Here is a 56,133-nt window from a genome sequence, read left to right on the forward strand (position 1 = left end):
CACGCCCACGAGCCGGGGCCGGGCGACACGCTCTATCCGGGCTACAAGGAAGAGGTCGTCGGGCGCCGCCCGCACGAGGCGGAGGTGGAGCGCCGGCCGGGATCGCTGCCGGTCCTCACCGAGCAGGAGCCCGGCCACGCCTGGGCGATGGTGATCAACCTGAACACCTGCATCGGCTGCAACGCTTGCATGTCGGCCTGCCAAGCGGAGAACAACATCCCGGTCGTCGGCAAGGACCAGGTGATGCGGGGCAGGGAGATGCATTGGATCCGCGTCGACCGCTATCTCCCGGATCCCGGCGAGACGGCACCGATCCTGTTTCAGCCGGTGCCCTGCATGCACTGCGAGAACGCGCCCTGCGAGGCGGTGTGCCCGGTCGGGGCCACTGTGCACGACAGCGAAGGGATCAACGTCCAGGTCTACAACCGCTGCATCGGCACGCGCTACTGCTCCAACAATTGCCCGTACAAGGTACGGCGCTTTAATTTCCTGCAGTACTCCGATACGCGGACCGAGTCGCTGAAGGCCGGACGCAATCCCGAAGTCACGGTGCGCCAGCGCGGCGTGATGGAGAAGTGCAACTACTGCCTGCAGCGCATCACGCGCGCGAGGGTGGCGGCGGAAGAGGCGGGCCGGCGGATTGCGGACGGCGAGGTCGTGACGGCCTGCGAGGCGGTGTGCCCGACGCGCGCGATCGTATTCGGCGATCTCAACGATCCCGCGAGCCGGGTGAGGCGCGCGAAGGCGTCGTCGCTCGACTACGCGATGCTCGATGAGCTCAACACGCGACCGCGCACGAGCTATCGCGTCCGAGTCGTCAATCCCGACCCCGGCTTGCACGAGGAAGGGGCGTAGCGATGCCTGCCGTCGACCGATCCGGGACGGGCGACGTCGCCGTTTCGCGCGACATCGGGGTGCTGAAGGCGGGCTGGCAGTATGGCAGCATCACCGACAAGATCGCCGACATCGTCCTGACGCGCCCTCACCGCTGGCCGTGGCGGCTGCTTTTCGTGACGACGCTCGCGGGGACCCTCGTCTTCTTCGGTGCGACGGCCTGGCTCTTCGCCGTCGGCGTGGGCCTCTGGGGCGTGAATATCCCCGTCGCGTGGGGCTACGCGATCGGCAACTTCGTCTGGTGGATCGGCATCGGCCATGCCGGCACCTTCATCTCGGCCGTGCTCTTCCTGCTGCGGCAGCGCTGGCGGACCTCGATCAACCGCTTTGCCGAGAGCATGACGCTTTTCGCCGCCTCGATCGCGGGGATCTTCCCGATCCTGCATCTGGGGCGGCCGTGGTTCTTCTACTGGCTGATTCCGTACCCGGACGTGATGAACGTCTGGCCGCAATGGCGCAGTCCGCTGGTGTGGGACTTCTTCGCGATCGGCACTTACCTCACGGTGTCGCTGCTCTTCTGGTACGTCGGGCTGATCCCGGATCTCGCCACGCTGCGCGACCGCGCGGCCACGCCCTTCAAGCGCTTCGCCTACGGCATCGCAGCACTCGGCTGGCGCGGCGAGGCGCGGCACTGGGCGCGCTACGAGCACGCCTACCTGCTGCTGGCGGGACTGGCGACGCCGCTCGTCGTGCTGGTGCATTCGGTCGTGTCGCTCGACTTCGCGGTGGGCAACACGCCCGGCTACCATTCGACGATTTTCCCGCCGTATTTCGTCGCGGGGGCGTTGTTCTCGGGGTTCGCGATGGTGCTGAGCCTCGCGATTCCGTTGCGTCGGGCGTTCGGGCTGGAGGACTTCATCACCGGGCGTCATCTCGATTACGCCGCGAAAGTCCTGCTCGCGACGAGCTGGATCGTGATCTACAGCTACGTTGCCGAGATCTTCACGGCCTTCTACAGCGGCGACCGCTACGAGATCGCGATCGTCCTGGATCGATGGCAGGGCGCCTATGCGCCCGTGTACTGGTCCATGTTCGCCTGCAACGTCCTCGTGCCGCAGCTCCTGTGGTGGCGTGCGGTACGGCGGCACGTGGCGGCGCTCTTCGCGATCAGCATCCTCGTGAACCTCGGCATGTGGATGGAGCGCTTCCTGATCGTCGTGTCGAGCCTGCATCACGACTTCATGCCCTCGGCCTGGGGGATGTTCTATCCGACCTTCTGGGACTGGACCTTCCTCTTCGGGTCGCTCGCCTTCTTCGTCTGGCTCTTCCTGATGTTCTTGCGCCTGCTCCCGGCGATTTCGATTGCCGAGATGCGCCAGCTCGTGCGCGAGAGCGTGGAGGAGGCGCGATGAAGCCGGCAGGTCTCTATGGCGTCCTCGCCGAATTCGCGACTGCCGACGGCCTGCTCGCGGCCGCCCGCGAAGCGCATCGCGAAGGCCATTTCGTCGAGGCCTACAGCCCCTTTGCCATCGAAGGCCTGAGCGACGCCATCGGCTTCACGCGCAACCGCATGCCGTTCGTCACCTTCGTCGGCGGGCTGCTGGGCGGCGTCGGGGCGTATGCGCTCCAGTGGTACTCCGCCGTCGTGGACTATCCGATCAATGCGGGCGGCAGGCCGCTCGACAGTTGGCCGGCCTTCGTCCCGGCAGTCTTCGCGGTCACCCTCCTCGGGGCTGCCCTGGCCGCCGTCGTCGGCATGCTCGCGGCGAACGGCCTGCCCTGCCTGCGCCACCCCTTGTTCGAAATCCGCGAATTCGACCTCGCGACGCGCAATCGATTCTTCCTGTGCCTGCGTCCGGGGCCGGTCGGATTCGACGTCGGTGACGCGCGCGCCTTCCTCGAGGCCCAGCAGGCGATGAAAGTGTGGGAGGTGCCGCAATGAGGTCCCTTCCTGCGCTGCTGGCGGGCGCGTGCCTCACCGTCGTCGGCTGCGAAAAGTCCATGCAGGACATGTACGACCAGCCGCGCCACAAGCCCTTTGCGGAAAGCAGCCTGTTCGCCGACGGGAGTTCGGCGCGCACGACGCCGGAGGGAACGGCGCCGCATGCCGACGGACCCTTCGCCGGCACGAGCAGCGGTCGTCTGGGGACCGAGGACGTGGAGCGGGACCGGGCTGCGACGGCGGCGGCCGGCATTCCGTACGCAGTGACGCGCGCCGTCCTGGAACGGGGGCGGGAGCGCTTCACGATCTATTGCCAGCCTTGCCACAGTCCAGTCGGCGACGGCGACGGGCTGATCGTGCGCCGCGGCTTCCCCGCGCCGCCGTCCTTCCACATCGAGCGACTGCGCAGCGCGCCGGACCGCCATTTCTTCGAGGTCATCACGCGCGGCTATGGGGTCATGTATCCCTACGCGGATCGCGTGAGGCCGGAGGATCGTTGGGCGATCGTCGCCTACATTCGTGCGCTGCAGCTGAGCCAGGGGGCGAAGGCCGCGGAGCTGCCGGACGAGGTTCGGCGGGAACTCGCACAGGCGGCGGGAGAGGGGCGATGAGAGGGCCCGCGTCTTCCTCGGCCTGTGCCTTGGGCGCCCTGCTGCTGGCGGGCTGCCTGCCGGCATGGTGGATTGCCCGAAGCGCCTTTCTCGCTGTATGGCTCGCGACGTGGTTCTACTGCCTGGGCATCGTCCTCGGCGGGCTCGCCAATGTCTGGATTCACACCCTCACGGGCGGTGCGTGGGGAGAGGCGATTCGGGCTCCGCTGTTGCAACTCGGGCGGATGCTGCCCTGGCTGAGCGTGCTGTTCCTGCCCGTGCTCGTGGGCGTGTCCGACCTGTATCCATGGGCCGTCGACCCGATCGCCCTCGCAGGCGAGGTCGAGGCGCCGGGATTCAAGAGCGTGTGGCTGCAGCCGGAATACTTTGCGTTGCGCGCCATGGCCTTGCTCGTGCTATGGAACCTCCTGGCGTGGGCGAGTCGTCAGCCGGGGTTGGAACGTTCGCGCGGGTTCGCGGCTGCAGCGCTTGTGCTCTACGGCTTCTCGATCAGCGTGGCGGCGGTCGACTGGATCATGTCGCTGATGCCGCTCTGGTATTCGAGCAGTTTCGGGCTGCTGGTCGCGATGGGCCAGATCCTCGCCGGGATGGCCTTCGCGGCGATCTTCGCGGCGACGGCCGCGCTCGAGGCCCAAGTGAGGCGCGACATCGGCAATTTCCTGCTCGCCTACGTGATGACCTGGGCTTACCTCGCCTTCACCCAGTTCCTGGTCATCTGGTCGGAGAACCTGCCGCACGAGATCGCGTGGTACGTCGTGCGACGCGATGGCGGCTGGCTCGTGCTCGGGGTGATCCTCGCGATGGTCCAGTTCGCGGCGCCCCTGCTGCTGCTTCTTTTCCGGGCCGTGAAGGATTCGCCGCGCCGTCTCGCGTGGACTGCATCCGGCCTCCTCGCGGCGCATCTGCTCGACGTGTGGTGGCTGGTGCTGCCGTCGGTCCCGCAGATGGAAGGGTGGCAGCTGACGTGGCTGCTTCCCTTGTCGGCCGCCGGGCTCCTGGCCCTGGGCTACGGGTTGTTTCCGCTGACAGGAGGCCACCGCGAAATGCGGAGCGCACATCATGGATGATCCGAAACTCCGTCTCACCGAGCATCGGCCCGAGCCCCGCGACGTCCATCCGGGCCGGATTCTCGCCGTCGCCGCCATCCTCGCCGCGATCCTCATTCTGGTCGTCGCGCTGGTCGCAGGACTCGTCCGCCTGTGGCAGGTGCGTGAGCTCGCCGATGCAGGCCCGATCGTCGAATCCGCATCGCCGCGTCAGCGCCCGGCTCCGCAGGATGACCGGGCGGCGTATGTGGCCGAGAAGGAGCAGCTGCTCGAAAGCTACGGCTGGATCGACCCGCGGGCGGAAATCGCGAGGATTCCCGTCTCGGTCGCGATGGACATCGCCGCCGCGCGCGCGCATGACAGGTCAGCGCCGGACGAGCGGGGAGGGCGGCCGTGAGGCGCGTCTGCCTGCTCCTTTGCCTGATGTTGACCGGACTGTCCGCGGCGGCGGGAGAGATGCCGCCCGGGCTTGAATTCGCGCAGCAGCCGGGCGCGGTCCTGCCGCTGCAACAGAGCTTGATGGACGAAACGGGCCGGGCGGTGCGCCTCGGCGAGTATTTCGGGCGCGTGCCGGTCGTGCTCGTGCTCGGCTACTTCGAGTGCCGAAACCTCTGCAGCACGCTGCTCGATGGCGTCGTCGAGAGCCTCGCCCGCAGCGATCTTCCCGCTGCCGCCTACCGGTTCGTCGCCGTGAGCATCGATCCACGGGAGACGGCCGCTGCGGCGCGACGCAGGACGGAGGCCTTCCGACCTCTCGTCGCGGATGCGCACTTCCTGACCGGAGACGCCGAGGCCACGAAGCGCATCGCCGCCAGCGCCGGATTCCGCTACGCATGGGACGAGGCGCGAGGCGAGTACATGCATCCGGCCGGATTCATCGTGGTGGCGCCGGACGGCCGAGTCTCCCGCTATTTCTCTGGGGTCCGCTTCGACCCGCGGGACGTCCGGCTCGCGCTGACGGAGGCCTCCGCCGGTCGTGTCGGCGCCGTCAGCGACCGCCTGCTGCTCCTGTGCTCGCATTACGACCCGGCCACCGGTCGCTATACCTTGGCGGCGATGGCCGCGGTCAGGGCGGCCTGCCTGCTCTGCGCCCTCGGCTTGGCCGGGTGGGTGTGGCGAAGGGGGAGACCGCGGGGGAGGAGGGCATGAGCGCTTTCGAGCTTCTGCCCCCGGCTGCGTCGACGATGGCAGGCCGCGTCGACACAATTTTCCTCACCTTGTCCGCCTTGTGCGGATTCGTCGCGCTCGCGATCGCCGTCCTGATCGTCGTTTTCGCGATTCGGTACCGCGAGGGCGCCTCCGTCGACCGCAGCAATCCGCCGACACGCAATCGTGCGTTGGAGATCGGCTGGATCGTCGTACCGCTCGTGATCTTCGCCGGCATCTTTCTGTGGGCAGGGGCGGATTACGCGGAACTGCGGCGCCAGCCGGCCGATGCGATGCCGATCTTCGTCGTCGCGAAGCAGTGGATGTGGAAGCTGGAACACGAAGGCGGCCGGCGCGAAATCAACGAGCTGCACGTGCCGGTCGGACGCCCGGTGCGGCTCGTGATGACTTCCGAGGACGTCATTCACAGCTTCTTCGTGCCCGCCTTCCGCATCAAGCAGGACGTCGTTCCCGGGCGCTACAGCAGCCTGTGGTTCACGGCCACGGGCCCCGGCAACTACCACCTCTTCTGCGCCGAATACTGCGGCTCCCAGCACGCGGCGATGGGCGGGCGGATCGTCGCGATGGCGCCGGCGGATTTCGCCCGCTGGCTCGAGTCCGGCGGCCCCACCTCCGGCATTGCCGCCCGCGGCTTCGCGCTCTTCCGACGCTACGGCTGCAGCGGCTGCCACGATCCGCGCTCGACCGTTCATGCGCCGGATCTCGCGGGATTGCTCGGCCGCAGCGTCCATCTCGCCGACGGGCGCAGCCTCGTCGCGGACGAAGCCTACATCCGCGATTCCGTGCTGCTGCCGAACCGCGATGTCGTCGCGGGTTTCGAGCCGATCATGCCGTCCTTCGTCGGGCAGATCGCGGAGGACGAGCTGATGGCGATCATCGAGTACATCCGCTCGATGCCCGGAGCGTGAGCAAAATGGCCGACAACTACCTCACGGACGGCTATACCCTCGCATCGTGGCTCACGACGCGCGACCACAAGCGCATCGCGCTCTTGTACTTCGCCGCGATCACGACCTTCTTCTTCGTCGGCGGTGCGGCGGCGACGCTGATCCGATTGGAGCTCGCGACGGCGCAAGGCGACCTCGTCAGCGACGACACCTACAACCGCCTCTTCACCGCCCACGGCGTGATCATGGTGTGGCTCTTCCTGATCCCGTCGATCCCGTCGGCGCTGGGCAACTTCCTGATGCCGATGATGATCGGCGCGCGCGACCTCGCCTTTCCTCGCCTGAATCTCGCGAGCTGGTACATCTACGTCGCGGGCGGCGTGATGATCATCACGGCGCTCTTCCTCGGCGGCGTCGACACCGGCTGGACCTTCTACACGCCGTTCTCGACGCTGTTCTCGAACTCCCACGTGGTGCTGACGCTGCTCGGCGTCTTCGTCGTCGGCTTCTCGTCGATCCTCACGGGACTCAACTTCATTGTCACCGTGCACACGATGCGCGCGCCGGGTCTCACGTGGTTCCGGCTGCCGCTCTTCGTCTGGGCCAACTATGCGACGAGCCTGATTCTGGTGCTCGCGACGCCGGTGCTCGCGATGACGCTGGTGCTGCTCGCGATCGAGCGCATCTTCCAGGTCGGTATCTTCAACCCCGCGCTCGGCGGCGATCCGCTGCTCTTCCAGCATCTCTTCTGGTTCTATTCGCACCCCGCGGTCTACATCATGATCCTGCCGGCGATGGGGGTCGCGAGCGAGATCATCCCGTGCTTCGCGAGAAGGCCGGTCTTCGGCTACCGCTTCATGGCCTATGCGATCCTCGGCATCGCGATCATCGGCTTCCTGGTGTGGGGCCACCACATGTTCGTCAGCGGCCAGTCGGTGTATGCCAGCCTCGTGTTCTCGCTATTGAGCTTCCTGGTCGCGATTCCCTCCGCGATCAAGGTGTTCAACTGGACGGCGACGCTCTACAAGGGCTCGATCCGCTTCTCCGCGCCGATGCTCTACGCGCTGGGCTTCGTGGGCCTCTTCACGATCGGCGGCCTGACCGGGCTCTACCTCGCGTCGCTCGCGCTGGACGTGCATCTCACCGACACCTACTTCGTCGTCGCCCACTTCCACTACATCATGGTCGGCGGCTCGGTGATGGCCTACTTCGGCGGCGTGCATTTCTGGTGGCCGAAGATCAGCGGGCGCATGTACCCGGAGATCTGGGGCAAGGTCGCGGCCGTCATCGTCTTTGTCGGCTTCAACCTCACCTTCTTTCCACAATACCTGCTGGGCGTGCAGGGCATGCCGCGGCGCTACCACGCCTACCCGGACGAATTCACGGTGCTGAACGTGCTGTCCTCGGCAGGCGCATCCATCCTCGCCGTCGGCTATTTGCTGCCGCTCGCCTATCTCGCATGGTCGATCTTCCGTGGCGAGCGTGCGACCTCCAATCCGTGGCGCGCGACCGGTCTCGAATGGCAGACGGCATCTCCGCCGCCCACCGAAAACTTCGAGCACCCGCCGGAAGTGACTCGCGAGCCTTACGACTATCGTCCTGAAGGGGAGATTGCGCCGCCATGATCACATTACCCGTCGCCCCCCAGTTCAGCACCGAAATCCAGCAGCACCGCGCCGCGACCCTGGGCATGTGGGTGTTCCTCGCGACGGAGCTGATGTTCTTCGGCCCGCTTTTCCTCGGCTACGGGTACGGGCGACTGCATCTTTCCGATGCCTTCGCCGCGGGCAGCCGCGAGACCGACGTCGTGCTGGGAACGGTCAACACCGGAATTCTTCTCACCAGCAGTTTCTTCGTCGCCAACGCCGTCGACGCGCTCGAACGCGGCGCGCACCGGTTTGCGGCCATCATGCTCCATGCCGCGATTGCGCTCGGGATCGCCTTCCTCGCGATCAAGGGGATCGAATACTCGAACGACTGGCAGGAGGGCCTGTTCCCCGGTGCCGGCTCCGCATTGCCGAAGGGCGAGCAATACTTCTTCCTGCTCTATTTTGCGATGACCGGCTTGCACGCGGCGCACCTCATCATCGGTATTGCCATCCTTCTCGCCTTCGCAGTCGCCCTCGGTCGCGTCGCCGATCCGGTCTCGCTCTCCGCCCGGCTGAGGGTGGCGGGTCTGTACTGGCACTTCGTCGATGCGGTGTGGATCTTCCTTTACCCCATCCTCTACCTCGTGGAGCGCAGCGGCTGATGAAGCACAGGAAGCCGCCTGTCCGGCGCAATGCCGTGATCCTCGCGGTACTGCTCCTTCTGCTGGCCGCTTCGGTGGGCAGCGCCTATCTGCGGCTGGGCGTGTGGAACAGTGCGGCGAACCTGACGATCGCCGCCGTCAAGGCGCTGCTGGTCGCGGTCTTCTTCATGCATCTGCGCGACGCCAGTGCCCTGGTGCGCATGACTGCCGCCGTCGCGCTGTTCATGCTGGCGGTCCTCTTCGGACTGTCGGCGACCGACTATCGGAACCGGGCGGACGACCCCGCGCCATGGCAGATGCCGCGGCAACTGTCCGGCGCGCAGTGGGGGCAGAGTTCATGGTGAGGAAAATTGTGGTGATTGCGGGTGCGTCCGCCGGAATCGGGCGCGCGACGGCGATCGAATTTGGCCGCCAGGGCTGGCGGGTGGCGCTCCTCGCGCGCAGTCCGGAAGGGCTGGAGGGGGCACGTCGAGACGTCGAGGCGGCGGGCGGCGAGGCGCTGGTGATTCCCACCGACGTCGCCGAGCAGGCCCAGGTGGAAGCGGCCGCCGAGCGCGTGGAGCGGGAATGGGGGCCGATCGACGTCTGGGTCAACAACGCGATGGCGACCGTGTTCTGCGATGCGCTTCGCGTCAGCTCCGAGGACTTCGTGCGTGCGACCTCCGTCACCTATTTCGGCTCGGTGTGGGGCATCCTCGCGGCGCTGAGGCGCATGAAACCCCGCAACGCCGGCACCATCGTCCAGGTCGGGTCGGCGCTCGCCTACCGCTCGATTCCGCTCCAGTCCGTGTACTGCGGCGCGAAGAGCGCGATCCGGGGCTATATCGACTCGCTGCGCTCCGAGCTCATTCACGACAAAAGCCGTGTGCATCTGACGATGGTCCAGCTCTCGGCCTTCAACACCCCGCAATTCGACTGGGCGCGCAACTGCATGGGCAAGCGGCCTCAGCCGCTGGGGAAGATCTTCCAGCCGGAGATCGCCGCGCGCGGCATCTACTGGGCGGCCACGCATCGCCGGCGCGAACTGTGGGTCGGCCTCCCCGCGGTCGAAGCGATCCTCGGCACGCGCATCCTGCCCGGCTTCCTGGATCGCCGCCTAGCGCTCAAAGCCTACGATGGTCAGCTCACCGACGAGCGCGACGGGCCGCGCGCCGACAATCTCTACGCGCCCATGCCAGGCGACCGGGGCGCCCACGGCCGTTTCGACGACCGGGCGTCCTCATCCAGCCGGGAGCTGTGGTGGAGCACGCATCGCTGGAATGCGCTCGCGGTGACGCTCGGGCTCCTCGTGCTGCTCGCGGTGTCAGCCGCGACGGCGTGGTGAATCAGTCGTCGCCGTAGGCAATCGTCGTCAGCAGCGCCAGCGCCGCCTGCCGCGAGTCGAGCCGAGTATGCTGCACGACGACGGGCTCGTCGGATTCGAACACGCTGGAGTAGGGCGTATTCACCGGCACCGGCTCCGGCTCGCGCAGTTCGTTGAAGCGCAGGTGCAGCGTGCGCCGCGCCGGCACCACGACGACATAGGGGCCGACGGGCTCCCGGTCGGTGAAGAACAAGGTGATCTCCACCCGCGCGTCGACGTCGCCCGCGTTGAGGATGCAGGCGGCTTCGTGGCTCCTGAGCTCGTAGCTGTCATCCTCCCCGCCCGGCGGGAGGTAGCCCTCGGCGATCGCCCAACGGCGCCGGCCTATCGTTACCATGTGCGCGCCCTCATGTTTCGTGCTCGTCGACACGCCGGTCCAGGACCTGAAGAATCAGGGGCACGGTGGTGAGCGCACCGACGGCAAGCAGCGTCCAGCCGGCAGTCCGGCGTTGTTCTGCGCTGAGACGATCAGCGAGCAAGAGCCCGATTCCGGCGCCCAGCATGCCGCGTGTACCGGCGATCAAACCGACGGTCGGCAGGTCCAGTTCTGTTTTCATGGGGACCTCCTTCAGCTCGTTTGCTCCGGGCCCTGCATCGCCAGCTGCAGCAACTGGGCAAGATGCAGGGGACGGCGTCCGGTAGTCTGCAAAATTTGTTCCCGGCAGCTGTAGCCGTCCGCGACGATCAGCGTGTCGGCCGCAGCCGCGCGGACCGCGGGTAGCAGCACGCGCTCCCCGCATCGCATCGAGACGTCGTACTTCTGCTTTTCGAAGCCGAAGGAACCCGCCATCCCGCAGCACCCGGAGTCGAGGACCTCGAAGTCCAGACCGAGCTTCTTCAGCATCGCTTCCTCGGCGTCGAACTTGATGACCGCCTTATGGTGGCAATGCGCGTGGACGACCGCCTTGCGCCTGAGCTCTCCGAAGGCGTGGTCCAGCGCCTCCTGCGCGAGGAATTCGCTGAGGAGAAAGGACTGCTGGGCGAGGCGCTTCGCCTGCTCGTTGCCGGGAAGAATCTCGGGCAGCTCTTCGCGGAAGACGGTCAGGCAGGCCGGTTCGAGCATGACGATCGGCGTGCCCGCGCGGATGTCGCCATCCAGTCGTTCCAGGATATCCAGCAGGTAGCTGCGCGCGCGGTCCAGCATGCCGAACTCGTACAGCGGGCGCCCGCAGCATACGTGCCCCGGCGGCACCTGGACGTCGAAGCCGGCGCCCAGCAGCGCTGCGGCCGCAGCCTGGGCGACGTCGGGCTGGAAGTAGTTGTTGAAAGTGTCCGGCCACAGCAGGATGCGCTTGCCGGATGCGCGCTGCGAACGGATGCGGAAGCGGCTCGCGAAACTCTGCTCGGCGAAGAGGGGAATCCGCCGTTCGGACGCGATGCCGACCACGCGCTTGGCGAGGCCGGCAAACGGCTGGTGCTGCGACAGGAAATTGACGAAGCCGGGCGCGTGCGACGCGAGGCGCGCCCAGCGATCGATCAGGCCGAAAGCGTAGGCAGCGGGCGGACGCAGCCGGCCTTCGTAGTAGTGGAAGAGGAACTCGGCCTTGTAGGCGGCCATGTCGACGTGCACCGGGCACTCGCCCTTGCAGCCCTTGCACGAGAGGCACAGATCCAGCGCTTCCTTGACCGCCGGTTCGCGCCAGCCCTCGCGGACCGTCTCCCCACGCAGCATCTCGAAGAGGAGCCGCGCGCGCCCGCGCGTGGAGTGCATCTCCTCGCCCGTCGCCATGTAGCTCGGACACATCACGCCCTTCTTCTTGCGGCATTCCCCGACGCCGACGCAGCGCAGGACGGTCCGCGCAAAGTCGTGCTGGTCCGCGATGTAGGCGAAGGCGGTTTCGACCTGGGGCGGATCGTAGGACGTCCCCAGGCGCAGGTGCTGGTCGGCGCGCGGCGCGTCGATGATCTTGCCCGGATTCATGCAGTTCTCCGGGTCCCAGATGGCCTTGAAATCGCGGAAGGCCTGCATGATTTCCTGGCCGAACATGATCGGCAGCAGCTCGGCCTTCGATTGGCCGTCGCCATGCTCGCCCGACACCGAGCCCCCCAGGCCAGTGACGAGGCGCGCCGCCGCGTGGATGAACTCGCGGTACTTGGCGATGCCCGCGGCGGTCTCGAGGTCGAAATCGATGCGGGTGTGGACGCAGCCCTGGCCGAAATGGCCGTAGAGATCGCACTCGTAGCCGTACTGTTCGAAGAGGCTGCGCAGTTGGCGCAGATACTTGCCGAGGTTCTCGGGTGGCACCGAGGAGTCTTCCCAGCCCTCCCAGGTGATGGTCTTGTCCGGCACGTGGGCGGTCGCGCCCAGACCCGACTCGCGGATCTTCCAGACCTGCTCCTCCTCGCGGGCGTCGTCGTAGAGCTTCATCGTCGGCGGCGCTTCTGCCTGGCGGAGATGCTCCATCAGCTGTTTCGCCTGCGCGTGGGATTCCGTCTTGTCCTTGCCGCCGAACTCCACCAGCAGCCAGCCCCCGCCCTCGGGGAGCAGGTTCGCATACTGCGGATGAATGTGGCTGGTCTTCATGTCCTCGACGAGGCGATCGTCGATGCCTTCGACCGCGATGGGGCCCGACTGCATGACTTCCGGCACATGGTCCGCCGCTTCATAGACGCTGGGGTAGCCGAGCACGAGCAGCGAGCGGGCCGGCGGCCAGTCGACGAGCCGCAGCCTGGCTTCGAGGACCACGACGCAGGTGCCTTCCGAGCCCACGACCGCCTGCGCAAGGTTGAAGCCGTTCTCCGGCAGCAGTGCCGGCAGGTTGTAGCCGGAGACGCGGCGCGGGATTGGCGGAAAGCGTCGCCGGATTTCATCCGCATGGCGTGCGGCCAGGGCGTGCAGCTGCCGGTAGATGTCCGCACGACGCCCGCCCTCGGCGAGGATGCGCTGGTAGCTTTCCTCGCTCGTCGCGCCCAGACGCAGGCGCTCGCCCTCGTAGGTGAGCACGTCGAGCTCGACCACGTTGTGCGTCGTCTCGCCGCCCATCACGGAATGCGGGCCGCAGGAGTTGTTGCCGATCATCCCGCCCAGCGTGTTGTGCGTATGTGTGGCCGGATCGGGAGCGAAGGTCAGACCGTGGCGGTTCGCGGCGTCACGAAGATCATCGAGGACGACGCCGGGCTCGACCAGCGCCGTCCTGCCCACGGGATCGATTTCGAGGATGCGGTTGAGGTGCTTCGAAAAATCGATCACGACGGCGACGTTGCAGCATTGCCCGCACAGGCTCGTGCCGCCGCCGCGCGACAGGATGGGCGCGCGATGCTGCCGGCAGATCTCGACGGTCCGCAGCACGTCATTCATCGTCCGCGGGATGACGACGCCGATCGGTACCTGTCGGTAGTTCGATGCGTCGGTCGCGTAAAGCGCGCGGCTACCGTCATCGAAGCGTACTTCGCCGTCGATCGCGCCGCGCAGCGCGCTCGCGAGCGCCTTCGCATCCACTGCCGGCCCCTCTGCCGCGGGCTCGTCCTCCACTAGTTTCTGAAGCATTGCGCGTCCTGCTCCTTGAAGACCAGGCCGAGCCCGGGGCGCCCCAGTGCCGGGGAAAGGGAGCCGGCGACAGGGTCGAGTGCGCCGTCGAAGAGCATGTGCTCGATGCGCGCGTGGTCGTGGAAATACTCGAGATGCACCGCCGGACGGGCGGCACAGCACAGTGGAATGTGCAGCGATGGGGCGCAATGACTGGACAGCGGCACGTTGAAGGCCTCGCACAACGCGGCCACACCCATGAAGCCCGTGATGCCGCCGCAGCGGGTCGCATCGGCTTGCAGGATGTCCACCGCTTGCGCTTCGAGCATGCGCCGGAAGTAGGGCAGGTCGTAGCCGTACTCGCCCGCGCTGATCGCGAGCCCCGCCGGGCCTTGATCGCGCAGCAGACGAAGCCCCGCGAGATCGTCCGACGAGACCGGCTCCTCGAACCAGACGACGCCCTCGTCGGCAAAGCATTCGGCAAAGCGCAGCGCCTGCTTGCGTGTGTAGGCGCCGTTGGCATCGACGAAGAGCTCGACGTTGCGTCCGACACTCTGGGCCGCGGCCCGCACCCGCTCGATATCGGCTTCGGGCTGGCGGCCGACCTTCATTTTGACCTTTCCGAACCCCTGCTGCGCCCATCCCCCGAACTGCTCCTGAAGCTCATCGATGGAGTAGCTCGTGAAGCCGCTGCTGCCGTATACGGGAATCGACGAACGGGCCGGCCCCAGCAGTTCGGCGACGGAGAGTCCCAGGCATTTCGCCTTCAGATCCCAAAGCGCCGTGTCCACGACCGAAATCGCCATCGAGCAGATCCCGGGCCGCCCGAGGTTACGGATCGCGACCGCCATGTCCTGCCAGCGCGCGTTGATCGCAAAGGCCTCTGCGCCGACGAGCAGGGGAACGAAGCGGTCATGGATCAGCTGAGCGGTGGCCGTATCGGCATAGCCGAATCCCAATCCTTCCTGGCCTGCGGCCGCGACGCGCGCCACAACCAGCGTCGTCGCGCGCCATTCCAGCGTGCCGTCCGATTCGGGCTTGTCGGTGGCGATCGTATAGCTCTCCACCGACACCGAGTCGATCGTGGCCGTGCTGTCCCGCGTCCCCATCGCCGCCGCTCAACCCGTCTTGCCCTTGCCCGGCGGGAATAGCGAATCCCAGCTCTCCTTGAAGCTCGCCGTGATGATGCCCATCGCGTCGGGGTCGCGATGCAGCAGCGCGGAAAGGTATTCGCGCGTTTGCTTGAGCGTGATGTGCGGGGGCAGGGGCGGCACGTCCGGATCCGTGACGAACTCCAGCACGGTTGGACGATTCGACGACAGCGCGTCGTCCCAGGCCGGCCCGATCGCCTCCGGGTCGTCGACGCGAATGCCCCTCAGGCCGAGCAGTTCCGCATATTCCGCGTAGGCGAAATCGGGCACGAACTGCGACGGCACGAACTTCGGATCGCCTTCCATCGCCCGCTGCTCCCACGTGACCTGATTGAGGTCCCCGTTGTTGAGCACGGCGATCGTCATCGCGGGATCGCCCCATTGCTTCCACACCTTCGCGATCGTGATGAGCCCGTTGATGCCGTTCATCTGCATCGCCCCATCGCCCAGCAAGGCGATCACGTGGCGGCCCGGGTGGGCGTATTTCGCAGCGATGGCGTAGGGCACCGCGGGCCCCATCGTCGCGAGGCCGCCCGACAGCGACGCCATCATCCCGCGCCGCATCTTCAGGTCCCGCGCATACCAGTTCGCCGCCGATCCCGAGTCACAGGTCAGGATGCAGTCGTCCGGCAGCCGCGGCGACAGCTCCCAGAACACGCGCTGTGGATTGATCGGCTTGGCCGCGTTCATCGCGCGCGCCTCCAGCACCCGCCACCAGCGCTCCACGCCCTTTTCGACCTCCGTGCGCCAGCTCCGGTCCTTCTTCGCGACGAGATGCGGAATCAGCGCCTGCAGCGTCTCCTTGCTGTCGCCGACGAGACACACCTCCATCGGGTAACGCAGGTTGAGCATGCGCGGATCGATGTCGATCTGCACGCCTCGCGCCTTGCCCTCCGCCGGCAGGAACTCCGAATACGGAAAGCCCGATCCCACCATCAGCAGCGTGTCACAGCCGTTCATCAGATCCCAGCTCGGCTTGGTCCCCAAGAGCCCGATCGAGCCGGTCACGAAGGACAGATCGTCCGGGACCGCCGCCTTGCCGAGCAGCGCCTTCGCGACCCCCGCACCGAGGAGCTCCGCGACCTGGAAGATCTCGTCGGTCGCATGCAGGGCACCGGCCCCGACCAGCATCGCGACCTTCTGCCCCTTGTTCAGCACGTCCGCCGCACGCCTCAGGTCGTCCTCGCCGGGAAGGAAGCGCATCCCGGTATAGCCGATACCGGTATGAACCGTTCCATGCTCGCGCGGCGGTTCCTCGTAGGGCAGATCCTGTATGTCGTTCGGAAAGATCAGGCAGGTCACAGCGCGTCGGTCGCGCGCGATGCGCATCGCCCGATCGACCACCGGGCGCACCTGTTCCGGCACGACCACCATCTGCACGTACTCGTGCGCCACGTCCTTGAAGAGCGAGAGCAGGTCCACCTCCTGCTGATAATCGCCCCCGAGCGCCGCGCGCTTCTGCTGCCCGACGATGGCCAGCACCGGTTGGTGATCGAGCTTCGCGTCGTACAGGCCATTGAGCAGATGGATCGCCCCCGGCCCGGAGGTGGCGAGGCACACGCCGACTTCGCCCGTGAATTTGGCATGCGCGCAGGCCATGAAGGCCGCGAGCTCCTCGTGGCGCGCCTGCACGAACTGCATGCCTTCGCCGAAACGGCCGAATGCGCCCATGATGCCGTTGATACCGTCCCCCGGATAACCGAAGACGCGCCGGACGCCCCATTCCGACAGCCGTTTGAGCAGGAAATCGCCAACCGTCGCAGCCATGATTCTTCTCCGCAAAGCACGCGCACTGCCCGAAGGCTGCAATGCACGTGCCGTACGGCCGGTAGGCGCAGAACGGTAAAAGCTACCGCCGAAAGATCCGCCTGTTGTAAGAATTTCTGGTCTGAACGTGCCTGGACGGCCTTTCTTCGCTGCGGCAACTAGCGGTGGCTGCGTGGGTCGGTCGGTTCGCTTCTTGCTCCACGAAGCTCGTGAACAAGGTCGATACGATTCCCGATGGGCAGGGCGCTGCAGCCGATTACGAACCGATCGCCGATTACGCCTTGATCGGCGACAGCGAAAGCGCCGCATTGATTTCGCTGACCGGTTCGGTCGATTGGCTGTGCTGGCCACATTTTTCCTCACCTTCGCTCCTGGCAGCCTTGCTCGATCACGCAAGAGGCGGCCGGTTCAGGATTTGCCCGCGTGACGTCGTGCGGGTCGAAAGGCGCTACGTCAGCTACAGCGCCGTGCTGGAAACCCTCTTCCATTGCACGACCGGCATCCTCAGCCTCACCGACTTCATGCCGATGACGACGACCGACGACTCGCGCCATGAGCTGATACGGCTCGCCGAATGCCGCGCGGGGGAGGTCGTCGTCGACGTCTTCTATCAACCGCGGCCCGACTACGCCCGCCACATTCCGCGAATCGAATCCCTGGACGGCCTCATCTGGTCCCTGCAGACGGTGGACGCGACCGTGCAACTTGCCACTGACACAGAGCTTGCGCCCTCGCCCGACGCCGCCAGCCTCGTCGGCGCCTGCCGCCTGTCGGCCGGCGAAGCACGCCGGTTTGCGCTGATCCATGCGAGCGCCCCCGTGGACGCCGACCATGCGCTGCGGCGCAGTCACGCCCGCATGCGCGAGACGATCCGTTCGTGGGAAAAATGGTACGAACAATGTTCCTACCAAGGGCCGTATCGCGACGCTGTGGTGCGCAGTTGCCTCACGCTGCGCCTCCTGGCCCACCGCGATTCCGGCGCGGTTGTCGCGGCGCCGACGACCTCCCTGCCCGAATCCCTCGGCAGTGGCCGCAACTGGGACTATCGCTACTGCTGGCTGCGCGACACCTCGCTATTGCTGCAGTCCTTTGTCGATCTCGGCTTCACGAGCGAAAGCCAGGCCTTTCTCGGCTGGCTGCTGCACGTCGCGAGAAAGCCGCTGCTGCTGCCCCTGTACGACGTCAATGGCGAGCCCGTGTCGGACGAAATCATCCTCCCGCATCTGGAAGGGTATCGGGGCAGCGGTCCGGTACGCGTCGGAAATTCGGCCCATGGCCAGCTGCAACTGGATATCTACGGCGAAGTGATCCAGACGGCGTATCGCTTCGTCTGTCGCGGCGGGCGGCTGACGGCGAGGGAAAGGCGCCTCTTCGAAGGCCTCGGCGATACCGTCTGCCGTCAGTGGGGTGAGCCCGACCAAAGCATCTGGGAGACACGCAACGGACCCAAGCACTACACCTACTCCAAGCTCATGTGCTGGGTCGCGCTGGACCGGCTGATCGCGTTGCATCGCCTGATCGACCTGGGTATCGACGAAGCGCGTGTCGGGGTGGAACGCGAACGCATCCGCCACGCGATCGAAGAGCACGGATTCAATCAAGAGCTCGGGAGCTACGTCGCCTATTTCGGCGGCAGCGAACCCGACGCCAGCCTGCTGCTCATGGCCCGCTACGGCTTTGCGCGCGCAACAGATCGCCGCATGGACGGCACCTACCGGTACATCACCGACCGGCTCTCCCTCAATGGCCTCCTCTACCGCTACCCGCCCGACGCGGGCTTCGATGGCGTCGCCGGGCGGGAGAACGTCTTTGTGGTCTGCAGCTTCTGGGTCGTCGACTTCCTCGCCCGAGCCGGAAAACTCGCCGAAGCCACGCAACTCTTCGAGCGCCTGCTCGGCTTCGCCAACGATCTGGGTCTCTATTCCGAGCAATACGACCCGGTCAGCGGCCAAGCCCTCGGCAACTTCCCCCAGGCCTTCAGCCACTCCGGCCTCATCACCGCCGCACTCGCGATCGAGCAATGCCGACGGGGATGGACGGAGGAAGGGATTACGTCGTGATGCCGTCGGGTTCGTAGCAGAATGGTTTCAATATGTTTCAATCGTCGCCGAAAAATGCCGGATACGAGCTCATTTACGTTGAACGCAATCTGCCAATTGAATTTTTTGCGATGATCACAAGTCGAACGAATGCATGTTCACCGACAGAGAAGGAGAACACCATGAAGAAGACTTCCGCCCGCGTCGTCCCGACTGCGCTGCTTGCACTCGCTCTTGGCTTCCAAGCGCCTGCCCTGCGCGCCGAAATGGTCGCCACCCCGGATGTCGCCAGCCAGCAATCGCCGGATGCCGAGCGCGCCAAGGTGCTGCAGTTCATGGAACAGGCAAGCGTCAAGGAACGCCTGCAGGCCATGGGGGTGGATGGCGTTGCCGCCACCGATCGTGTCGCGGCGCTCGACCAGGAAGAAATCCACGCGCTCGCCCAGCGCATCGATTCGATGCCGGCCGGCGGTAATCTCACGACAACCGAGTGGATCCTGATCGTGCTGGTCGCCATCCTGGTTGCGATCGCCCTCTGATGTGAAGTTCCGTTCACTCTGCCTGAGTGCCGCTACGGCCCTGAGCCTGGCCGCCTGCCAGAGCCTCCCGCTGGGAGACTGGGGTAATCCTCCTGCCGACCCGTTCCCCGAATGGGCCGAGAGAAAGGACGCACCTTTCTTCCCACAGGAGGATTACCAGTGCGGCCCGGCGGCCTTGGCGACTGCCCTGGGGAGCGCGGGCATCCGGCGCACTCCGGACGAACTTCGGGACGAGGTCTACATCCCGGCCCGGCAAGGCAGTCTGCAGCCGGAGATGATGGCCGCCGCCCGCCGTTCGGGCGCCGTGGCCTATCGCCTCGCACCCGAACCGCGGACGCTGCTGAAGGAACTGGCGGTGGGCCATCCCGTCGTCGTCCTGCAGAACCTGCGCTTCGACTGGGCGCCCGAGTGGCACTACGCCGTCGCCGTCGGATACGACCTGTCGGCGCGGCAGATCGTCCTGCGCTCCGGGCGTGAGAAGCGTCTCGTGATGGACATCGACGACTTCGATCGCAGCTGGGCCAAGTCCGGCCGCTGGGCATTCGTTGCGCTGCCGCCTGACCAACTCCCTGCCACGGCCAACGAGGAAGACTTTGTCGCCGCCGCGGTCGCCTTGGAGCGGACGACCCCCCTTGCCGCGGAGCGTGCCTATCGCACGGCCGCGAGCGCCTGGCCGCACAATCTCGTCGCCCGCATCGGGCTCGGCAATGCCGCGTACCGGCGCGGTGACAAGAAAGCCGCGGAAACCGCCTTCCGGCAGGCGACCGCCGATCACCCCGATTCGGCGGATGCGTGGAACAACCTTGCGCAGATCCTGCACGAGCGAGGGCAGGGTGCCGCTGCGCGGCAAGCCGCCGAGCGGGCCGTGCTTATCGGCGGACCGCGTCTTCCGGCCTACAAGCGGACCCTTCAGCTTGTCTCCGGAGGTTAGAGCGCGCGAGCCGTGATCGAATTGTGAGCAGGTATCGTAGGCGTCTTCAGTGTATCGCCAGCGGTTCGACGACTGAGGCGGATCATGCATGCTGGGCGCGCGGGACGTGATCGTGCGCGCTGATGGACGTGTCGGCCGCGAAACGCTGCAGCACATGATTCATCATGCCCTTCGCAAGCTCCTCCTCGCCGAAGAAAACGGTGCCGATTCCTTCCTTGGCGAGCAGCTTCGACTCGTCTTCGCTATGCGTCCGCAGGACGATTTCGATATCCGGGTTCAGCGTGCGCGCCGTGTTCGCCATGCTGCGCACGTTCACCGGGTCGGGCGTTGCGATGACAAGCATCGCAGCCTCCGCGACATGGGCCTGGATCAGGACGGCGGGGTCGGCAGCGTCGCCCGATACCGCGGCAATTCCCTGGTGGCGCAGGCCTTCGACGAGGTCGCGGTTCTGCTCCGCCACCACATAGGGCACCCCGCGCTGATCGAGCGCTTCCGCGATCCGGCGGCCGACGCGGCCGTAGCCCACGAGCACGACCTGCCCGTCGAGGTATCCGCGTTCCGTCGTCATCGGCAATTCGGCTAAGGGGTCCTGGCGCTGTTCGAGGCGGCGCGCAACGGGCGAGCGTTCGAGAACCCAGGCTCGGAATGGCGCCACCGAGGCGAACACCAGCGGATTGAGCGCGATCGAAATCAGCGCGCCCGCGAGCACCAGGCTTTGCCCTTCGGCGGGCAGCAGACCGAGTGACATCCCCAGCGCCGCCAGGATGAACGAAAACTCGCCGATCTGCGCGAGGCTCGCCGCGACCGTCAGCGCCGTGTTGAGCGGATAGCGGAAGGCGATCACCAGCAGCATTGCCGCGAGCGACTTGCCAACGATGATGATCGCCACCACGCCGAGGACCTGCCAGGGGTGCTCGATCAACACGGCCGGGTCGAACAGCATGCCGACGGCGACGAAGAAGAGCACCGCAAAGGCGTCGCGCAAGGGCAGCGACTCCTCGGCTGCGCGGTGGCTGAACTGCGATTCCTGCATCACCATTCCGGCGAAAAAGGCGCCCAGTGCGAACGAGACGCTGAAGAGCTCCGCGGCGCCGTAGGCAATGCTGATGGCGGCGGCAATCACCGCAAGCGTGAAGAGCTCCCGCGACCCGGTGCGGGCGACCTGCCACAGGAACCACGGCAGGGCGCGACGTCCTGCGATCAGCATCAGCGCGATGAAGGCCGAGATCTGCAGCAGCGTCTGGCTGATCGTGCGCCACAAGGGCGCGCCGGCGGCCGCGCCCGCGTCCCCGCCGAGCACGCCGGCAAGCGGCGGCAGCAGCACCAGCACCAGGACGGTCGCCAGATCCTCGACGACCAGCCATCCCACGGCAATCCGGCCGTTCATCGTGTCCAGCAGGCCCCGCGCCTCAAGCGCCTTCAGCAGAACCACGGTACTTGCGCAGGACAGTGACAGCCCCAGGATGAGTGCGGCCCCGAAACTCCATCCCCACCACAACGCCATGCCGGCGCCCAACGCGGTCGCCAGTCCCATCTGGACCACCGCCCCCGGCAGGGCGATGCGCTTGACGGCGAGGAGATCGTCGATCGAAAAATGCAGGCCGACGCCGAACATCAGCAGCATCACGCCGATTTCAGACAGCTGGGCGGCGGTATTCACATCCGCGACGAATCCAGGCGTTGCCGGGCCGATGATGATGCCGGTAAGCAGATAGCCGACGAGGGCGGGCAGTTTGATCCGTTCCGCGACGAAACCGAGTATCAGCGCCAGCCCGAACGCGACGGCGAGCGTCGTGATCAACGAGACATTGTGGTCCATGGGGTCACTTTGGCCGGTCGCTGATCCGGCGGTTGGTTTTTACTTGTCTCTGCAAGACAAGCGCTGACGGCAAGATGTTCCGAAGGATGACGAATCGATGTCGCCGAGAGGAGTCGTTCAGGGACTCGAAATTGGCTTGCCGCGGGAAAACAGGCCCAACGTATTCCCAACGGATTGCGGTTGGCGCCGGAACCGCTCTCACTTTCCATCGACGCCAATCGCGCAAGCAGAACAGATCTTGGGCGCGGCATCACATCTCGCCAAGCACCATGCAACCGGGCTCGTGCACTATACTGGCGGCTTGGGTGTCATCGTCAATCGCGGCGGGGACAGGTTCATGCGACGGTCGGGCCGCCTCGCGGAGTTTGCGCGACCATGCCCCCCATGCCTTCTCACGCCGTCGAGCTGATCGCCACTGCACTCTTTGCAGTAGCGCTGATCCACACCTTCTCCACCCGGTTCTTCGAACGTCTCGCGGACTCACACCCGCGTCACGCCGGCATCTGGCATCTGCTCGGCGAGGTCGAAGTCGTGTTCGGTTTCTGGGCGATGGTGCTGATGGTCAGCATCTTCGCGATCGGCGGCAGGGACGAGGCGACGGCCTATCTCGACTCGCGCAACTTCACCGAGCCCATGTTCGTGTTCGCGATCATGGTCATCGCCGCTTCGCGGCCGATTCTGGAATTCGCCGGGACCTTGGTGCGTTCCGTGGCGCGCCACCTGCCCTTGGCCGGTGCGATGCCCGAGTACTTCGTCGTGCTCGCCTTCGTCCCGCTGCTGGGATCTTTCATCACCGAACCGGCCGCGATGACCCTCGCGGCCTTGATGCTCCGCGACAGGCTTCTTTGCGCGCCCGTGTCGTCCTCGCTCAAGTACGCGACGGTCGGCGTGCTGTTCGTGAACATCTCCATCGGCGGCACGCTCACGCCCTTTGCGGCGCCGCCGGTGCTGATGGTCGCGGCCAAGTGGAACTGGGACATCTGGTTCATGATGTCCAACCTCGGCTGGAAGGCGGCCAGCGCCGTCGTGATCAACGCAGCCGCGGCCATGCTGCTGTTCCGCCGCGAACTCGGTCAGCTCACTGCCCCCGCCGCAGAGCCGGAGGCGCCGGTCCCCGCGGCCATGGTGCTCGCGCACCTCGTCTTCCTCGTGCTCGTCGTGCTGTTCGCACACCATGCCAAGGTCTTCATGGGCATCTTCATGTTCTTCCTCGGCTTTTCGGCGGCCTATCCGCGGCACCAGAACCCCTTGATCCTGCGCGAGGCCTTTCTGGTGGCTTTCTTCCTCGCCGGCCTCGTCGTGCTCGGCGGATTGCAGCAGTGGTGGCTGCAGCCGCTGCTGATGGGCATGGAGGAGAACGCGGTCTTCTTCGGCGCGACGGCACTCACGGCCCTGACCGACAACGCCGCGCTGACCTACCTCGGCTCACTCGTCGAAGGCTTGAGCGAAGGGTTCAAGATTGCCCTGGTCGCCGGGGCGGTCACCGGAGGCGGCCTGACCGTCATCGCCAATGCGCCCAATCCGGCCGGCGTCGCGATCCTGCGCGACAAGTTTCCGGACCACACCGTCTATCCGCTGGGGCTGCTCATTGCCGCCTTGCCCCCGACGATCATGGCCGTGCTCGCGTTTCGCTTTCTCTGAGGAGCCAGTCGAGCGCCGCCGGCCAGACCCGGCGATGGGCATCCTCGCCGACCAGCGCGCCGACATGTTTCAACGCGACGCCGGTGTCGCCGTGATAAAGGATCGCCTCCTTTTCCGCGCTACCGGCCAGCGCGCAGAAGTCGAGCACCGAGGCGGGCGGCACGATGCGGCTGGCGGGATCGTAGACCGCGAGCAGCGGCGCCCGGACGTCGCCCGGGAGGAGAAGGCGGTCGCCGAGCACGAGCTCGCCCCGCATGAAGCGGTCTTCGCGATAGAGAAGCTCCACGACTTCCTCGAACAAGCGGCGCGGTAGGGCAAGTTCGTCGAGCGCCCAGCGCTCCACGCGGCAATGCGTTTCGAACGCAGCACGCGAAGCGAGGCTCGCGACGAAATCCGCATAGCGCTCGAACTCGAAAGTGACCGGCGACGCGCAGACGCTCAGCAGGTTGATCAGCGATCCCGGGATCCGCGGCGAGGAGGGGAACAGCGTGCGCGCGGGAACGCCGCTGTCCAACATCCGCCTGAACGCGCCCGTCGCCTCGCCGAAATGCACCGGCGCCTCGACCAGCACGAGACCCGCAGGGGTCATGGGACGATAGGCCGCGTACAGCGCGGCGAAGGTCCCACCCAAAGAATGACCGGCAAGGCAGATCCGGTCCGCCTGCGATCGCGCCCGGATCGCCTCCACGCAATCGTCGAGGGTGGCCAGCGCATAGGCAGCGAGCCCGAGGCGGTTTTCGTCGCCGTGCGCCTCGCTCCAATCGATCAGATAGACCTCGAAGCCGCACTGCATCGCCCGGCGCACCACGCTTCTTTCGGGCGAGAGATCCCAGATGTAGGGGCGCTTGATTGGCGCCGGCACGAGCAGAAGGACGGGCGCCCCGTGCTCCGGTGGCGAATAGGCCCGCAACCGCGCGCACGCCCCCGTCAGCACGACCTCAAAGACGCTCTCCTGCCGCCCCAGTTCGAGGCGATCGAGCATCTGTCCCGCGTAGCGGCGCGCCTTATCCAGCGATTCCAGCCACCCGAGGCTGCGGGCCTGTGCCATCGGCTCGGACATGGTGAACCTCCTTCGACGGTCGTGCGGGCGAGGGCATTCACTCAGACGGCGACGGCGGACCCGAGTTCCACCTGAAGACCTCTCCGGAGAGCCGCGTCAGACGCCCGGCATCGGCACGAATCCCGGCAGTTCCTTCATCCGCCCGATCCACTGGCGAATGTGAGGATAGGTTTGCAGCGACACAGCCCCTTCCGGAGCCAGAGCCACGTAGGGCATCACCGCGCAATCCGCGATGGTGGGGCGGTCGAGTGCCAGCCAGCGGTGGCGGGCCAGATGGTCATCGATCAGCGGCAGGATGCGCGCAGACCGCCCGATCGTGTCTTCCTTGTCGATGGCGTAGCCGAATTTGTCCACCAGCCTCGCCGCCCCGGGGCCGTTCTGGATCTCGTTCGCAGACGTGGACAGCCACTGCACGACCTCGGCCAGGCCTGCCGGATCCTTGGGCAGCCAGGTTTCGCCGCCGTACTTGGATGCCAGATAGACCAGAATGGCTTGCGAATCCCGCAGCACCACTCCCTCGTCCTCGAGGATGGGGAGTTGTCCCCACGGGTTGAGATCGATCAGCGGCGGCCGCTTATGCTCGCCATCGAGGAAATCGACAGGGATGAGCTCCAGCGGAATCCCTGCGAGCGCGGCGAAGAGGCGAACCTTGTAGCAGTTGCCGGACAGTTCCAGGTCATACAGTTTCATCGCTCGTTCCTCAAGGTACGTTGGTCGGGTTTGGGGAGATTCCCCGGGACTGCAATTCACTCTCGGTGTAACGGGGGGTGATGTATTGGCTGCAATTCCAGTCGAATGCGACGACCGTGATCAGCAGGATCCGCTCGGCGGGAAGCTCCTTCGATGGCTGCATTACCTTGGCCACCAACTCGGGGGAAGCCTCCGCCACGTCGATGACGCGGACGTGGCCGAGCAGCTTGAGGCGTCGCCGGTTCGGATAATCCATCAGGATCATCGCCACCCGGTTGTCGTGGCGCAGATTGCCGATGCTGAGGTATTGCCGGTTGCCATTGCAATCGGCAAAGCCGAGGGTATCGGGCCCCAGCACCTTGAGAAAGCCCCGAGGACCGCCCCGGTGCTGGACGTGCGGCCAGCCTGTCTCGCTCACCGTGGCAAGGTAGAAGCTGTCGCGGGCGGCGATGTATTCGGTCTCCCGGGCACTCAATTCCACCTTGGCGTCCGGCGCGGCCGCCAATTGCAGTTCGCGGCCGTTGTACTGGCGCTGGGCGGCCTTGACGCTCTCGGTGTAGGTGATTGCAGCGAAGTGGCGCGACATCCCGTTTCTCCTGGCCCCTGAGGCCGTGCCTCGAGATGGCGCTATCGTGGTGCAATCCAGGCGAGCAATAAATAGACTCGATTGCACTATATTGCTGCGATTTCCGGTTTAATATCACCGCATGGACAAACTCCGCGCCATGGCCATCTTCGTGCAGATCGTCGAGGCCGGGAGCCTGACCGGCGCTGCAGAGCGCCTGCAGACTTCGCTGACGTCGGTGGTGCGGACGCTCGCCGCGCTCGAGCAGGTCCTGAGCGTGCGGCTCCTGAATCGCACGACTCGCCGCATTACGCTCACCGACGAAGGGCGGGAATACTTCGAGCGCTGTCGGCGGCTCCTGGCCGACGTCGAGGATGCCGAACAAGCCCTTTCCGCGCGTCAGCAGCGCCCGACGGGTCGGCTCGCGATCACCGCGCCGGTCATGTTCGGGCGCCTGCACGTGGCGCCTTTAGTAACGGATTTTCTGACGGCCTACCCGCAAGTCCGGGTTGAACTGCTGCTCCTCGACCGCGCCGTCGATATGCTGGAAGAAGGCATCGACGTGGCAATCCGCATCGGCTCGCTGCCGGAATCGTCCCTCGTGGCCATTCCCCTCGGAACGACCCGCTACGTCGTCTGCGCGAGCCCCGACTATCTCGGCCGCCACGGCAGTCCTCTGCACCCCGGCGATCTGAAGGACCACCGTTGCGTCCGTTTCACGGGCGTGACGCCGGGCACCGAATGGGAATTCAGCTGCGCCGGCAGGCCCGAACGCTTCGGCATTTCCGACATCCTTGCGACGAATCAGGTCGATGCGGCCCTCGATGCCTGCACGAAAGGGCTGGGCTGCGGACGCTTTCTCGCCTATCAGGTTCACGACCTGATGGCAGAAGGGCGGCTCGTGCGCGTGCTCCAGGATTACGAGCCGGACGCGAGACCGGTCAACCTGATCTATCTTCACTCCCGCCTGCTGTCGCCGCGGATTCGCGCTTTCGTCGACTGGGCAGTCGCGCGGCTCCGGCAGCGGCTCCTTGCGGTAAGCGTCTGAGGTGGGCGGCGCTCGAATGGGTGCCTGCGTCAGATGGCAGCGTCAATCTCGCGTCCGCCCTGCAGGCCTCCGTCCCGCCGCCCACGCTCGGCGACATCCCGTAGCGCTAATGGAACGTCCAGCTGCACTCAGCCGCCGGCGCGCCTCTCGTAGTACTTCGCGATCGCCGGGGTGCTGCGGACCCGGTCCATGTAGCCGGTGAGCGCAGGCGCGACCCGTGCGACTAAGTCGGTCGGGATGTGATCGAGCATGCCGGAGGTCAGCCAGCGCAGCATGACAAGCGCCTTGAGGTCGGCGATCGTCAGACGGTTGTCGGCAAAGTGGGCGCCGCCGCTGCTTTCAAGCTGATGCTGGAGCCAGCGCAAATACCGAGGCAGTGTTTCGGCCGCCAGCGCCTCGCGAGCCTTTTTGAGCTCATCGCCCTTCATGCCGAAGGTGGCGGTGATGTGACAGTTGACGTCTTCGAGGGCGCTCATGATTTCGTCGCAGAGCAGGGCCTGTACCGGATCTTCCGGATACAGCCCGGCCAGTTTGCCCGCGTAACGCGTGATCGCATCCCCTTGCGTGACCACCCGGTCGTTGACCTGCAGCGTCGGAACCTGGTTGAGCGGTGTGGTCTTGCGGACCTCGGCGAAATCGGCTGCCGCAAAGCGATAGTCCTCGAAAGGAATGCCGCCGATATGCAGGGCCAAGCGCGCAGGCTCGCCACGCCCGCCGTCGAAGTCGAAATAGGTCAGCTTGAGTTTGTCCATTTGTCGTCCTTGTTGGAGTTCTTCGGGGCTGTTTCCAACTGCACTGTAGTCAAGACGATTCCGGCGGCGCAAGGTCGCTGGATCGTCTTCCACTCCCACTTCCATGAACTTGCCGGGTCCCGCCGGCTCAAATCCCGGGCATACCTGCAGCAAAGGAGTCCTCGTGTACTTCCTCGCCCTCGCAACCGACTACGACGGAACCCTCGCTCATCACGGCCTCGTGGATGCTGCCACCGTGGAAGCGATGGAAGCTTTCAAGGCCAGCGGACGGCGCCTGATTCTCGTCACGGGCAGAGATCTCCCCGACCTGCTGCGGGTCTTTCCGCAAGTGCGGATATTCGATCGCATCGTGGCCGAGAATGGCGCGCTGATCTACGAGCCTGCCACCGAGCAGGAGCGCTGCATCGCGCCGCCGCCACCGCCCGAGTTCGTCCAGGCGCTGAGGGACCGAAACGTGTCGCCACTTGCGGTCGGTCGCTCGATCGTCGCGACCTGGGAGCCCAACGAGGCCACGGTGCTCGAGGTGATCCGCGAGCTCGGCCTAGAACTGCAGATCATCTTCAACAAGGGGGCAGTCATGGTGCTGCCCGCCGGCGTGAACAAGGCGTTCGGCCTGGCCGCGGCGCTGCAGGAGCTCGACCTGTCTGCACCGAACGTCGTCGGCGTCGGGGACGCGGAGAACGACCACGCCTTTCTGCAAGCCTGCGGGTGCGCCGCCGCGGTCGCGAACGCACTACCGGCGCTCAGCGACGAAGCCGATGTCCGCCTCACACGCGACCATGGTGCCGGCGTTGCGGAACTGATGGAGATGATCGTACGCGAGGACGGCGACATCGTGGCCCCGCGGCGACACGGCCTGCTCGTCGGCACGGACCGTGCGGGCCGCGAAGTGTATCTCCAGCCGCATCGGGGCAGCGTCCTGATCGCCGGCACCTCGGGCGTGGGCAAATCCACGCTCGCTACGGCGCTCACGGAGCGAATGATCGAGAAGTCACTCGAATTCTGCGTCTTCGATCCCGAAGGCGATTACCACCAGCTCGAGAATGCGGTTTGCGTCGGAGACGCGAAGACCGCGGCCAGCGAGGACGAGGCCCTGGCGTTGCTGCGCACGCATTCGGCAAACGTGGTGATCAGTACGCAAGCGCTAAGTCCGGCCGAGCGGCCCGAGGTCTTCGCGAAGTTGCTGCCGCAGCTATCGGCCTTGCGTGCGAGCACCGGGCGGCCGCACTGGGTCCTCGTCGATGAAGCGCATCACGTGCTCGGCGCGGCACGAGACAACATCGCGCAGGTCCTGCCGGAGAAGATGCTCGCGACCATCATGATCACCGTTCACCCCGAGGCGCTCGCCATCGAGGCGCTCAACGCGGCTCGCTACGTGCTGACGATGGGTGAAGGCGCGGCCCAGACCCTCCTGAACTTTTGCCGCTCCGCGGGCATCGCCGCACCCGATGCGCCCCCGCCGGAAGAAGACGAGGTGCTGTTCTTCGAGCTCGATTCGGACGGGCCCGCGCGCGCGGTGAAGGCGATCAAACCCAAGCAACTGCGCGACCGGCACGCACGCAAATACGCGGAGGGCGAACTCGGCGAAGACATCAGCTTCTATTTCCGCGGGCCGGCGAACAAGCTCAATCTCCGTGCACAGAACCTGATGCTGTTCGCTCAGATTGCCGAAGGCGTCGACGCGGAGACTTGGGAGCACCATCGCCGCGCCCGGGAGTATTCGGCGTGGTTCCGTGACGTGATCAAGGACGATGAGTTGGCGCGCGAGGGCGCCGAGATCGAGGCCGACGTGCGCCTTGACGCCGACGAAAGCCGCAAGCGCATCCTCGCCGCGATCTCGCGCCGCTACACGGCGCCGGCCCGCGGCCATCGGGGCTGAGATCCCGGCAAGATCCGGAAGACTGGCCGCAGCCAGCGTGAATGCGGGCGGCGGGGTGTAAGCTCAGCCGAGCTCGGAAAGAAAACGCTCCCGTGCCGCTTCAAGCGCTTTTCGGCCTGCCTCGTCGGCATGTGTCAGAGCCATCCGGTGATAGACCTCGAAGGCCGCGATAACCCGCGCGGTATTCAGCGTCTTGGCCTTGGGCTGCGCCGCTGTCTGCGGCGGCGCCTCGCCCGGCACCGGCCGAAGCGCGGCGTGCTTGGGAATGAAGGCACTGCCGCCGGCTTCCGCAGAAGCCGTCATCGGGCCAATTTTCGTGTAGGTAACGCCCTTCCATTGGAAGCGGGCGCCGAGGGGGAGGAGGTCGATCTTCATCGGTGCGAACTGCGGGTGCGTGAATCGATAGTCTAATGCCGTGAGACCTTCGGCGGGCGGATGTGGCGGCAACCCGTAACGGGGTGCGCGATAACCGAAGGGCCCTTGCGCCGCCGGGGCGGCCCGCGCAACATCATGCCATGCGCAACTATCGACGCACCTCGCATCCCGGTGGCACCCCGTTGTTCAGCGCCAGGGGCCGATCGGGACTCCGTTCGCTGTGCCGCGCGGTGCGCGTCGCCCGGTCCGCTCTCCTATTGTGTCGCGGGCTCGCATGGGGCGTGCTGTCGCGCCTCGCGCTGCCCTGGCTACTGGCATTGCACGCGGCCGGCGCCAGTGCTGCCACCCTGGCGGGCGGCCCGATGGCCGGGCCCGCGACGTCGGAGCACGTCGGCGTGTGGCTGATGACCAATGCCCCCGCACAGGTGCAGGTCGAGTATTGGCCGCAGGGGCAGCCCGACAGTGCGCGGCGCAGTGCACCTGTCGCCACCAGCGCAAGGGGTGGCCACATCGCGCGCGTCGACCTCGATGGTCTGTTGGCCGACACCCGCTACACCTATCGCGTGCTGCTCGACGGGGCTCCGGTCGAGTTCGGCGAGCAGCCCGCGTTCACGACCCCCCCGGCAGATCCGGCCGCGCCTCGCGAGCTCGTCATCGCCACCGGCTCGTGCAGCTACATCCCTGACTCTCCTTACGACCTCACGCAGAACTCCTTCGGCGCCGGCTTCGACATCTTCGACAGCATCGCGGCCCTGCGACCCGACGTGATGCTGTGGCTCGGCGACAGCATCTACTACCGCGACGAGGACTTGGCGAGCACGGACGAGGCCACCGTGCGGATGCAGGCGCGCTGGGCGGCCACGCGGAGCTTCGAGCCCTTGCAACGGCTGCTGCGCACCGGCCAGCATGTCGCGATCTGGGACGACCACGACTACGGCCCGAACAATTCCGACCGCGAATTCCCGCTCAAGGCGACGGCTCTGGAGCTGTTCCGGAACAACTGGACGAACCCCAGCTACGGGCTGCCCGGCTTGCCCGGCATCTTCAGCCGCGTGCCACTCGGCGACGTCGAACTCTTCCTGCTCGACGACCGTTACTACCGCGACGACGATGCCTCGGAGGACCCGGGGCGGACGATGCTCGGCGCGCAGCAGCTCGAGTGGCTCAAGAGTGCGCTGCGCGCCTCGCGCGCGACGTTCAAGTTGGTCGCCAACGGCAGCCGCATGCTCAGTGACCGTCCCTCCCCCGAGACGCTCGGCGGTGAAGGGTGGCACAACTTTCCGCGTGAGCGCCAGGCATTCCTCGACTGGCTCATCGCGCAGCGCATCGACGGCGTGTTCTTCCTCTCCGGCGACATCCACTACACCCACCTCACCGAGCGCGAACGCCCCGGCACCTACCCCCTGACGGAGCTGACCTGCTCGCCGCTGACCTCGCGCGTGCATCCGCGCCCTTTCCCGGTCCGCGAGGTGCCCGGGACCCTGGTGACGCAGCGCAACTTCTGCACCCTGGAATTCTCCGGTCCGGCGGGGGCGCGGCTGATGCGCGTCGCCGCGTGGAACGCCGCCGGGACGCGCCTGTGGCAGGCCGAGTTCCCGGCCGCACGGCTTCGCACGCCCTGAGCGCGACGCCTCTGCTGGGAGATCTCTTTATTTCGCTGAAACAATTTGCCCGAGGGAGATTCGCCCGTCTTGAAGGTTGCGGCCTTGGTTTTGCGCCATTTCACGGAAATCCTCGCCCATCAGCAAGTGGAATCCAAGCGCGGGAAAGCCTTCTCGGCGGATTCTCTCCACCACCTTTACAAACCATTCGCGCGCTTCCGCGGTCGTGTCTTTCCAGTCCGAGACCGTAAATCCAGAAGCACGAAGCAGATCACGCAATTCCTCCGGCGATACAAGAAAACTCGTGTCAGGCGTACGTGCCCACGGGACCGGGAACAGGACGGGGCCGGACGGGCCCGCAAGGACATCGTAGATTGCCAGCGTGCCCCCTGGTTTTAGAACGCGATACATTTCATCGTAAAGCCGGCGCTTGTCCGCAATGTTCATCGCCACGTGCTCAGTCCAGACGACGTCGAATTCATTGTCCTCGAACGGAAGATCGGTCGCATCACCCTGGCGATAGTCGACCAGCCCGTCGAGCCCAACCTTTTCGGTCAGCATCGACGCAACCTGACAATATTCGTCCGTTAAATCGATCCCCGTGACGCGGCAGCCAAATTCCTTCGCGAGGCAGCGGGAGGTTCCGCCAATGCCGCTGCCGATATCCAGTACGCGATTTGTCGAACGCAATCCTGCCGCCTGAGCAAGTTCTAGCGTCGCTGCTCGGCCGCGGATATGAAACTCGTCGATTGGAGCCAACTGCTCGAGAGAGAGCCGGTCTATATCTGCGCCCGCTTCTTCCAAGGCGGCAAGAATAACTTCAGCCAAGTCCTGGCGGCCGTAGTGGGTCTTTACTGCCTCGTTAACACCATGGGGCATATGCGTGTCCCTCCTCGGCTTGAAGTCGTCGTGCTGCGAGAACGTGGGTGTTTGGAAGACGGTGGGCCAGCTTTAATTCATAGATAGGCGGCGACCGCTTTGCAACTCTGACCGGACCTTGCCTGCTACACCCCCAACTCGCGCCGCTCACTCCATTCCAGCGCGGTCCGTTCGAGATGTTCGAGAAAGACGGCCGCAACGGGAGAGAGTCGTTTGCCGCGCGGATACAGGGTGAACCAGTGCGACTGAAGCGGGAAACCTGCCACGTCGAGAATCGTGATCTGATCGTCCGCAGGCCTCGCGGGCAGCGCGTGGCGCGAGATCACCGCGAGACCGAGGCCGCCCGCGACGGCCTGCTTGATGGCCTCATTGCTGCCCAGCGTGCTGTTCGAGGTCGAGGTTCTGCGGCGGCATCGACATGATGTAGAGATCGTCCCGATTTTCGCGCACGCGAGTAACCACACCGTCACGATTCAGAACCTCGAGCGAGATCTCGATGTTCGGATGCTCCCTGCAAAAGGTGCCCAGTAGCCGCGGCACGAAATACTTCGCGGTGCTCACCAAGGCGACGCGTAGCCGCCCCCGCTCCAGCCCCTTCATCGCATCAATGGTCTGCTCAAACGCGAGCCACTCGTCGAGCATCGTTCGCGCCGTCTCGGCAAGCGCCTCGCCCGCGGCGGTCAGGTGAAGGCGCTTGCCAATCTGCTCGTAGAGGGGGAGACCGACGGCGTCGGCGAGCTCGCGCAATTGCATCGACACCGTGGGCTGCGTGACGTGGCAGGCTTCCGCGGCCGCAGTGATGCTGCCGCGCTCGACCAGGGCCAGAAAGAGACGCAGCTGGCGAAAGGTGGCGCTCATAGGCATTTGTCGATGCAAATCATAACTAATATCGATTATTAATTATTTTAGCGCGTCGGTAATATTCGCGGCGATATCGACTGTTCCGAAGCAAGCTGCGACCCACATGAAAACTCATACGTCCCAAACCCAGGCCACCGTCACCCCGGCCCTCGCCCTACAGTTTCTCAAGGAAGGCAACGCCCGCTTCGTCAACAACCTGCGCGTCAGCCGCGACCTGTTGCAGCAGGCCAATGAAACGCGCGACGGCCAGTGGCCGTTTGCGACCATCGTGAGTTGTATCGACAGCCGCACGTCGGCCGAGCTCATCTTCGACCAAGGCCTCGGTGACATCTTTTCCGTGCGTATCGCCGGCAACGTGATCAACACCGACATCATCGGCAGCCTCGAGTTTGCGTGCCATGTGGCCGGGTCGAAGCTCATCGTGGTGCTTGCGCACACGTCCTGCGGTGCTATCAAGGGCGCATGTGACCATGTGGAGCTGGGCAACCTGACCGAGCTGCTGTCGAAGATCCAGCCAGCCGTGTACGAAGAAAGCCAGACCCCGGACCCGGCGATGCGCAATTCGAAGAACATAGCGTTCGTCGAGAATGTTGCCGACCTGAACGTGCGCCGCTCGGTGCGCTCGATCATCAACCGCAGCTATATCCTCGAACACATGATCGCCGCCGGCAAGGTGGGCATCATCGGCGCAAAACACGACCTGGCCAGCGGCGAAGTGACGTTCTTTGGCGATACGTGGTTGCACGACAAGGCGTCGATGGGGAATGTCGCCGGCTAGTTGTACTTTTGTGCTTCCGGCCTTGCTGCCTGTATCCGCGTCACCTATGCCTGCATAATGATTTGTCCCGGCGAGACAGGAGACTCAAGGCATGGACAATCGACCACAGGCTTCCGCTCGGCCGAAACACCCCGAAGGCCATCGCACCAAGCGCATCGGCTGGCTGCGTGCCGCGGTGCTGGGAGCGAACGACGGCATCGTGTCCACAGGCAGTCTTATCCTGGGCGTGGCGGCCGCCGAGGCGGCGCGGGGGAGCGTGCTGATCGCGGGCGTTGCCGGGTTGGTGGCCGGGACGTTGTCGATGGCGGCGGGGGAGTATGTGTCGGTGCAGTCGCAGGCGGATACCGAACAGGCCGACATCGACATCGAGCGGCGCGAGCTCAGGCGGGATGCGGTCGGCGAGCGGCGTGAGCTGGCGGCGATCTATGTTCGTCGGGGTGTCGAGCCGGCCCTGGCCGATGTGGTGGCGGAGCAGCTGATGGCGCGCGACGCCCTCGGCGCCCACATTCGGGATGAGCTGGGCATCTCGAGCCAGTTGCGGGCGCGTCCGCTTCAGGCCGCGTTGGCGTCGGCAGCCAGTTTCGCGAGCGGGGCGGCGCTGCCGCTGCTGGTGGCGGCGTTCGGCCCGCCGGACGCGCTCCAGCCCCTGGTCGCGTTGTTCTCACTGGTGTTTCTCGCCGTGCTCGGCGGCATTGCCGCCCAGGCGGGCGGGGCGCCGGTCGTGAAGGGAGCCTGTCGCGTGACCTTTTGGGGGGTACTGGCGATGGCCGTGACAACCGGCGTCGGAGCGCTGCTGGGAGTGGGGTAGGGCGGGGTGGGGCGCTGGCCTGCACGTGATCAGCGGGCGTGGAGCCCCTGCTCGATTTGCGGCACCAATCCTTCGAGGACCGCTTTCAGCTCGTACTTTTCCCTGTCGATCTCTCCTCGCGTACGGAAGCCGAGGCGGCGCAATATCGGCAGCGGCGGGCACCAGCCCTGGACGCCGTGCTGGAAGAGAAATGCCAGGACGACGGCAGGGAGCGCGAGCCAGCGCTTATTCATCGTAACTCCCAAAGCGAGCCCGGTCATTGCGATGATAGGCGCATTGACCTCCAGTGCCCGCTCGATGTCCCACTCACTGTCGAGCTCATCGATCCGCCTCTGGATCTCGTCCCGGTCGGCAGCTGCATAGCGCCGGATATTGGCATCGGTCAAACGATCGATTTTCAAATTCACTCGCGCAGCAGTGGACCGGCGAACCCGGTCTGCGCTGTCAGCGGAAGCATGTTCGGATTGATAAAGCATTTCCCTCTCTCCTCGTCGAAGCTCAAACGTGCTCTCGGGCCGGGCAGGAGTTACATGCGTCAATGCAGCATTTATATCGGCGATGTTGAGCGCAGGCAGCGTGCGGCCCCGGCATCCGTGGTCTGCAAACGGCGTGCCGCAAGGATCCCGGATACATCCATACCGATAGCGCGCGTTGCTATGCTGGCGTTTGTGCGTTATAGCGCTGGATTTTTTCAATTACGCCGGAAAGGGCGAAACATGAGCAAGCAAGACACCGCGTCGGGCATCACAGGTCATTTTCCGCACCTCGCGGCCGGCTTCATCGCGGTGCTGGTCGGCTACACAAGTTCGGCCGCGATCGTCTTCCAGGCTGCCCACGCGGTCGGGGCCACGCCGTCGCAGCTTGCGTCCTGGCTTTGGGCGCTCGGGCTGGGAATGGGCGTAACCTGCATCGGACTGTCGTTGCGCTACCGCACGCCCATCCTCACCGCGTGGTCGACGCCGGGCGCCGCACTGCTCGCGACGGGGCTCGTCGGGGTACCGATGAGCGAGGCGATCGGCGCCTTCCTTTTCGCTTCCGGACTGATGGCGGTGCTCGGTTTCAGTGGCGGCTTCGAACGCATCATGCGCCACGTGCCGCCGTCGATCGCCGCGGCGATGCTCGCCGGCGTGCTGCTGCGCTTCGGCCTCGGTGCGTTTTCCTCGCTCGGGGCCAATCTCTCGCTCGTCGGGACGATGATCGTCGTCTTCTTCGCCGGACGCCGGCTCTGGCCGCGCTATGCGGTTCCGCTGGCTTTCCTTGCCGGGCTGGGGGTCGCCGCGGCCAGCGGCAGCATTGCAGTCGGCGAAATCCGCTGGGAGTTGTCGGCGCCGGAATTCGTGATGCCGGGCTTTTCGCTCCAGACCTTGATCGGCGTCGGTCTGCCGCTCTTCATGGTCACGCTCGCCTCGCAGAACGTGCCCGGGTTGGCGGTGCTGCGTGCGAATGGTTATACGACGCCCGCTTCGCCCTTGCTGGGCTGGACCGGTGTCACCGGCCTCGTGCTGGCGCCGTTCGGCGGCTTCTCGTTCAACCTGGCCGCGATCACGGCGGCGATCTGCATGAGCCGCGACGCGGATCCCGACCCGGCGAAGCGCTATCTCGCGTCGATCTGGGCCGGCGGCATCTACCTTCTCACGGGCGTCGGCGGGGCCACGGTGGCGAGCCTTCTCGCCGCAATTCCGAACGCCCTGGTCGTGGCCATCGCGGGGCTCGCGTTGATGGCCACGATCGGTGGCAGCCTGACGACCGCGCTCGCCCACGAGGAAGAGCGCGAAGCCGCCGTCGTCACCTTCCTCGTGACGGCGTCGGGCCTGACGCTTTTCGGTATCGGAAGCGCATTCTGGGGGCTCGTGTTTGGTTACCTTGCGACCCACGTGTTGCGTCGGCCCCGGCGCCTGCCTGCGTAGTCCCTGGAAATCGTCCTTTCCCGGCTTGCCGGAGAACTCCGAGCAGCTTTCGTCACTCGATACCTATACCCATGACGAAATGGAGAACGAACATGCTGAGCAAGAACACGATTTGCCTCTGGTACGACGGCACGGCCCTGGAAGCCGCCGAGTTCTATGCGAAGACGTTCCCGAACAGCGGGGTGGGCGCGATTCTTCGCGCGCCCGGTGATTATCCCTCGGGCAAGGAGGGCGATGTCCTGACGGTCGAATTCACCGTGATGGGCATCCCCTGCCTTGGGCTGAACGGCGGCCCGGCCTTCACACACAGCGAAGCCTTCTCGTTCCAGATCGCGACCGACGACCAGGCCGAAACCGATCGCCTGTGGAATGCGATCGTCAGCAACGGCGGCGAGGAAAGTGAGTGCGGCTGGTGCAAGGACAAATGGGGCTTGTCGTGGCAGATCACGCCGCGGGCGCTGACGGACGCGATCGCGGATCCGGACCGGGCGGCCGCCAAGCGCGCCTTCGACGCGATGATGCAGATGGGAAAGATCGACATCGCCACGATCGAAGCCGCGCGACGGGGGTGAGGATTCTCTCGCATGGCGGGGCGCGGGATCCGCGCCCCTGACCGTCAGTGCCGTCTTGCGATCATTCCCCAGGCAAACAGAACGACCAGGGCGCCGACTATGGCGCCCACGAGCCCGGCTCCTTCGCCCGGGGAGTACCAGCCGAGCGCCTGCCCGAGATAGCTCGCGACCATTGCACCGACGACGCCAAGAATCGTCGTCAAGACAAATCCCGATGGCTCGTTGTTCCCGGGCATGAGGAACTTGGCGATGACACCGGCGACAAACCCAACAATGATTGTCCAGATGATACCCATGGCTTTCTCCTTCGAGGCGTTCGGCGACGGCCGAGTTGTGACATAGGGACCCGTTGGACAGTCGATTTCTTGAATTGGCACGGCAGCTCCCGGTTTTATCGGGCGAGCGGCTGGTCCAACTTGATGCCTGAAGGAGAACGAAATGAGCCGAGGAATGCCGTCGATGGTTGCCCTTTTGGGACTTCTTGCGGCCGCGGGCTTTCAGAATCGTGACAAGATCGCCGAAGTGCTGGGCGGGCTGAAGCAGGGGGCCGGCGCAGGGCCGGGCGCGACCAATGCGCCGGCAGGACAGGGGGGCGTGCTTGGGAATCTGGGCGGGTTCGCCGGTGGTGCGGGCATCGGAAGTGTCCTGAGCGGCGGACTGCGCGACCTGATCGAACGCTTCAGGCAGAACGGCCAAGGGGACGCGGCGGAGTCCTGGGTCAAGCCGGGCCCAAACCAGACCCTCGCGCCGAACCAGCTCGAACAAGCGATCGGCCCGGACGTGCTGGAGAGCCTCTCCGAGAAAACCGGGCTTTCGCGGGAAGAGTTGCTGTCCCGGCTGTCGCGCGAATTGCCGACGGCGGTGGACAAACTCACACCCGAAGGCCGGCTGCCCACGGAAGACGAGGCAGCACGGCTGATCTGAGCGGGCGAGCAGCGGCTTACGCGAGTCCCTTCGCGCGGCGGTTGGAGAGGTAGACGTTGTCGCGCGGGATTGCTGCACCGTCCCGCACGGCGACCGCCCAGTTCGCGGTGCTGGTCACTGCCGCGAAGTTCGAATGGAACACGGTGCTGAACACGCGGTGGATTTCTTCCGCGCTCGCCTTGCCGGCGGCGTTCTCGTAGGGGAGTGAGCCGGTCGCGTCGGCCAGGAATTCGACGGTCAGTCCGTGGTGATAGGCATGGAAGATCGTCGAAGCGTCGCAGTTGTGGGTCATGTAGCCGACGACGGTCAGCGTATCGATCCGGTTGGCCGCCAGCCACTCAGCCAGATCCGTTCCGGCGAAAGCGCTTGCCAGGGTCTTGCTGATCCGGTGGTCTGCGGGGCGTTCGCCTACGGTGGGATGCAGCTGCCAGGTCTCCGAGCCCTTCGCGAACACAGGCGAAGTTTCGGGGGCGTCGTGCTGGACGACGATTACCGGGATGCCTGCGGCGCGCGCGGTGTCCATCGCCAGCGTAATGTTGGGCAGCGAGGTTTCGACCGGCGGGAATTCGATCTTCAGCTGGCCGGTGAAATATTCATTCTGTACGTCGATCACGAGCAGGGCGCGGCGAGGGGCGGTCATTTGAGTCTCCGGTAATGGGTGTGGGCGGGTTGATTGTGTGCCCGGCCCGTATCATGAAAAAGTGGCCCGAATGCCATCATGCGTTAGAATCGGGCCATTCTTGAAGTCTGCCCCGCCGAGGCCGTTCATGCAGCCCGTTCGCGTCGCCGTCCTTGCGTTCGACGACATCAGCCTCTTCCATTTGTCGGTGCCCGGCCTCGTCCTCGGAGGCGATCGGTCGTCTTGCGGGCTCCCGCCTTACGACTTGCGCTATTGCGCTCCGGCGCCGGGCCGCGTGCGCTGTTCGCAGGGCGTGGAGATCGACGTGCCGGGCGGGCTCGATGCGATGTCGGACGCCGATCTCGTCATCGTGCCCTCCTGGAACGAGCCCGAGGTCCCGGCGCCTGCCGGGCTCACCGAGGCACTTCGCAGCGCCCACGGGCGCGGCGCGCAAATCGTCGGGCTGTGTCTCGGCGCCTTTGTGCTCGGTGACGCGGGCTTGCTGGATGGGCGGCGGGCGACGACGCATTGGGGATGGCGCGAGCTCTTCGCGCGGCGCTTTCCCAAAGCAGACTTCCGGCCCGACGTGTTGTACGTGGACGACGGCGAAATCGTCACGTCGGCCGGCACGGTGGCGGCGATCGATTGCTGCCTCAATCTCGTGCGCGAGCGCCACGGCGCGGACGTGGCCAACCGGGTCGCGCGCCTGCTGGTGACGCCGCCGCATCGGCAGGGCGGTCAGGCGCAGTTCGTCGAGCAGCCGGTGCCGGAGCTGCCCAGCGAGAGTCGCTTGCCCGGCGTGCTTGAGTGGGCGCGCGAACGGCTCGGGGAGCCGCTTTCGCTCGACGTGCTGGCGGATGCCGCGCATATGAGCCGTCGCACCTTCACCCGGCGTTTCCGCGACGCGACCGGGACGACGGTCACGACGTGGCTCGCGGCGGAGCGCGTTGCGCGGGCGCAGCAACTGCTGGAAACGAGCGATTTGCCGATCGAGCGCATCGCCGCGGAGGTCGGTTTCGGCACCGCCTTGTCGCTACGCCAGCACTTTGCCGCGCAGATGGGCACGAATCCTTCGGCCTATCGACGGGCCTTCTGCGACGGCCGCGGCGCGGATCCCCGCGACAAGGGCTAGGGGATCCGGCGCCGATTTTGTTTGTCGCCTCAGGCGGACTGATGAGCCGTCCGGCTCGTCATCGTGATCGCGGGCTGGCGAGCGGTCTGCGTGACGCCGCTCTCCTCGTCGACCGCGGCAAGGTGCGCGACGTGCGTACGGTCGGTCAGGAAGAGCGCGGCGACGAAGCCGAGCGCAGACGCGAACATCACGTAGAACACCGGCGCAATCGCGATGCCGGTCGTATGGATCAGCCAGGTCACGATGAATTGCGCGAAGCCGCCGAACACCATCACCGCGACGTTGTACGCGAGCGCAAGACCCGTCGAGCGCACGCCGGCCGGGAACTGTTCGGCCATCACGGCGGAGATCGGCCCGAAGTAGACCGCGAGCAGGACGCACAACACGATCTGCATCGTGACGAGGCGCTCGAAGGAGGGTGCGGCGTGCACCCAGGCGAGCAGCGGGTAGGAGGCGACGAGCAGGCCGGCCGTGGCGATGACGACCAGCACCTTGCGGCCAACGCGATCGGACAGGGCGCCGAACACCGGCATCAGGATCGTCAGCAGCGCGACGGCGATCACCTGGGCGGTGAAGGCATCGCCGAGCGGCAGGCCCAGTTGCTTGGTCGCAAAGGTCGGCATGTAGACGAGGATCACGTAGAAGCCGACCGTGCCGCACACCGTCACGCCCGTCACGGCGAAGACTTCGCGCAGGTGGTTGCGCAGCATGCGGCCGAGCGACTGCTTTTCGCTGGGGGCCTGATGGGCTTCGAGGAAGGCTTCCGTTTCCGACAGGTGGCGGCGGATCCACAGGCCGACCGGCCCGATCAGCAGGCCGATCATGAAGGGGACGCGCCAGCCCCAGGCGTCGAGCGCCTCGGGCGACAGGTTGCGCGAGATCAGCGCAGTCACGCCTGCGCCGCAGAACACGGCGATGCCCTGTCCGAACATCTGCCACGAACCGTAGAGCCCGCGGCGGTTGGGTGGGGCGCTTTCGATCAGGAAGGAGGTCGCGCTGGCGAATTCGCCTCCGGTCGCGAAGCCCTGCAGCAGGCGCGCGAGCACGATCAGCAGCGGTCCGGCCATGCCAATCGCGGCGTACGGCGGGGCGAAGGCGATCAATGCGATCGCGACCGTCATCATGGCGATGATGAGCTGCAGCGCCGCCTTGCGGCCCTTGCGGTCGGCATACACGCCGAGCAGGATGCCGCCGACGGGGCGCATGAAGAAGCCGACGCCGAAGGTTGCGGTCGCCATCAGCAGCGAGCTGTATTCGCTGTCGGCGGGGAAGAACAGGCGCGAGATCACGACGGCGAGGAAGCCGAAGACGATGAAGTCGTACCATTCGAGCGCGTTGCCGATGACGGCCGCGATGATCTGCCTGGTGGGCGGCGCGGCCCGCGTTGCGGTGTCCTGACTGCTCATTCTGGGTGTCTCCTCTTGTATAGGTATGTATGAGCTGTTGTTTTTTGCGGCGCCCTTGCGGTCAGCCGCTGAAGAAGCGCCTCGCGAGCGCCACCCAGAAGGCGGCGCCGGGCGCGAGGCAGGCGTCGTTGAAGTCGTAGCGGGGGTTGTGCACGCTGCACGGGCCGAGGTGCTCGCCGCCGCCGAAGCCGTTGTCGCCGTTGCCGATCAGCAGGTAGCAGCCGGGCACGCGCTGCAGCATGAAGGCGAAGTCCTCGCTGCCGCTGAGCGGAGCGGCGTTCGCGATAACCCGGTCGTCGCCGTGGAGTTCGCGTGCCACCTCGACGGCAAGCTGCGTTTCGGTACTGCTGTTCATGAGCACCGGGTAGCCGCGCTCGTACTCGATTTCGCATGCGACGCCGAAAGCCGCGGCCTGCGCCTGAACCAGTTCGCGGATGCGCGTTTCGAGGCGGTCGCGCACCTCGGGACGCAGCGCTCGCACGCTCAGTTCCATTTCCGCGGTCTCGGGGATGACGTTGTAGGTCTTGCCCGCCGCGAGGCGCCCGACGCTGATGACCGCCATGTCGACGGGATCGACGTTGCGACCGACGATGGACTGCAGCGCGAGCACCGTCGCGGCGGCGGGTAGTGTGGGGTCCGCGGCCATGTGGGGCAGGGCGCCGTGCCCGCCCTTGCCCTTGAAGCGGATCAGCACCTTGTCGGACGAGGCCATGAACGGACCGGGGCGAAGGCGGAAGTGGCCGGTCGGCACGCCCGGGTAGTTGTGCAGTCCGAAGATGGCGTCGCAGGGGAAGCGTTCGAAGAGACCTTCGTCGATCATGCGTTTCGCACCGCCGCCGCCGCCCAGTTCTTCGGCGGGCTGGAAGATCAGGTTCAGCGTGCCTGCGCCGGGAAGCTGACCCGCGCGGTGCAGGCGCCCGAACACTTCCGCCGCACCGAGCAGGATGGCGGTATGCCCGTCGTGGCCGCAGGCGTGCATGCGGCCCGCCGCCCGGCTCGCCCACGGCAGCCCGGTCTCTTCCTGTATCGGCAGCGCGTCCATGTCGGCGCGGATGCCCAGTCGCGGCCCGCCTTTGCCCCAGCGCAGCACCCCGACGACGCCCGTCGCGGCGATGCCGGTATGGACCTCGAAACCCCATGCCGCGAGCGAGTCGGCGACGAGCTTGCTGGTCGCGACCTCGTCGAAGCCGAGTTCGGGATTCTGGTGGATCGTGTGCCGCCAGGTCTTCATGGCGGCTTCGTCGGGGAGGACGGAGGCGGGTGTGTTCATGAACCAATAATAGGATTTGCAGTGTCGCGCGGAAGGCGGTAGTTTTTCCGAGATGACAACTTTTGGTGATCACGTACTGCGATGAAGGACCACCAGCTCAAGGCGCTCGTGCAGGTCGCCGACTCGGGCTCGATCCGCGCGGCGGCGAGGGCAATGCATCTCAGCCAGAGCGCGCTGACGAAGGCGTTGCGAGAGCTGGAGGAAGATGTCGGTGCCGAGTTGCTGACGCGCAGTTACAAGGGCATCGCCTTCACGCTCGCCGGACAGGCGCTGCTGGTCCGCGCACGCCTGGCGATCGCGACGCTGGAAAAGGCGCGCGAGGAGGTGCGCCTGTTGCGCGGTGGGGCCGGGGCGCGCATCGCCATCGCACTGACGCCCTTGGTCGCGGCGACGGTGCTGCCGCGCGTGCTGACAGAGTTCCGTCGCGTGCAGCCGGACGCGGCGCTGGCGCTCGAAGAGGGCCTTCTGACCAACGTGGTGCCGGGGCTCATCGAAGGCCGGCTCGATTTCGCGGTCGCGCTCGCGAATCCGCAGGACTTGCCCTACGAGGTGAGTTTCGAGGCGCTGGCTGAGGTTCCGGCCGCACCGGCCGGGCGCGTCGGCCATCCGCTCGCGCAAGCCCGCACGTGGGAGGCGTTGCGCGGCACGAGTTGGGTGCTGAACCTCGCCGAGGCCAGCCAGGGCAATCATCTGGTGCGTTGGCTCGCTGCGAATGGGATCGACCTGCCCGCCGACACCGTGCGCTGCGCGTCGCCGACGCTGATGCTCGAACTGATGCGCCGCACCGACCACGTCGGCTTCGGGCCGGTCGAACTGATCGAGGACCCGCTGTTCGGAGGCGGACTGCAGCGCTTCGCGGTCGAGCCGCTGCCGCCCCCGATGGCGCTCGGCATCCTGACGCTGCGCGGGGTGCCGCTGACTGTCGCGGCCAAGCCGTTGGCGGCGCTATTCGCGCGTCACTTACGCAAGTAACTATGCAAAGCTCGCCGCGATGTAGTCGGCAAGGCAGCGCGTCGCTTCGGTCACGGTCTCGGTCGGCATGTGAAGGCGCACGTCCAGTTCGCCCATCACCGGGAAGCCGTCGCGCTCTTCCAGCGCTCGCACGCCTTCGGGCACGGTGCTCGCCGCGAGTAGGGTCACGCCGAGACCGGCGCGCACGGCGGCGATGATGCCGCTGTAGCTGGAACTCGTGTAGGCCATACGCCACGCCCGCTCGGCACGGCTCAGCGCGTGGAGAACCCGGTTGCGGTAGATGCACGGCGGCGGCGCGAGCACCAGCGACAGGGGACGTTGCTGGTGGCGCGCATGATCCGGGCTGGTGATCCACACGAGCGGTTCCGTGTGCACCTTCGTGCCGCCGCTGAGCTCGGGTCCGTCATGCAAGGCGATCACCAGGTCGAATTCGCCTTTTTCCTGGCGTGCCAGCAGGTTCTTGCTCAGGTCGCAGGCGACTTCCAGCATCACAGCAGGGTGGGCCTGGGCGAACTTTCCGAGGATGACGGGCAGCAGTGAGGCGGTGTATTCATGCGGCGCGCCGAGCCGCACGCTGCCCGCGACCTTGGGGCGGTTGAGGCTGCTGACGGCCTCGTCGTTGAGCGCCAGCATTCGCCGCGCGTAATCGATCAGGATCGCGCCCTCGTCGGTGAGCTTCACGCGGTGCGTGCCGCGTACGAAAAGCGCCGCGTTCAGCATTTCTTCCAGCCTGCGCACCTGCAGGCTGACCGCCGACTGCGTTCGCCCGACGGCATCCCCCGCCCGCGTGAAGCTGCCCAGATCGACCGCCTTGACGAAGGTTCGCAACAGCTCGGTAGGGATGTTGAGCATTGTGACAGCCCCATTTGCGTTGGAAATGATTTCATTTCAACTATCAAAACCGCAAATGTCAATGCGTGGCTACGATTCAACCCGTAACGCAATTCCGCGGCATGTGCCGTAACCAACACGCATCAAGGAGACAGCATGAGCATCAAATTCACCGAAGACCACGAATGGCTGCGCGTCGAGGGCGACGTCGCCACCGTTGGTATCACCGAGTACGCGCAGAACGCCCTGGGCGACATCGTCTTCGTGCAACTGCCTGACGTCGACGCGCACTTCGGCACGGGCGACGAGGCCGCCGTCATCGAGTCGGTGAAGGCCGCGGGCGAGCTGAAGATGCCGCTCGCCGGCACGGTCGTCGAGGTAAACAGCGCGCTGGCCGAAGCCCCCGGCACCGTGAACGAAGATCCGCTGGGCGCCGGCTGGTTCATCCGCATCCGCCTCGACGATCCGTCCGCGCTCGACGGCCTGCTGGACCAGGCCGCCTACGAAAAGCTGACCGACTGATCGACACCTCCGACTCCCAACGGACATAGCCCCGCCATGAACATGAACGATACCCGCTTCCCCGCGACGCTCGCGCAGCTCGAGCAGCGCGACGATTTCGTCGGCCGCCACGTCGGCCCGGACGCGGCCGAGACGCAGGCGATGCTCGCCGCCCTCGGCCTCGATTCGCTCGACCAGCTCATCGACAAGGTGATCCCGGCCTCGATCCTGTCGCCTTCGCCCCTCCCTCTCCCCGAAGGCCTGAGCGAGGCCGCTGCGCTCGCCCAGCTGCGCGAGATCGCGGGGAAGAACCGGGTATTCCGTTCGTTCATCGGCACCGGCTACTACGACACCTACACCCCTGGCGTCGTGCTGCGCAACGTCCTCGAGAACCCGGCCTGGTACACCGCCTATACGCCGTACCAGCCGGAAATCTCGCAGGGCCGTCTGGAAGCGCTGCTCAACTTCCAGACGATGATCACCGACCTGACGGGCATGGAAATCGCCAACGCCTCGCTGCTCGACGAAGCGACCGCGGCGGCCGAGGCGATGACCTTCTGTCAGCGTCTCTCGAAGAATCCGGCCAAGGCCTTTTTCGTTTCGAGCGACTGCCACCCGCAGACCATCGAAGTCGTGCGTACCCGCGCCGAACCTCTGGGTTTCGAGGTCATCGTTGGTAACCCCGCGACCGAGCTCGACAAGCATGAATTCTTCGGCGTGCTGCTGCAGTACCCGGCCAGCACCGGCGAAGTTATCGACTACGCGGCCATCGTCGCCGCCGCCCACGCCAAGAAGGCGCTGGTCGTCGTCGCGGCGGATCTCCTCGCGCTGACGCTGCTGAAGTCGCCGGGTGAGCTCGGCGCGGACGTCGCGATCGGCACCACCCAGCGCTTCGGCATCCCGCTGGGCTTCGGCGGCCCGCACGCCGCGTACTTCGCGACCCTCGACGCGCACAAGCGCGTGATGCCGGGCCGTGTCGTCGGCGTGTCGATCGACAGCCACGGCAAGAAGGCCTACCGCCTCGCGATGCAGACGCGCGAACAGCACATCCGCCGCGAGAAGGCCACCTCCAACATCTGCACCGCGCAAGTGCTGCTGGCCGTGATGGCGAGCCTGTACGCCTGCTACCACGGTCCGAAGGGCCTGACGGCGATCGCCCGCCGCGTGCATCGCCTGACCGCAACCCTCGCCGCCGGCCTGCGCCGCGTCGGGGCCGAAGTCGTCACGAAGTCCTTCTTCGACACGATCGCCGTGCGCGTCGCCGATGCCTCAGCCGTCCATGCCGCTGCCCGGGCCAAGCAGATGAACCTGCGCGAGATCGACGCCACGACCGTCGGCATCTCGCTCGACGAAACCACGACCCGCGAAGACGTCGAGGCGCTGTGGGCGGTGTTCGCGAATGGCGCCGCCACTCCGGCGCAGTTGCCAGACTTCGCAGAAGTCGAGAACCTCGCGCCCGAAGCCCTGCCGGCCGGCCAGCTGCGCAACTCGGCGTTCCTGACGCACCCGGTGTTCAGCGCCTACCAGTCCGAAACCAAGATGCTGCGCTACCTGCGCGCGATGGCGGACAAGGACCTCGCGCTCGACCGCACGATGATCCCGCTGGGTTCGTGCACGATGAAGCTCAACGCGACCACCGAGATGATTCCCGTGACCTGGCGCGAGTTCGGCGGCATCCATCCCTTCGCGCCGGCCTACCAGACCCAGGGCTACGCCCAGCTCACCGCCGAACTGGAGCAGATGCTGTGCGCCTGCACCGGCTACGACGCCGTGTCGCTGCAGCCGAACGCCGGCTCGCAGGGTGAATACGCCGGTCTGCTGGCGATCCGCGCCTACCACGCGAGCCGGGGCGAGGCGCATCGTGACGTGTGCCTGATCCCGAGCTCCGCCCACGGCACCAACCCCGCGACCGCCAACATGGCTGGTATGCGCGTGGTCGTCGTCGCCTGCGACGACAATGGCAACGTCGATGTCGCCGACCTGAAGGCCAAGGCCGAGCAGCACGCGGAGAAGCTCGCGGCGATCATGATCACCTACCCCTCGACGCATGGCGTGTTCGAAACGGCGATCCGCGAGATCACCGAGATCGTGCATTCCTACGGCGGCCAGGTGTACATCGACGGCGCCAACATGAACGCGATGGTCGGCCTGTGCGGGCCGGGCAAGTTCGGCGGCGACGTGTCGCACCTGAACCTGCACAAGACCTTCTGCATCCCGCACGGCGGCGGCGGACCGGGCGTCGGCCCGATCGGCGTCAAGTCGCACCTCGCGCCCTTCCTCCCGGGCAACACCACGGGCGGCCTCAAGGGCATCGGCGCGGTCGCGGCCGCTCCGTACGGCAGCGCCAGCATCCTGCCGATCACCTGGACGTACATCACGCTGATGGGCCGCGACGGCGTGCGCGACGCGACCGTGATGGCAATCCTGAACGCGAACTACATGGCCGAGCGCCTCGATCCGCACTACCCGGTGCTGTATCGCGGCGAGAACGGCATGGTGGCGCACGAGTGCATCATCGACCTGCGTCCGCTCAAGGACTCGACCGGCGTCACTGTCGATGACGTCGCCAAGCGCCTGATCGACTTCGGCTTCCACGCGCCGACGATGTCCTTCCCGGTGCCCGGCACGCTGATGATCGAGCCGACCGAGAGCGAGTCCAAGGAAGAACTCGACCGCTTCTGCGACGCGATGATCGCGATCCGCCAGGAGATCGCCAAGGTCGGCAGCGGCGAGTACGACCCCAAGGACAACCCGCTGGTCAACGCCCCGCACACCGCGGAAGCCATCGCCGGCGAGTGGCCCCACCCGTACAGCCGCGAAGAGGCCGTGTATCCGCTCGCGAGCCTGCGCGCGAACAAGTACTGGTCGCCGGTCGGCCGGGTAGACAACGTGTATGGCGACCGCAACCTCGTGTGCGCCTGCCCGCCGATGTCCGACTACGAACAATAAGCCGAAGGAGATAATGAAATGTTCGAAAAATCCATGCAGATCGACGGATTCGACCCCGAATTGTGGGGCGCCATCGAATCCGAGCGTCACCGCCAGGAAGACCACATCGAGCTGATCGCGTCCGAGAACTACGCGAGCCCGCGCGTGATGCAGGCGCAGGGCACGGTGCTGACCAACAAGTACGCCGAGGGCTATCCGGGCAGGCGCTACTACGGCGGCTGCGAGCATGTCGACGTCGTCGAGCAGCTCGCGATCGACCGCGCGAAGCAGCTCTTCGGCGCGGACTGGGTCAACGTGCAGCCGCATTCGGGCTCGCAGGCCAACGCGGCGGTGTATTTCGCGCTGCTGCAGCCGGGTGAGACGATCCTCGGCATGAGCCTCGCGCACGGCGGTCACCTGACCCACGGCGCGAAGGTGAACTTCTCCGGCAAGATCTTCAATGCGGTGCAGTACGGCGTCACCGACGACGGCGTCATCGACTACGACGCGCTTGAGGCGCTGGCCGTCGAGTGCAAGCCGAAGATGATTGTCGCCGGCTTCTCGGCCTACGCCCGCCACCTCGACTTCCCGCGCTTCCGCGCGATCGCGGACAAGGTCGGCGCGCTGCTCTTCGTCGACATGGCCCACGTCGCCGGCCTCGTCGCCGCGGGCCTGTACCCCAGCCCGGTGCCCTTTGCCGACATCGTCACCAGCACCACGCACAAGACGCTGCGCGGTCCGCGCGGCGGCATCATCCTCGGCCGCGCCAACGCCGACATCGAGAAGAAGATCGCCTCGATGGTCTTCCCTGGCACCCAGGGCGGTCCGCTGATGCACGTCATCGCGGCGAAGGCGGTGGCTTTCAAGGAAGCGCTCGACCCCTCGTTCAAGGCGTACCAGCAGCAGGTGATCGCCAACGCCCGCGCGATGGCGAGCGTGTTCGTCGAACGCGGCTACAAGATCGTCTCCGGCGGCACGGACGACCACCTCTTCCTGGTCGACCTGATCGCCAAGGGCATCACCGGCAAGGCCGCCGACGCCGCACTGGGCGCCGCCCACATCACGGTGAACAAGAACACCGTGCCGAACGATCCGCAGTCGCCCTTCGTCACGAGCGGCATCCGCATCGGGACGCCGGCCGCGACCACGCGCGGTTTCGGCGTCGCCGAGGTGAAGGAACTCGCCGGCTGGATCTGCGACGTGCTCGACGACGTCGAGAACCCGGCAGTGATCGACGCGGTGCGGGCGAAGGTGTCCGCGCTGTGCGCGCGCTTCCCGGTGTACGGCCGTTAAAAAAGAAGAATAAGGGGCGCCCAGGGCGTCCCCTTCCGCGGCAGGGAGAGACCGCAGCTTTTCGGCAAAACTGGTTCCTGCTGCTGACAATCGGCTACCGCATGTCGGCGAACTCGAACAAGGGCAGCGAACTCGCCCCGGCCCCGCAAACCCGTTAAGCATTCCAGGCAGACAAAAATGGCAATCAGTGTCTTCGATCTGTTCAAAATCGGCATCGGCCCGTCGTCCTCGCACACGGTCGGGCCGATGCGGGCGGCGCAGGTCTTCGTGCTCGGGCTGCGCGAGGCCGGCCTGCTCGATCGTGTCGCGAGTGTGAAGGCCGAGCTCTTCGGCTCGCTCGGGGCCACCGGCAAGGGCCACGGCAGCGACAAGGCCGTGCTGCTAGGCCTGGAAGGCGAGGCACCTGACCTCGTCGATCCGGAGCAGGTCGAGGGCAAGCTCGCCCGCATCCGCGGCGAACAGTGCCTGATGCTCGCCGGCGAACGTCCGATCCCCTTCGTCGAGCGTGATCATCTCATCATGCACCGTCGGCAGTCGCTGCCCTTCCATCCCAACGGCATGCGCATCGCCGCCGTTGACGCGGCAGGCGAAGTGCTGCGGCAGAAGGTGTATTACTCGGTCGGGGGCGGCTTCGTCGTCGATGAGAGCGCGGCCGGCGCGGACCGCATCGTCGCCGATACCACGCCGCTCGCGCATCCTTACCGCAGCGGCGACGAACTGCTCGCGCAATGCCGCGAAAAGGAGCTGTCGATCAGCCAGCTGATGCTGGAGAACGAGCGCGCCTGGCGCACCGATGCCGAGACACGGTCGGGCCTGCTGCGCATCTGGGACGTCATGCAGCTGTGCGTGCGGCGTGGCTGCGAGAAGGAAGGCATCATGCCCGGCGGCCTGCAGGTGAAGCGCCGTGCGGCCGAGTGGTATCGCAAGCTTGCGAGCGCGCCGGAAGCCTCGCTGCGCGATCCGCTGACCGTGATGGACTGGGTCAATCTCTACGCGCTCGCGGTCAACGAGGAAAACGCGACCGGCGGACGCGTCGTCACCGCGCCCACGAACGGCGCGGCCGGCATCGTTCCGGCGGTGCTGCATTACTACAGCCGCTTCGTGCCCGGCGCGAACGAGGAGGGCGTGATCCGCTTCCTGCTCACTGCGGCGGCGATCGGCATCCTCTACAAGGAGAATGCTTCGATCTCCGGCGCCGAAGTCGGCTGCCAGGGCGAAGTGGGCGTTGCCTGCTCGATGGCCGCCGGCGCGCTCGCTGAAGTGCTCGGTGGCACCCCCGAGCAGGTCGAGAACGCGGCGGAGATCGGCATGGAGCACAACCTCGGCCTCACCTGCGATCCCGTCGGCGGGCTCGTGCAAGTTCCCTGCATCGAGCGCAACGCAATGGGCTCGATCAAGGCGATCAACGCTGCCCGGATGGCGCTGCGCGGCGACGGCAAGCACTTCGTGTCGCTCGACAAGGTCATCAAGACCATGCGCGACACCGGCGCCGACATGAAGCTCAAATACAAGGAAACGGCGCGCGGCGGCCTAGCCGTGAACGTCATCGAATGCTGATCCACCCCTGACATCCCGACACTAAAGGAATCATGATGAGCGACAACCACTCCGACGCACCGCTGCTGCGCACCCCGCTGTACGACCTTCACGTCTCCCTCGGCGCCAAGATGGTGCCCTTCGCCGGCTACGAGATGCCCGTCCAGTACCCGACAGGGATCATCAAGGAACACACCCACACCCGCACGCAGGCCGGCCTGTTCGACGTGTCGCACATGGGGCAGGTCTTCCTCGTCGGCCCGGAAGCCGCCGCGGCGCTGGAAACCCTGGTGCCGGTCGACATCATCGACCTGCCCGAAGGCATGCAGCGCTACGCGCTCTTCACGAACGAGCAGGGCGGCGTGATGGACGACCTGATGGTCGCGAACTTCGGTGACCGCCTGTTCGTGGTGGTGAACGCCGCATGCAAGGCGCAGGACATCGCCCACATGCAGAAGCACCTGTCCGGCCGCTGCAAGGTCGAGGTGCTGGAAGACCGCGCGCTGCTCGCGCTCCAGGGTCCCGCCGCGGGTGCAGTGCTGGCCCGCCTCGCGCCCGAAACCGCCGAGATGGTGTTCATGACGACCGCAACCGTCACGCTCGCGGGCGCCAAGTGCTTCGTCAGCCGCTCCGGCTACACCGGCGAAGACGGCTTCGAGATCTCGGTGCCCGCCGACGAGGCCGAGGCCCTGGCGCGCGAACTGCTCGCCCAGCCGGAAGTCGCCCCCATCGGACTCGGCGCGCGCGATTCGCTGCGCCTCGAAGCGGGCCTCTGCCTGTACGGCCATGATCTCGACGTCAACACGTCGCCGGTCGAGAGCAGCCTGCTGTGGGCGCTGTCCAAACCTCGCCGCGCCGGTGGCGCCCGTCCCGGCGGCTACCCGGGCGCGGATGTCATCCTCGGCCACATCGCCAACGGCGTGTCGCGCAAGCGTATCGGCCTGCGTCCCCTGGCTCGCGTCCCGGTGCGCGAAGGCTCCGAGATTGTCGATGCCAGCGGTCGCAAGGTCGGCGTCGTGACCAGCGGCGGCTTCGGCCCGACGCTGGAAGCGCCGGTCGCGATGGGCTACGTCGAAACCGCGTTGGCCAAGGTCGGCACCCAGCTCTCCGCGATCGTCCGCGGCAAGCCGGTCCCGATGGAAGTCGCCAGCACGCCCTTCGTGCCGCAACGCTACTACCGCGGCTGATGTAACGGGCGACCCGGCTCTCAATCGCCGATCAATACACCCTTGGATCGCGACCTCGAGAGCAGGTCGCCCGCCGGAGTCACTCTGATGCAGAACGCAAGCACCCCCACCCCGCAGACCGGAATCAAGCAGCGCGGCGCCGACAAGACCGCGCGCATTCCGATCAAGATCGTCCCGATCACGCCCGCCGAGCAGCTGCGCAAGCCCGAATGGATCCGCGCCGCCTTCCGCGGCACGAAGAGCGTGCGTCAACTCACCGGCACGCTGCGCGAGAACCGCCTGCACACCGTGTGCGAGGAAGCCAACTGCCCGAACCTGGGTGAATGCTTCAACCACGGCACGGCGACCTTCATGATCATGGGTGCGATCTGCACCCGGCGCTGCCCGTTCTGCGATGTGGGCCACGGCCGTCCGCTGCCGCTCGACCCTGAAGAACCGAAGAACCTCGCGCAGACCGTCACCGGCATGCGCCTGAAATACGTCGTGATCACGTCCGTCGACCGCGACGACCTGCGCGACGGCGGCGCCCAGCATTTCGCCGACTGCATCCGCGAGGTGCGCGAAGCGAACCCCGGCATCACCGTCGAAGTCCTGACGCCGGACTTCCGTGGCCGCGTCGAACTCGCGCTCGACGTGCTCACCGCCGTCCCGCCCGACGTCTTCAACCACAACATCGAGACCGTGCCGCGCCTCTACCGCGAGGTCCGTCCCGGCGCCGACTATGAACATTCCCTCGACCTGCTCGAAGCCTTCAAGGCGCGCCACCCCGAGGTCGCCACCAAGTCCGGCCTGATGCTGGGTGTGGGGGAGACGCGCGAGGAGATCGAGGCAACGCTCGCCGACCTGCGAGCGCACAAGGTCGACATGGTGACGATCGGCCAGTACCTGCAGCCGAGCCTGCACCACCTGCCGGTGCGCCGGTACGTGACGCCGGCCGAATTCGACGAACTGCGCGTCGTCGGCGAGAAGATGGGTTTCCGCCACGTCGCGTCCGGCCCGATGGTGCGTTCGTCCTACCACGCCGACCTGCAAGCGCGCGGCGTCATCGGGGGCTGAGCGCCATGAATGCGATCTGGAACGTCAAGATCGACCGGCTGGAAACGCTCCTTGCGGTCGGTCTATACGAGGACGAGCGTGAGGCGCAGCCGGTTTGGGTGTCCGTGACCCTGACGGGCTTGGCGCCGGCGGTGCCGGACGACCTCGACGGCTGCCTCGACTATGAGCCGTTGTGCCGTTGGCTCGTCACCGAATGGCCGCGCACGCGCCATACGCCGCTGCTGGAGACGCGCGTCAACGAAGTCTTCGACTTCGCCTTCGACCTCGATCCGCGCGTGCAGGAAGTGTCGGTTGGCCTCTACAAGCAGCGCGTCAGCCGCTTCGCGACGGCGGTCGGCATCGAACGCACCACCAACCGCGGCGAACACACCCGCGCCCGACAACATGCCGCCGCCCGCAACCAGGAGGTCAAGGAAGATGTCGCCCGTATCGAATGAGTGCGCGCGCTACGCACTGCGCATCGTGGTGCTGCGCTGAGCATCATGCAACATCTGCGCTTCGACTTCCCCGCCGACGCAGTCGGCGCCGCGCCACTCCACTTCACCCGCCCGCGCCTGCGGCTGGTGGCCCACCGCCCGGAAGCGGTGCCTGCCGTGCTCGCCCGAGCCGACACGCTCGCGCGGGCAGGGGAATGGGTCGCCGGCTTCGTGACCTATGAAGCCGGCGCGGCCTTCGACCCGGCCTTCCGCGTCCGTCCGCGCTCCTCCCTGCCGCTCGCGTGGTTCGGTGTGTTCGATGCGCCGACCGCCGCTGATGACCCGGTTCCGCCTGCTGCGGTGCGCTGCGACGACTGGCAGCCCAGCGTCGAGCGAGACCGCTACGACGCCGACATCGGCCGCATCCTCGACCACATCCGCGCGGGCGATGCGTACCAGATCAACCACACCATCCGCCTGCGCGGCCGCTTCGACGGCGACCCTTACGCGCTGTACCAACACCTGCGTGCACGTCAGCCCACCGGCTACTGCGCGATGCTCGACCTCGGGCGCCACCGCATCCTGTCGCTGTCGCCGGAGCTCTTCTTCCGGCGCGACGGCGAACGCCTGATCTCGAAGCCGATGAAGGGCACGAGTCCGCGCGCGAGCGACCCGACAGAGGACCGCCTGCGCGCGGATGCCTTGCGCGAGTCCGCGAAGAACCGCGCCGAGAACCTGATGATCGTGGATCTCATCCGCAATGACATGTCGCGAGTCGCCCGTCCCCACAGCGTCAGCGTGCCCGATCTCTTCGCTATCGAAACCTATCCCACCGTGCACCAGATGACTTCGACCGTCTCGGCCGAGCTGCGGTCCAACGTGGACCTCGCCGACATCTTCGCGGCGCTTTTCCCCTGCGGCTCGATCACCGGCGCGCCGAAGATCAAGGCGATGGAAATCATCGCCGGGCTCGAAGCCGAGCCACGCGGCATCTACTGCGGAGCCATCGGGTTGTTGAAACCGGGCGGCGACGCGGTCTTCAATGTCGCCATCCGCACGCTGGCCCTAGACGGCATGACGGGCCGGGCGGAGTATGGCGTGGGCGGCGGCATCACCGCCGACTCGGACGCGAACGACGAATACGAGGAGATGCGTGCGAAGGCCCGCATTCTGAGCGCCGCATAAACCGGGCGGGAGCGCGTCGGCGGCTTGTCTTTCCGTGATGGGCGTAAAACAGCAAGAACATGTCCATTACCGGACATTGTTGTAGCGCCCGGAGCCTTAAATTCACGACGGCCTGTTTCGATGACGATGCTCGGCCCGGCATCCGACGTATCCGCCAATAACAACCCCCAGCCACGCATGTGAGGAGCGCAGGGCACTACATGAAACCGATCAAGAGCATCCTCGTCGCCAACCGCGGCGAAATCGCGATCCGCGTGTTCCGCGCCGCGAGCGAGCTGGGTATCCGCACCGTGGCGATCTTCGCCAACGAAGACCGCTTCGCGCTGCACCGCTTCAAGGCCGACGAGTCCTACCTCGTGGGCAACGGCCAGAAGCCGATCGCCGCTTACCTCGACATTGCCGACATCATCCGCGTCGCGAAAGACGCCCACGTCGATGCGATCCACCCCGGCTACGGTTTCCTGTCCGAGAACCCCGAGTTCGCCGAAGCCTGCGCCGCCGCCGGCATCGCCTTCATCGGCCCGCAGCCGCAAGTCATGCGCGACCTCGGTAACAAGGTCGCCGCGCGCAACCTGGCGATGGCCGCGGGGGTCCCTGTCGTGCCTGCGACGGGCGCCTTGCCGCGCGACCTCGACGAGATCAAGCGCCTCGCCCGCGAAGTCGGCTACCCGCTGATGCTGAAAGCGAGCTGGGGCGGCGGCGGCCGCGGCATGCGCGCGATCGAAACGGAAGAAGAGCTCCCCGGCCTGCTCGACGTGGCCCGCCGCGAAGCGCTCGCCGCCTTCGGCAACGACGAGGTGTACCTCGAGAAACTGGTGCGCCGCGCGCGCCACGTCGAAGTGCAGATCCTGGGCGACACACACGGCAACCTCGTGCATCTCTTCGAGCGCGACTGCTCCGTGCAGCGGCGCAACCAGAAGGTCGTCGAGCGCGCTCCCGCGCCTTACCTCGAGGAGTCCCGCCGCACCGAACTGTGCGATGCCGCGCTGAAGCTCTGCCGTGCCGCGCGCTACACCCACGCCGGCACCGTCGAATTCCTGATGGACGCCGACACCGGCGCCTTCTACTTCATCGAAGTGAACCCGCGCATCCAGGTCGAGCACACCGTCACCGAACAGGTCACTGGTGTCGACATCGTCAAGGCGCAGATTCGCGTCACCGAAGGCGCACGGATCGGCGCGGAGGATGCCTATCTCCCCGCGCAATCGAACATCCGCCTCAACGGCCACGCGCTGCAGTGCCGCGTCACCACCGAAGACCCGGAGAACAGCTTCACCCCCGACTACGGCCGCATCACCGCCTACCGCAGCGCCGCCGGTTTCGGCCTGCGTCTGGATGGCGGCACCGCCTACTCCGGCGCCGTGATCACCCCCTTCTACGATTCCCTGCTCGTGAAGGTCACCGCCTGGGGCCACAGCCCGGACGAAGCCATCTCCCGCATGGATCGCGGCCTGCGCGAATTCCGCATCCGCGGCGTCTCCTCGAACCTGCAGTTCCTCGAGAACGTCATCGCGCATCCGCTCTTCAAGTCCGGCGAATGCACGACGCGCTTCATCGACACCACGCCCGAGCTTTTCCGCTTCCAGAAGCGCCAGGACCGCGCGACGAAGCTGCTGAAATTCCTCGGCGAAGTCAGCGTCAACGGCAA

General features: G+C 66.2%; 55 protein-coding genes (1 of these 55 only partly in view). 35 read left to right on the forward strand and 20 right to left on the reverse strand.

The window, feature by feature from the left end:
• The 12 genes from VJ673_RS14545 to VJ673_RS14600 form a co-directional block, all read left to right on the forward strand.
• Positions 1–855 (forward strand): 4Fe-4S dicluster domain-containing protein (locus tag VJ673_RS14545; RefSeq protein ID WP_324126849.1); only part of this gene is annotated, 855 nt, incomplete at its 5' end.
• A 2-nt stretch (positions 856–857) separates the two neighbouring features.
• Positions 858–2,246, forward strand: coding sequence for an NrfD/PsrC family molybdoenzyme membrane anchor subunit (gene nrfD / locus VJ673_RS14550; protein WP_324126850.1), 1,389 nt, complete (start codon positions 858–860; stop codon positions 2,244–2,246).
• On the forward strand, positions 2,243–2,776 hold the full coding sequence (locus tag VJ673_RS14555) for a DUF3341 domain-containing protein (RefSeq protein ID WP_324126851.1): 534 nt from the start codon (positions 2,243–2,245) through the stop codon (positions 2,774–2,776). Before nrfD ends, VJ673_RS14555 begins: the two co-directional genes overlap by 4 nt.
• Positions 2,773–3,387 (forward strand): c-type cytochrome, encoded by a 615-nt coding sequence (locus VJ673_RS14560; protein WP_324126852.1) that lies wholly within the window; start codon positions 2,773–2,775, stop codon positions 3,385–3,387. Before VJ673_RS14555 ends, VJ673_RS14560 begins: the two co-directional genes overlap by 4 nt.
• Positions 3,384–4,454, forward strand: a complete 1,071-nt coding sequence (locus VJ673_RS14565; protein ID WP_324126853.1) for a hypothetical protein — start codon at positions 3,384–3,386, stop codon at positions 4,452–4,454. Before VJ673_RS14560 ends, VJ673_RS14565 begins: the two co-directional genes overlap by 4 nt.
• Positions 4,447–4,830, forward strand: a complete 384-nt coding sequence (locus tag VJ673_RS14570; RefSeq protein ID WP_324126854.1) for a hypothetical protein — start codon at positions 4,447–4,449, stop codon at positions 4,828–4,830. The genes VJ673_RS14565 and VJ673_RS14570 overlap by 8 nt, the downstream gene beginning before the upstream one ends.
• On the forward strand, positions 4,827–5,582 hold the full coding sequence (locus VJ673_RS14575) for an SCO family protein (protein WP_324126855.1): 756 nt from the start codon (positions 4,827–4,829) through the stop codon (positions 5,580–5,582). The genes VJ673_RS14570 and VJ673_RS14575 overlap by 4 nt, the downstream gene beginning before the upstream one ends.
• The gene (coxB, locus tag VJ673_RS14580; protein WP_324126856.1) at positions 5,579–6,508 is read left to right on the forward strand and encodes a cytochrome c oxidase subunit II; all 930 of its coding nucleotides are present in this window, start codon (positions 5,579–5,581) and stop codon (positions 6,506–6,508) included. Before VJ673_RS14575 ends, coxB begins: the two co-directional genes overlap by 4 nt.
• A 5-nt stretch (positions 6,509–6,513) precedes the next feature.
• Positions 6,514–8,112, forward strand: coding sequence for a cytochrome c oxidase subunit I (gene ctaD, locus VJ673_RS14585; RefSeq protein WP_324126857.1), 1,599 nt, complete (start codon positions 6,514–6,516; stop codon positions 8,110–8,112).
• On the forward strand, positions 8,109–8,738 hold the full coding sequence (locus VJ673_RS14590; RefSeq protein ID WP_324126858.1) for a cytochrome c oxidase subunit 3: 630 nt from the start codon (positions 8,109–8,111) through the stop codon (positions 8,736–8,738). The genes ctaD and VJ673_RS14590 overlap by 4 nt, the downstream gene beginning before the upstream one ends.
• Positions 8,738–9,082, forward strand: coding sequence for a cytochrome C oxidase subunit IV family protein (locus VJ673_RS14595; RefSeq protein ID WP_324126859.1), 345 nt, complete (start codon positions 8,738–8,740; stop codon positions 9,080–9,082). Before VJ673_RS14590 ends, VJ673_RS14595 begins: the two co-directional genes overlap by 1 nt.
• On the forward strand, positions 9,076–10,062 hold the full coding sequence (locus VJ673_RS14600; protein WP_324126860.1) for an SDR family oxidoreductase: 987 nt from the start codon (positions 9,076–9,078) through the stop codon (positions 10,060–10,062). The genes VJ673_RS14595 and VJ673_RS14600 overlap by 7 nt, the downstream gene beginning before the upstream one ends.
• Before the next feature lies 1 nt (position 10,063).
• Here the strand turns inward: VJ673_RS14600 and VJ673_RS14605 are convergent, their stop codons facing one another.
• Genes VJ673_RS14605 through VJ673_RS14625 form a run of 5 tightly spaced genes read right to left on the reverse strand, consistent with a single transcriptional unit; the run spans position 10,064 to position 16,485 of the window.
• A complete protein-coding gene (locus VJ673_RS14605) occupies positions 10,064–10,438 on the reverse strand; it encodes a sensory rhodopsin transducer (protein WP_324126861.1) in 375 nt (124 codons plus the stop codon).
• Between the two features lie 10 nt (positions 10,439–10,448).
• Complete coding sequence (locus tag VJ673_RS14610; protein ID WP_324126862.1) at positions 10,449–10,658, reverse strand: hypothetical protein; 210 nt, start codon at positions 10,656–10,658, stop codon at positions 10,449–10,451.
• Between the two features lie 11 nt (positions 10,659–10,669).
• A complete protein-coding gene (locus tag VJ673_RS14615; RefSeq protein WP_324126863.1) occupies positions 10,670–13,588 on the reverse strand; it encodes an FAD-binding and (Fe-S)-binding domain-containing protein in 2,919 nt (972 codons plus the stop codon).
• Positions 13,573–14,676: an enolase C-terminal domain-like protein gene (locus VJ673_RS14620; protein WP_324126864.1), complete on the reverse strand. Its 1,104-nt coding sequence runs from the start codon at positions 14,674–14,676 to the stop codon at positions 13,573–13,575. Before VJ673_RS14620 ends, VJ673_RS14615 begins: the two co-directional genes overlap by 16 nt.
• Before the next feature lie 9 nt (positions 14,677–14,685).
• Positions 14,686–16,485, reverse strand: a complete 1,800-nt coding sequence (locus tag VJ673_RS14625) for a thiamine pyrophosphate-requiring protein (protein ID WP_324126865.1) — start codon at positions 16,483–16,485, stop codon at positions 14,686–14,688.
• A 209-nt stretch (positions 16,486–16,694) separates the two neighbouring features.
• Here VJ673_RS14625 and VJ673_RS14630 point away from each other — a divergent pair, with 209 nt between their 5' ends.
• From VJ673_RS14630 to VJ673_RS14640, 3 genes are all read left to right on the forward strand, one after another.
• Positions 16,695–18,545, forward strand: a complete 1,851-nt coding sequence (locus VJ673_RS14630) for a glycoside hydrolase family 15 protein (RefSeq protein WP_324126866.1) — start codon at positions 16,695–16,697, stop codon at positions 18,543–18,545.
• A 161-nt stretch (positions 18,546–18,706) separates the two neighbouring features.
• Positions 18,707–19,063, forward strand: a complete 357-nt coding sequence (locus VJ673_RS14635; protein WP_324126867.1) for a PA2779 family protein — start codon at positions 18,707–18,709, stop codon at positions 19,061–19,063.
• A 1-nt stretch (position 19,064) separates the two neighbouring features.
• The gene (locus tag VJ673_RS14640) at positions 19,065–19,994 is read left to right on the forward strand and encodes a PA2778 family cysteine peptidase (protein ID WP_324126868.1); all 930 of its coding nucleotides are present in this window, start codon (positions 19,065–19,067) and stop codon (positions 19,992–19,994) included.
• Positions 19,995–20,076: 82 nt separating this feature from the next.
• On the opposite strand, the gene VJ673_RS14645 is transcribed toward VJ673_RS14640, so the two are convergent.
• The gene (locus VJ673_RS14645) at positions 20,077–21,813 is read right to left on the reverse strand and encodes a cation:proton antiporter (protein WP_324126869.1); all 1,737 of its coding nucleotides are present in this window, start codon (positions 21,811–21,813) and stop codon (positions 20,077–20,079) included.
• 375 nt (positions 21,814–22,188) lie between these two features.
• Between VJ673_RS14645 and VJ673_RS14650 the strand changes: the two genes are divergently transcribed.
• Positions 22,189–23,454, forward strand: coding sequence for a putative Na+/H+ antiporter (locus tag VJ673_RS14650; RefSeq protein WP_324126870.1), 1,266 nt, complete (start codon positions 22,189–22,191; stop codon positions 23,452–23,454).
• On the opposite strand, the gene VJ673_RS14655 is transcribed toward VJ673_RS14650, so the two are convergent.
• From VJ673_RS14655 to VJ673_RS14665, 3 genes are all read right to left on the reverse strand, one after another.
• Entirely contained in the window at positions 23,423–24,514 is a 1,092-nt protein-coding gene (locus tag VJ673_RS14655; protein ID WP_324126871.1) for an alpha/beta fold hydrolase, read from the reverse strand. The two genes, VJ673_RS14650 and VJ673_RS14655, sit on opposite strands and share 32 nt — an antisense overlap.
• A 96-nt stretch (positions 24,515–24,610) precedes the next feature.
• Positions 24,611–25,204: a glutathione S-transferase family protein gene (locus VJ673_RS14660; RefSeq protein WP_324126872.1), complete on the reverse strand. Its 594-nt coding sequence runs from the start codon at positions 25,202–25,204 to the stop codon at positions 24,611–24,613.
• Between the two features lie 10 nt (positions 25,205–25,214).
• Positions 25,215–25,790, reverse strand: a complete 576-nt coding sequence (locus tag VJ673_RS14665) for a pyridoxamine 5'-phosphate oxidase family protein (protein ID WP_324126873.1) — start codon at positions 25,788–25,790, stop codon at positions 25,215–25,217.
• A gap of 121 nt (positions 25,791–25,911) precedes the next feature.
• On the opposite strand from VJ673_RS14665, the gene VJ673_RS14670 reads away from it, so the two are divergent.
• On the forward strand, positions 25,912–26,817 hold the full coding sequence (locus VJ673_RS14670; RefSeq protein WP_324126874.1) for a LysR family transcriptional regulator: 906 nt from the start codon (positions 25,912–25,914) through the stop codon (positions 26,815–26,817).
• A gap of 128 nt (positions 26,818–26,945) precedes the next feature.
• Here the strand turns inward: VJ673_RS14670 and VJ673_RS14675 are convergent, their stop codons facing one another.
• Positions 26,946–27,674, reverse strand: a complete 729-nt coding sequence (locus VJ673_RS14675; protein WP_324126875.1) for a glutathione S-transferase family protein — start codon at positions 27,672–27,674, stop codon at positions 26,946–26,948.
• Positions 27,675–27,732: 58 nt separating this feature from the next.
• On the opposite strand from VJ673_RS14675, the gene VJ673_RS14680 reads away from it, so the two are divergent.
• Positions 27,733–29,448 (forward strand): HAD-IIB family hydrolase, encoded by a 1,716-nt coding sequence (locus tag VJ673_RS14680; protein WP_324126876.1) that lies wholly within the window; start codon positions 27,733–27,735, stop codon positions 29,446–29,448.
• Positions 29,449–29,511: 63 nt separating this feature from the next.
• On the opposite strand, the gene VJ673_RS14685 is transcribed toward VJ673_RS14680, so the two are convergent.
• Entirely contained in the window at positions 29,512–29,823 is a 312-nt protein-coding gene (locus tag VJ673_RS14685; RefSeq protein WP_324126877.1) for a hypothetical protein, read from the reverse strand.
• 281 nt (positions 29,824–30,104) lie between these two features.
• On the opposite strand from VJ673_RS14685, the gene VJ673_RS14690 reads away from it, so the two are divergent.
• Complete coding sequence (locus tag VJ673_RS14690) at positions 30,105–31,445, forward strand: alkaline phosphatase D family protein (protein ID WP_324126878.1); 1,341 nt, start codon at positions 30,105–30,107, stop codon at positions 31,443–31,445.
• A gap of 27 nt (positions 31,446–31,472) precedes the next feature.
• Here VJ673_RS14690 and VJ673_RS14695 read toward each other — a convergent pair whose 3' ends face one another.
• The 3 genes from VJ673_RS14695 to VJ673_RS14705 all read right to left on the reverse strand — a co-directional run bounded on the left by VJ673_RS14695 (position 31,473) and on the right by VJ673_RS14705 (position 33,161).
• On the reverse strand, positions 31,473–32,303 hold the full coding sequence (locus VJ673_RS14695) for a class I SAM-dependent methyltransferase (RefSeq protein ID WP_324126879.1): 831 nt from the start codon (positions 32,301–32,303) through the stop codon (positions 31,473–31,475).
• 125 nt (positions 32,304–32,428) lie between these two features.
• The gene (locus VJ673_RS24660; RefSeq protein WP_324126880.1) at positions 32,429–32,629 is read right to left on the reverse strand and encodes a type 2 periplasmic-binding domain-containing protein; all 201 of its coding nucleotides are present in this window, start codon (positions 32,627–32,629) and stop codon (positions 32,429–32,431) included.
• A 40-nt stretch (positions 32,630–32,669) separates the two neighbouring features.
• Positions 32,670–33,161 (reverse strand): LysR family transcriptional regulator, encoded by a 492-nt coding sequence (locus VJ673_RS14705; RefSeq protein ID WP_324126881.1) that lies wholly within the window; start codon positions 33,159–33,161, stop codon positions 32,670–32,672.
• A 61-nt stretch (positions 33,162–33,222) separates the two neighbouring features.
• On the opposite strand from VJ673_RS14705, the gene VJ673_RS14710 reads away from it, so the two are divergent.
• Together VJ673_RS14710 and VJ673_RS14715 are read left to right on the forward strand one after the other, a co-directional pair.
• Positions 33,223–33,942, forward strand: a complete 720-nt coding sequence (locus tag VJ673_RS14710; RefSeq protein WP_324126912.1) for a carbonic anhydrase family protein — start codon at positions 33,223–33,225, stop codon at positions 33,940–33,942.
• A 91-nt stretch (positions 33,943–34,033) separates the two neighbouring features.
• Positions 34,034–34,750 carry a VIT1/CCC1 transporter family protein gene (locus tag VJ673_RS14715; RefSeq protein ID WP_324126882.1) on the forward strand — a complete coding sequence of 239 codons (717 nt, stop codon included), beginning with the start codon at positions 34,034–34,036 and terminating at the stop codon, positions 34,748–34,750.
• A 29-nt stretch (positions 34,751–34,779) separates the two neighbouring features.
• Here the strand turns inward: VJ673_RS14715 and VJ673_RS14720 are convergent, their stop codons facing one another.
• On the reverse strand, positions 34,780–35,226 hold the full coding sequence (locus VJ673_RS14720) for a hypothetical protein (RefSeq protein ID WP_324126883.1): 447 nt from the start codon (positions 35,224–35,226) through the stop codon (positions 34,780–34,782).
• 240 nt (positions 35,227–35,466) lie between these two features.
• On the opposite strand from VJ673_RS14720, the gene VJ673_RS14725 reads away from it, so the two are divergent.
• Positions 35,467–36,657 carry a benzoate/H(+) symporter BenE family transporter gene (locus VJ673_RS14725; RefSeq protein ID WP_324126884.1) on the forward strand — a complete coding sequence of 397 codons (1,191 nt, stop codon included), beginning with the start codon at positions 35,467–35,469 and terminating at the stop codon, positions 36,655–36,657.
• 92 nt (positions 36,658–36,749) lie between these two features.
• On the forward strand, positions 36,750–37,229 hold the full coding sequence (locus VJ673_RS14730; protein ID WP_324126885.1) for a VOC family protein: 480 nt from the start codon (positions 36,750–36,752) through the stop codon (positions 37,227–37,229).
• A gap of 44 nt (positions 37,230–37,273) precedes the next feature.
• Here the strand turns inward: VJ673_RS14730 and VJ673_RS14735 are convergent, their stop codons facing one another.
• Complete coding sequence (locus VJ673_RS14735; protein ID WP_324126886.1) at positions 37,274–37,525, reverse strand: GlsB/YeaQ/YmgE family stress response membrane protein; 252 nt, start codon at positions 37,523–37,525, stop codon at positions 37,274–37,276.
• A 154-nt stretch (positions 37,526–37,679) separates the two neighbouring features.
• Here VJ673_RS14735 and VJ673_RS14740 point away from each other — a divergent pair, with 154 nt between their 5' ends.
• Positions 37,680–38,153: a YidB family protein gene (locus VJ673_RS14740; protein WP_324126887.1), complete on the forward strand. Its 474-nt coding sequence runs from the start codon at positions 37,680–37,682 to the stop codon at positions 38,151–38,153.
• 16 nt (positions 38,154–38,169) lie between these two features.
• Here the strand turns inward: VJ673_RS14740 and VJ673_RS14745 are convergent, their stop codons facing one another.
• Positions 38,170–38,793 (reverse strand): cysteine hydrolase family protein, encoded by a 624-nt coding sequence (locus VJ673_RS14745; protein ID WP_324126888.1) that lies wholly within the window; start codon positions 38,791–38,793, stop codon positions 38,170–38,172.
• Positions 38,794–38,920: 127 nt separating this feature from the next.
• On the opposite strand from VJ673_RS14745, the gene VJ673_RS14750 reads away from it, so the two are divergent.
• Positions 38,921–39,904, forward strand: a complete 984-nt coding sequence (locus VJ673_RS14750) for a GlxA family transcriptional regulator (protein ID WP_324126889.1) — start codon at positions 38,921–38,923, stop codon at positions 39,902–39,904.
• Between the two features lie 29 nt (positions 39,905–39,933).
• On the opposite strand, the gene VJ673_RS14755 is transcribed toward VJ673_RS14750, so the two are convergent.
• Both VJ673_RS14755 and VJ673_RS14760 read right to left on the reverse strand, forming a co-directional pair.
• Positions 39,934–41,310, reverse strand: coding sequence for an MFS transporter (locus VJ673_RS14755; protein WP_324126890.1), 1,377 nt, complete (start codon positions 41,308–41,310; stop codon positions 39,934–39,936).
• Between the two features lie 61 nt (positions 41,311–41,371).
• Positions 41,372–42,541 (reverse strand): M20 aminoacylase family protein, encoded by a 1,170-nt coding sequence (locus VJ673_RS14760; protein ID WP_324126891.1) that lies wholly within the window; start codon positions 42,539–42,541, stop codon positions 41,372–41,374.
• Between the two features lie 120 nt (positions 42,542–42,661).
• On the opposite strand from VJ673_RS14760, the gene VJ673_RS14765 reads away from it, so the two are divergent.
• Positions 42,662–43,552: a LysR substrate-binding domain-containing protein gene (locus tag VJ673_RS14765; protein ID WP_324126892.1), complete on the forward strand. Its 891-nt coding sequence runs from the start codon at positions 42,662–42,664 to the stop codon at positions 43,550–43,552.
• Here VJ673_RS14765 and VJ673_RS14770 read toward each other — a convergent pair whose 3' ends face one another.
• A complete protein-coding gene (locus VJ673_RS14770; RefSeq protein WP_324126894.1) occupies positions 43,553–44,404 on the reverse strand; it encodes a LysR substrate-binding domain-containing protein in 852 nt (283 codons plus the stop codon).
• A gap of 135 nt (positions 44,405–44,539) precedes the next feature.
• On the opposite strand from VJ673_RS14770, the gene gcvH reads away from it, so the two are divergent.
• The 9 genes from gcvH to VJ673_RS14815 form a co-directional block, all read left to right on the forward strand.
• Positions 44,540–44,905 carry a glycine cleavage system protein GcvH gene (gene gcvH / locus VJ673_RS14775; RefSeq protein ID WP_324126895.1) on the forward strand — a complete coding sequence of 122 codons (366 nt, stop codon included), beginning with the start codon at positions 44,540–44,542 and terminating at the stop codon, positions 44,903–44,905.
• Positions 44,906–44,941: 36 nt separating this feature from the next.
• Entirely contained in the window at positions 44,942–47,833 is a 2,892-nt protein-coding gene (gene gcvP / locus VJ673_RS14780) for an aminomethyl-transferring glycine dehydrogenase (protein ID WP_324126896.1), read from the forward strand.
• Between the two features lie 18 nt (positions 47,834–47,851).
• Positions 47,852–49,105: a serine hydroxymethyltransferase gene (gene glyA, locus VJ673_RS14785; protein ID WP_324126897.1), complete on the forward strand. Its 1,254-nt coding sequence runs from the start codon at positions 47,852–47,854 to the stop codon at positions 49,103–49,105.
• Between the two features lie 177 nt (positions 49,106–49,282).
• Positions 49,283–50,662 (forward strand): L-serine ammonia-lyase, encoded by a 1,380-nt coding sequence (locus VJ673_RS14790; RefSeq protein ID WP_324126898.1) that lies wholly within the window; start codon positions 49,283–49,285, stop codon positions 50,660–50,662.
• Between the two features lie 35 nt (positions 50,663–50,697).
• Entirely contained in the window at positions 50,698–51,828 is a 1,131-nt protein-coding gene (gene gcvT / locus VJ673_RS14795; protein ID WP_324126899.1) for a glycine cleavage system aminomethyltransferase GcvT, read from the forward strand.
• Between the two features lie 87 nt (positions 51,829–51,915).
• Entirely contained in the window at positions 51,916–52,884 is a 969-nt protein-coding gene (lipA, locus tag VJ673_RS14800; RefSeq protein ID WP_324126900.1) for a lipoyl synthase, read from the forward strand.
• Positions 52,885–52,889: 5 nt separating this feature from the next.
• Positions 52,890–53,321, forward strand: coding sequence for a dihydroneopterin aldolase (locus VJ673_RS14805; protein WP_324126901.1), 432 nt, complete (start codon positions 52,890–52,892; stop codon positions 53,319–53,321).
• 45 nt (positions 53,322–53,366) lie between these two features.
• Positions 53,367–54,485, forward strand: coding sequence for an aminodeoxychorismate synthase component I (pabB, locus tag VJ673_RS14810; RefSeq protein WP_324126902.1), 1,119 nt, complete (start codon positions 53,367–53,369; stop codon positions 54,483–54,485).
• A gap of 200 nt (positions 54,486–54,685) precedes the next feature.
• Positions 54,686–56,133 carry the start of a pyruvate carboxylase gene (locus VJ673_RS14815; protein ID WP_324126903.1) on the forward strand. The gene runs 2,002 nt beyond the window's last position, so only the first 1,448 of its 3,450 coding nucleotides appear in the window; it begins with the start codon at positions 54,686–54,688; the stop codon falls past the right edge of the window.

Origin of the sequence: Aromatoleum sp. (genome assembly GCF_035254505.1) — a bacterium.
In the GTDB taxonomy this organism is placed as follows: Bacteria; Pseudomonadota; Gammaproteobacteria; order Burkholderiales; family Rhodocyclaceae; genus Aromatoleum.

Excerpts from the sequence above, each read along its gene's own strand:
- nrfD (WP_324126850.1), top strand. The coding sequence starts at position 858 with ATGCCTGCCGTCGACCGATCCGGGACGGGCGACGTCGCCGTTTCGCGC.
- VJ673_RS14555 (WP_324126851.1), top strand. The coding sequence starts at position 2,243 with ATGAAGCCGGCAGGTCTCTATGGCGTCCTCGCCGAATTCGCGACTGCC.
- VJ673_RS14560 (WP_324126852.1), top strand. The coding sequence starts at position 2,773 with ATGAGGTCCCTTCCTGCGCTGCTGGCGGGCGCGTGCCTCACCGTCGTC.
- VJ673_RS14565 (WP_324126853.1), top strand. The coding sequence starts at position 3,384 with ATGAGAGGGCCCGCGTCTTCCTCGGCCTGTGCCTTGGGCGCCCTGCTG.
- VJ673_RS14570 (WP_324126854.1), top strand. The coding sequence starts at position 4,447 with ATGGATGATCCGAAACTCCGTCTCACCGAGCATCGGCCCGAGCCCCGC.
- coxB (WP_324126856.1), top strand. The coding sequence starts at position 5,579 with ATGAGCGCTTTCGAGCTTCTGCCCCCGGCTGCGTCGACGATGGCAGGC.
- ctaD (WP_324126857.1), top strand. The coding sequence starts at position 6,514 with ATGGCCGACAACTACCTCACGGACGGCTATACCCTCGCATCGTGGCTC.
- VJ673_RS14590 (WP_324126858.1), top strand. The coding sequence starts at position 8,109 with ATGATCACATTACCCGTCGCCCCCCAGTTCAGCACCGAAATCCAGCAG.
- VJ673_RS14595 (WP_324126859.1), top strand. The coding sequence starts at position 8,738 with ATGAAGCACAGGAAGCCGCCTGTCCGGCGCAATGCCGTGATCCTCGCG.
- VJ673_RS14600 (WP_324126860.1), top strand. The coding sequence starts at position 9,076 with ATGGTGAGGAAAATTGTGGTGATTGCGGGTGCGTCCGCCGGAATCGGG.
- VJ673_RS14605 (WP_324126861.1), bottom strand. The coding sequence starts at position 10,438 with ATGGTAACGATAGGCCGGCGCCGTTGGGCGATCGCCGAGGGCTACCTC.
- VJ673_RS14610 (WP_324126862.1), bottom strand. The coding sequence starts at position 10,658 with ATGAAAACAGAACTGGACCTGCCGACCGTCGGTTTGATCGCCGGTACA.
- VJ673_RS14615 (WP_324126863.1), bottom strand. The coding sequence starts at position 13,588 with ATGCTTCAGAAACTAGTGGAGGACGAGCCCGCGGCAGAGGGGCCGGCA.
- VJ673_RS14620 (WP_324126864.1), bottom strand. The coding sequence starts at position 14,676 with ATGGGGACGCGGGACAGCACGGCCACGATCGACTCGGTGTCGGTGGAG.
- VJ673_RS14625 (WP_324126865.1), bottom strand. The coding sequence starts at position 16,485 with ATGGCTGCGACGGTTGGCGATTTCCTGCTCAAACGGCTGTCGGAATGG.
- VJ673_RS14635 (WP_324126867.1), top strand. The coding sequence starts at position 18,707 with ATGAAGAAGACTTCCGCCCGCGTCGTCCCGACTGCGCTGCTTGCACTC.
- VJ673_RS14645 (WP_324126869.1), bottom strand. The coding sequence starts at position 21,813 with ATGGACCACAATGTCTCGTTGATCACGACGCTCGCCGTCGCGTTCGGG.
- VJ673_RS14650 (WP_324126870.1), top strand. The coding sequence starts at position 22,189 with ATGCCCCCCATGCCTTCTCACGCCGTCGAGCTGATCGCCACTGCACTC.
- VJ673_RS14655 (WP_324126871.1), bottom strand. The coding sequence starts at position 24,514 with ATGTCCGAGCCGATGGCACAGGCCCGCAGCCTCGGGTGGCTGGAATCG.
- VJ673_RS14660 (WP_324126872.1), bottom strand. The coding sequence starts at position 25,204 with ATGAAACTGTATGACCTGGAACTGTCCGGCAACTGCTACAAGGTTCGC.
- VJ673_RS14665 (WP_324126873.1), bottom strand. The coding sequence starts at position 25,790 with ATGTCGCGCCACTTCGCTGCAATCACCTACACCGAGAGCGTCAAGGCC.
- VJ673_RS14670 (WP_324126874.1), top strand. The coding sequence starts at position 25,912 with ATGGACAAACTCCGCGCCATGGCCATCTTCGTGCAGATCGTCGAGGCC.
- VJ673_RS14675 (WP_324126875.1), bottom strand. The coding sequence starts at position 27,674 with ATGGAAGTGGGAGTGGAAGACGATCCAGCGACCTTGCGCCGCCGGAAT.
- VJ673_RS14685 (WP_324126877.1), bottom strand. The coding sequence starts at position 29,823 with ATGAAGATCGACCTCCTCCCCCTCGGCGCCCGCTTCCAATGGAAGGGC.
- VJ673_RS14695 (WP_324126879.1), bottom strand. The coding sequence starts at position 32,303 with ATGCCCCATGGTGTTAACGAGGCAGTAAAGACCCACTACGGCCGCCAG.
- VJ673_RS14705 (WP_324126881.1), bottom strand. The coding sequence starts at position 33,161 with ATGAGCGCCACCTTTCGCCAGCTGCGTCTCTTTCTGGCCCTGGTCGAG.
- VJ673_RS14715 (WP_324126882.1), top strand. The coding sequence starts at position 34,034 with ATGGACAATCGACCACAGGCTTCCGCTCGGCCGAAACACCCCGAAGGC.
- VJ673_RS14720 (WP_324126883.1), bottom strand. The coding sequence starts at position 35,226 with ATGCTTTATCAATCCGAACATGCTTCCGCTGACAGCGCAGACCGGGTT.
- VJ673_RS14725 (WP_324126884.1), top strand. The coding sequence starts at position 35,467 with ATGAGCAAGCAAGACACCGCGTCGGGCATCACAGGTCATTTTCCGCAC.
- VJ673_RS14730 (WP_324126885.1), top strand. The coding sequence starts at position 36,750 with ATGCTGAGCAAGAACACGATTTGCCTCTGGTACGACGGCACGGCCCTG.
- VJ673_RS14735 (WP_324126886.1), bottom strand. The coding sequence starts at position 37,525 with ATGGGTATCATCTGGACAATCATTGTTGGGTTTGTCGCCGGTGTCATC.
- VJ673_RS14740 (WP_324126887.1), top strand. The coding sequence starts at position 37,680 with ATGCCGTCGATGGTTGCCCTTTTGGGACTTCTTGCGGCCGCGGGCTTT.
- VJ673_RS14745 (WP_324126888.1), bottom strand. The coding sequence starts at position 38,793 with ATGACCGCCCCTCGCCGCGCCCTGCTCGTGATCGACGTACAGAATGAA.
- VJ673_RS14750 (WP_324126889.1), top strand. The coding sequence starts at position 38,921 with ATGCAGCCCGTTCGCGTCGCCGTCCTTGCGTTCGACGACATCAGCCTC.
- VJ673_RS14755 (WP_324126890.1), bottom strand. The coding sequence starts at position 41,310 with ATGAGCAGTCAGGACACCGCAACGCGGGCCGCGCCGCCCACCAGGCAG.
- VJ673_RS14760 (WP_324126891.1), bottom strand. The coding sequence starts at position 42,541 with ATGAAGACCTGGCGGCACACGATCCACCAGAATCCCGAACTCGGCTTC.
- VJ673_RS14765 (WP_324126892.1), top strand. The coding sequence starts at position 42,662 with ATGAAGGACCACCAGCTCAAGGCGCTCGTGCAGGTCGCCGACTCGGGC.
- VJ673_RS14770 (WP_324126894.1), bottom strand. The coding sequence starts at position 44,404 with ATGCTCAACATCCCTACCGAGCTGTTGCGAACCTTCGTCAAGGCGGTC.
- gcvH (WP_324126895.1), top strand. The coding sequence starts at position 44,540 with ATGAGCATCAAATTCACCGAAGACCACGAATGGCTGCGCGTCGAGGGC.
- gcvP (WP_324126896.1), top strand. The coding sequence starts at position 44,942 with ATGAACATGAACGATACCCGCTTCCCCGCGACGCTCGCGCAGCTCGAG.
- glyA (WP_324126897.1), top strand. The coding sequence starts at position 47,852 with ATGTTCGAAAAATCCATGCAGATCGACGGATTCGACCCCGAATTGTGG.
- VJ673_RS14790 (WP_324126898.1), top strand. The coding sequence starts at position 49,283 with ATGGCAATCAGTGTCTTCGATCTGTTCAAAATCGGCATCGGCCCGTCG.
- gcvT (WP_324126899.1), top strand. The coding sequence starts at position 50,698 with ATGAGCGACAACCACTCCGACGCACCGCTGCTGCGCACCCCGCTGTAC.
- lipA (WP_324126900.1), top strand. The coding sequence starts at position 51,916 with ATGCAGAACGCAAGCACCCCCACCCCGCAGACCGGAATCAAGCAGCGC.
- VJ673_RS14805 (WP_324126901.1), top strand. The coding sequence starts at position 52,890 with ATGAATGCGATCTGGAACGTCAAGATCGACCGGCTGGAAACGCTCCTT.
- pabB (WP_324126902.1), top strand. The coding sequence starts at position 53,367 with ATGCAACATCTGCGCTTCGACTTCCCCGCCGACGCAGTCGGCGCCGCG.